The 56,268-nt window shown below is 61.3% G+C and carries 53 protein-coding genes (2 of these 53 running past the window's edge); 20 read left to right on the forward strand and 33 right to left on the reverse strand.

Translation table 11 applies throughout. The features are described 5' to 3' along the window. On the forward strand, window positions 1-2,061 hold the 3' portion of the coding sequence (gene metE, locus AC07UB_RS07045) for a 5-methyltetrahydropteroyltriglutamate--homocysteine S-methyltransferase (protein ID WP_494651569.1). The gene continues 282 nt to the left of window position 1, outside the view; only the last 2,061 of its 2,343 coding nucleotides appear in the window; the start codon falls outside the window, past its left edge; its stop codon occupies window positions 2,059-2,061. Between the two features lie 147 nt (window positions 2,062-2,208). On the opposite strand, the gene AC07UB_RS07050 is transcribed toward metE, so the two are convergent. The 8 genes from AC07UB_RS07050 to soxY form a co-directional block, all read right to left on the reverse strand. Then, complete coding sequence (locus AC07UB_RS07050; RefSeq protein WP_494651568.1) at window positions 2,209-2,607, reverse strand: c-type cytochrome; 399 nt, start codon at window positions 2,605-2,607, stop codon at window positions 2,209-2,211. 114 nt (window positions 2,608-2,721) lie between these two features. Then, entirely contained in the window at window positions 2,722-3,996 is a 1,275-nt protein-coding gene (locus AC07UB_RS07055; RefSeq protein WP_494651567.1) for an FCSD flavin-binding domain-containing protein, read from the reverse strand. A 45-nt stretch (window positions 3,997-4,041) separates the two neighbouring features. Next, window positions 4,042-4,359: a c-type cytochrome gene (locus AC07UB_RS07060; RefSeq protein WP_494651566.1), complete on the reverse strand. Its 318-nt coding sequence runs from the start codon at window positions 4,357-4,359 to the stop codon at window positions 4,042-4,044. Continuing rightward, window positions 4,359-5,063 carry a c-type cytochrome gene (locus AC07UB_RS07065; protein ID WP_494651565.1) on the reverse strand — a complete coding sequence of 235 codons (705 nt, stop codon included), beginning with the start codon at window positions 5,061-5,063 and terminating at the stop codon, window positions 4,359-4,361. The genes AC07UB_RS07060 and AC07UB_RS07065 overlap by 1 nt, the downstream gene beginning before the upstream one ends. Further along, window positions 5,047-6,324, reverse strand: coding sequence for a sulfite dehydrogenase (gene soxC, locus AC07UB_RS07070; RefSeq protein WP_494651564.1), 1,278 nt, complete (start codon window positions 6,322-6,324; stop codon window positions 5,047-5,049). Before soxC ends, AC07UB_RS07065 begins: the two co-directional genes overlap by 17 nt. 75 nt (window positions 6,325-6,399) lie before the next feature. Next, window positions 6,400-8,097 (reverse strand): thiosulfohydrolase SoxB, encoded by a 1,698-nt coding sequence (gene soxB, locus AC07UB_RS07075; protein WP_494651563.1) that lies wholly within the window; start codon window positions 8,095-8,097, stop codon window positions 6,400-6,402. Window positions 8,098-8,177: 80 nt separating this feature from the next. After that, window positions 8,178-8,507 (reverse strand): thiosulfate oxidation carrier complex protein SoxZ, encoded by a 330-nt coding sequence (soxZ, locus tag AC07UB_RS07080; protein ID WP_494651562.1) that lies wholly within the window; start codon window positions 8,505-8,507, stop codon window positions 8,178-8,180. Window positions 8,508-8,554: 47 nt separating this feature from the next. Then, complete coding sequence (gene soxY, locus AC07UB_RS07085) at window positions 8,555-9,019, reverse strand: thiosulfate oxidation carrier protein SoxY (RefSeq protein ID WP_492793191.1); 465 nt, start codon at window positions 9,017-9,019, stop codon at window positions 8,555-8,557. Between the two features lie 176 nt (window positions 9,020-9,195). Between soxY and soxA the strand changes: the two genes are divergently transcribed. Genes soxA through AC07UB_RS07100 form a run of 3 tightly spaced genes read left to right on the forward strand, consistent with a single transcriptional unit; the run spans window position 9,196 to window position 11,194 of the window. Next, window positions 9,196-10,020 carry a sulfur oxidation c-type cytochrome SoxA gene (soxA, locus tag AC07UB_RS07090; RefSeq protein WP_494651560.1) on the forward strand — a complete coding sequence of 275 codons (825 nt, stop codon included), beginning with the start codon at window positions 9,196-9,198 and terminating at the stop codon, window positions 10,018-10,020. A gap of 14 nt (window positions 10,021-10,034) precedes the next feature. Continuing rightward, window positions 10,035-10,667 (forward strand): sulfur oxidation c-type cytochrome SoxX, encoded by a 633-nt coding sequence (soxX, locus tag AC07UB_RS07095; protein WP_494651559.1) that lies wholly within the window; start codon window positions 10,035-10,037, stop codon window positions 10,665-10,667. A 29-nt stretch (window positions 10,668-10,696) separates the two neighbouring features. Further along, complete coding sequence (locus AC07UB_RS07100; protein WP_494651557.1) at window positions 10,697-11,194, forward strand: GlcG/HbpS family heme-binding protein; 498 nt, start codon at window positions 10,697-10,699, stop codon at window positions 11,192-11,194. A gap of 700 nt (window positions 11,195-11,894) precedes the next feature. Here AC07UB_RS07100 and AC07UB_RS07105 read toward each other — a convergent pair. Then, window positions 11,895-12,446 (reverse strand): SoxW family protein, encoded by a 552-nt coding sequence (locus tag AC07UB_RS07105; protein ID WP_494651556.1) that lies wholly within the window; start codon window positions 12,444-12,446, stop codon window positions 11,895-11,897. Between the two features lie 46 nt (window positions 12,447-12,492). Beyond that, complete coding sequence (locus AC07UB_RS07110; protein WP_492793195.1) at window positions 12,493-13,236, reverse strand: cytochrome c biogenesis CcdA family protein; 744 nt, start codon at window positions 13,234-13,236, stop codon at window positions 12,493-12,495. Window positions 13,237-13,276: 40 nt separating this feature from the next. On the opposite strand from AC07UB_RS07110, the gene AC07UB_RS07115 reads away from it, so the two are divergent. From AC07UB_RS07115 to AC07UB_RS07125, 3 genes are all read left to right on the forward strand, one after another. After that, the gene (locus AC07UB_RS07115; protein WP_494651555.1) at window positions 13,277-13,681 is read left to right on the forward strand and encodes a thioredoxin fold domain-containing protein; all 405 of its coding nucleotides are present in this window, start codon (window positions 13,277-13,279) and stop codon (window positions 13,679-13,681) included. 39 nt (window positions 13,682-13,720) lie between these two features. After that, on the forward strand, window positions 13,721-14,098 hold the full coding sequence (locus AC07UB_RS07120; RefSeq protein WP_492793197.1) for an ArsR/SmtB family transcription factor: 378 nt from the start codon (window positions 13,721-13,723) through the stop codon (window positions 14,096-14,098). Window positions 14,099-14,169: 71 nt separating this feature from the next. Beyond that, complete coding sequence (locus AC07UB_RS07125; RefSeq protein WP_494651554.1) at window positions 14,170-15,279, forward strand: YeeE/YedE family protein; 1,110 nt, start codon at window positions 14,170-14,172, stop codon at window positions 15,277-15,279. 1 nt (window position 15,280) lies between these two features. Here AC07UB_RS07125 and AC07UB_RS07130 read toward each other — a convergent pair whose 3' ends face one another. The 3 genes from AC07UB_RS07130 to AC07UB_RS07140 form a co-directional block, all read right to left on the reverse strand. Further along, on the reverse strand, window positions 15,281-15,733 hold the full coding sequence (locus AC07UB_RS07130) for a DsrE family protein (protein WP_492793199.1): 453 nt from the start codon (window positions 15,731-15,733) through the stop codon (window positions 15,281-15,283). Window positions 15,734-15,747: 14 nt separating this feature from the next. Further along, window positions 15,748-16,221: a DsrE family protein gene (locus AC07UB_RS07135; protein WP_494651553.1), complete on the reverse strand. Its 474-nt coding sequence runs from the start codon at window positions 16,219-16,221 to the stop codon at window positions 15,748-15,750. Between the two features lie 81 nt (window positions 16,222-16,302). Continuing rightward, window positions 16,303-17,358, reverse strand: coding sequence for a YeeE/YedE family protein (locus tag AC07UB_RS07140; protein ID WP_494651552.1), 1,056 nt, complete (start codon window positions 17,356-17,358; stop codon window positions 16,303-16,305). Between the two features lie 366 nt (window positions 17,359-17,724). Here AC07UB_RS07140 and AC07UB_RS07145 point away from each other — a divergent pair, with 366 nt between their 5' ends. Further along, the gene (locus AC07UB_RS07145) at window positions 17,725-20,559 is read left to right on the forward strand and encodes a bifunctional transaldolase/phosoglucose isomerase (RefSeq protein ID WP_494651551.1); all 2,835 of its coding nucleotides are present in this window, start codon (window positions 17,725-17,727) and stop codon (window positions 20,557-20,559) included. A gap of 91 nt (window positions 20,560-20,650) precedes the next feature. Here the strand turns inward: AC07UB_RS07145 and AC07UB_RS07150 are convergent, their stop codons facing one another. Further along, the gene (locus AC07UB_RS07150; RefSeq protein ID WP_492793203.1) at window positions 20,651-22,081 is read right to left on the reverse strand and encodes an aldehyde dehydrogenase family protein; all 1,431 of its coding nucleotides are present in this window, start codon (window positions 22,079-22,081) and stop codon (window positions 20,651-20,653) included. A gap of 323 nt (window positions 22,082-22,404) precedes the next feature. On the opposite strand from AC07UB_RS07150, the gene AC07UB_RS07155 reads away from it, so the two are divergent. The 5 genes from AC07UB_RS07155 (at window position 22,405) to AC07UB_RS07175 (ending at window position 27,193) form a co-directional block, all read left to right on the forward strand. Continuing rightward, window positions 22,405-23,304, forward strand: a complete 900-nt coding sequence (locus AC07UB_RS07155; protein ID WP_494651550.1) for a LysR family transcriptional regulator — start codon at window positions 22,405-22,407, stop codon at window positions 23,302-23,304. Between the two features lie 281 nt (window positions 23,305-23,585). Beyond that, complete coding sequence (locus AC07UB_RS07160) at window positions 23,586-24,026, forward strand: PAS domain-containing protein (RefSeq protein WP_494651549.1); 441 nt, start codon at window positions 23,586-23,588, stop codon at window positions 24,024-24,026. A gap of 105 nt (window positions 24,027-24,131) precedes the next feature. Next, window positions 24,132-25,190: an acyl-CoA dehydrogenase family protein gene (locus AC07UB_RS07165; protein ID WP_494651548.1), complete on the forward strand. Its 1,059-nt coding sequence runs from the start codon at window positions 24,132-24,134 to the stop codon at window positions 25,188-25,190. Between the two features lie 27 nt (window positions 25,191-25,217). Beyond that, window positions 25,218-26,378, forward strand: coding sequence for an acyl-CoA dehydrogenase family protein (locus AC07UB_RS07170; RefSeq protein WP_494651546.1), 1,161 nt, complete (start codon window positions 25,218-25,220; stop codon window positions 26,376-26,378). Window positions 26,379-26,407: 29 nt separating this feature from the next. After that, window positions 26,408-27,193: an enoyl-CoA hydratase/isomerase family protein gene (locus tag AC07UB_RS07175; RefSeq protein WP_494651545.1), complete on the forward strand. Its 786-nt coding sequence runs from the start codon at window positions 26,408-26,410 to the stop codon at window positions 27,191-27,193. An 18-nt stretch (window positions 27,194-27,211) separates the two neighbouring features. Here AC07UB_RS07175 and AC07UB_RS07180 read toward each other — a convergent pair whose 3' ends face one another. The 6 genes from AC07UB_RS07180 to AC07UB_RS07205 all read right to left on the reverse strand — a co-directional run bounded on the left by AC07UB_RS07180 (window position 27,212) and on the right by AC07UB_RS07205 (window position 33,749). Beyond that, window positions 27,212-28,612 (reverse strand): GumC family protein, encoded by a 1,401-nt coding sequence (locus tag AC07UB_RS07180; RefSeq protein WP_494651544.1) that lies wholly within the window; start codon window positions 28,610-28,612, stop codon window positions 27,212-27,214. Between the two features lie 179 nt (window positions 28,613-28,791). Beyond that, window positions 28,792-29,628: an endonuclease/exonuclease/phosphatase family protein gene (locus AC07UB_RS07185; RefSeq protein WP_492793210.1), complete on the reverse strand. Its 837-nt coding sequence runs from the start codon at window positions 29,626-29,628 to the stop codon at window positions 28,792-28,794. After that, window positions 29,628-30,437: a carbohydrate ABC transporter permease gene (locus tag AC07UB_RS07190; protein ID WP_492793211.1), complete on the reverse strand. Its 810-nt coding sequence runs from the start codon at window positions 30,435-30,437 to the stop codon at window positions 29,628-29,630. Before AC07UB_RS07190 ends, AC07UB_RS07185 begins: the two co-directional genes overlap by 1 nt. Next, entirely contained in the window at window positions 30,434-31,354 is a 921-nt protein-coding gene (locus tag AC07UB_RS07195; protein WP_492793212.1) for a carbohydrate ABC transporter permease, read from the reverse strand. Before AC07UB_RS07195 ends, AC07UB_RS07190 begins: the two co-directional genes overlap by 4 nt. 48 nt (window positions 31,355-31,402) lie before the next feature. Beyond that, window positions 31,403-32,680, reverse strand: a complete 1,278-nt coding sequence (locus AC07UB_RS07200; RefSeq protein ID WP_494651542.1) for an ABC transporter substrate-binding protein — start codon at window positions 32,678-32,680, stop codon at window positions 31,403-31,405. 52 nt (window positions 32,681-32,732) lie between these two features. Continuing rightward, complete coding sequence (locus tag AC07UB_RS07205) at window positions 32,733-33,749, reverse strand: ABC transporter ATP-binding protein (RefSeq protein WP_492793214.1); 1,017 nt, start codon at window positions 33,747-33,749, stop codon at window positions 32,733-32,735. Window positions 33,750-34,011: 262 nt separating this feature from the next. Here AC07UB_RS07205 and AC07UB_RS07210 point away from each other — a divergent pair, with 262 nt between their 5' ends. Then, window positions 34,012-34,800 (forward strand): DeoR/GlpR family DNA-binding transcription regulator, encoded by a 789-nt coding sequence (locus AC07UB_RS07210; RefSeq protein WP_492793215.1) that lies wholly within the window; start codon window positions 34,012-34,014, stop codon window positions 34,798-34,800. 40 nt (window positions 34,801-34,840) lie between these two features. Then, complete coding sequence (locus AC07UB_RS07215; protein ID WP_492793216.1) at window positions 34,841-36,490, forward strand: Na/Pi cotransporter family protein; 1,650 nt, start codon at window positions 34,841-34,843, stop codon at window positions 36,488-36,490. 27 nt (window positions 36,491-36,517) lie between these two features. Here AC07UB_RS07215 and AC07UB_RS07220 read toward each other — a convergent pair whose 3' ends face one another. Continuing rightward, window positions 36,518-37,291: a ferredoxin--NADP reductase gene (locus AC07UB_RS07220; protein ID WP_492793217.1), complete on the reverse strand. Its 774-nt coding sequence runs from the start codon at window positions 37,289-37,291 to the stop codon at window positions 36,518-36,520. A gap of 173 nt (window positions 37,292-37,464) precedes the next feature. On the opposite strand from AC07UB_RS07220, the gene AC07UB_RS07225 reads away from it, so the two are divergent. Continuing rightward, window positions 37,465-38,664 carry an amidohydrolase family protein gene (locus AC07UB_RS07225; protein WP_492793218.1) on the forward strand — a complete coding sequence of 400 codons (1,200 nt, stop codon included), beginning with the start codon at window positions 37,465-37,467 and terminating at the stop codon, window positions 38,662-38,664. Between the two features lie 10 nt (window positions 38,665-38,674). On the opposite strand, the gene AC07UB_RS07230 is transcribed toward AC07UB_RS07225, so the two are convergent. The 9 genes from AC07UB_RS07230 to AC07UB_RS07270 all read right to left on the reverse strand — a co-directional run bounded on the left by AC07UB_RS07230 (window position 38,675) and on the right by AC07UB_RS07270 (window position 47,555). Further along, window positions 38,675-39,160, reverse strand: a complete 486-nt coding sequence (locus AC07UB_RS07230; RefSeq protein WP_492793219.1) for a MarR family winged helix-turn-helix transcriptional regulator — start codon at window positions 39,158-39,160, stop codon at window positions 38,675-38,677. Window positions 39,161-39,223: 63 nt separating this feature from the next. Next, complete coding sequence (locus AC07UB_RS07235) at window positions 39,224-39,928, reverse strand: ABC transporter ATP-binding protein (RefSeq protein WP_492793220.1); 705 nt, start codon at window positions 39,926-39,928, stop codon at window positions 39,224-39,226. Continuing rightward, window positions 39,925-40,716: an ABC transporter ATP-binding protein gene (locus tag AC07UB_RS07240; protein ID WP_492793221.1), complete on the reverse strand. Its 792-nt coding sequence runs from the start codon at window positions 40,714-40,716 to the stop codon at window positions 39,925-39,927. The genes AC07UB_RS07235 and AC07UB_RS07240 overlap by 4 nt, the downstream gene beginning before the upstream one ends. After that, window positions 40,713-42,599, reverse strand: a complete 1,887-nt coding sequence (locus AC07UB_RS07245) for an ABC transporter permease (RefSeq protein ID WP_492793222.1) — start codon at window positions 42,597-42,599, stop codon at window positions 40,713-40,715. Before AC07UB_RS07245 ends, AC07UB_RS07240 begins: the two co-directional genes overlap by 4 nt. A 57-nt stretch (window positions 42,600-42,656) precedes the next feature. Next, window positions 42,657-43,823: an ABC transporter substrate-binding protein gene (locus AC07UB_RS07250; protein WP_492793260.1), complete on the reverse strand. Its 1,167-nt coding sequence runs from the start codon at window positions 43,821-43,823 to the stop codon at window positions 42,657-42,659. 190 nt (window positions 43,824-44,013) lie between these two features. Beyond that, window positions 44,014-44,598, reverse strand: a complete 585-nt coding sequence (locus AC07UB_RS07255; RefSeq protein ID WP_492793223.1) for an amino acid synthesis family protein — start codon at window positions 44,596-44,598, stop codon at window positions 44,014-44,016. Then, window positions 44,595-45,179, reverse strand: a complete 585-nt coding sequence (locus AC07UB_RS07260; protein ID WP_492793224.1) for an amino acid synthesis family protein — start codon at window positions 45,177-45,179, stop codon at window positions 44,595-44,597. The genes AC07UB_RS07255 and AC07UB_RS07260 overlap by 4 nt, the downstream gene beginning before the upstream one ends. Beyond that, entirely contained in the window at window positions 45,172-46,092 is a 921-nt protein-coding gene (locus AC07UB_RS07265; RefSeq protein ID WP_492793225.1) for a UPF0280 family protein, read from the reverse strand. The genes AC07UB_RS07260 and AC07UB_RS07265 overlap by 8 nt, the downstream gene beginning before the upstream one ends. Then, window positions 46,089-47,555 carry a 6-hydroxynicotinate reductase gene (locus AC07UB_RS07270; RefSeq protein ID WP_492793226.1) on the reverse strand — a complete coding sequence of 489 codons (1,467 nt, stop codon included), beginning with the start codon at window positions 47,553-47,555 and terminating at the stop codon, window positions 46,089-46,091. Before AC07UB_RS07270 ends, AC07UB_RS07265 begins: the two co-directional genes overlap by 4 nt. A 366-nt stretch (window positions 47,556-47,921) precedes the next feature. On the opposite strand from AC07UB_RS07270, the gene AC07UB_RS07275 reads away from it, so the two are divergent. The 3 genes from AC07UB_RS07275 to pncB all read left to right on the forward strand — a co-directional run bounded on the left by AC07UB_RS07275 (window position 47,922) and on the right by pncB (window position 53,340). Beyond that, window positions 47,922-48,404 carry a (2Fe-2S)-binding protein gene (locus AC07UB_RS07275; RefSeq protein WP_492793227.1) on the forward strand — a complete coding sequence of 161 codons (483 nt, stop codon included), beginning with the start codon at window positions 47,922-47,924 and terminating at the stop codon, window positions 48,402-48,404. Between the two features lie 20 nt (window positions 48,405-48,424). After that, window positions 48,425-51,973, forward strand: coding sequence for a molybdopterin cofactor-binding domain-containing protein (locus AC07UB_RS07280; protein WP_492793228.1), 3,549 nt, complete (start codon window positions 48,425-48,427; stop codon window positions 51,971-51,973). A 62-nt stretch (window positions 51,974-52,035) separates the two neighbouring features. Next, complete coding sequence (pncB, locus tag AC07UB_RS07285) at window positions 52,036-53,340, forward strand: nicotinate phosphoribosyltransferase (protein ID WP_492793229.1); 1,305 nt, start codon at window positions 52,036-52,038, stop codon at window positions 53,338-53,340. Window positions 53,341-53,381: 41 nt separating this feature from the next. Here pncB and AC07UB_RS07290 read toward each other — a convergent pair whose 3' ends face one another. Together AC07UB_RS07290 and AC07UB_RS07295 are read right to left on the reverse strand one after the other, a co-directional pair. Further along, the gene (locus AC07UB_RS07290; protein WP_492793230.1) at window positions 53,382-54,941 is read right to left on the reverse strand and encodes a fused MFS/spermidine synthase; all 1,560 of its coding nucleotides are present in this window, start codon (window positions 54,939-54,941) and stop codon (window positions 53,382-53,384) included. Further along, window positions 54,938-55,558 (reverse strand): fused MFS/spermidine synthase, encoded by a 621-nt coding sequence (locus AC07UB_RS07295; RefSeq protein WP_492793231.1) that lies wholly within the window; start codon window positions 55,556-55,558, stop codon window positions 54,938-54,940. The genes AC07UB_RS07290 and AC07UB_RS07295 overlap by 4 nt, the downstream gene beginning before the upstream one ends. 208 nt (window positions 55,559-55,766) lie before the next feature. On the opposite strand from AC07UB_RS07295, the gene AC07UB_RS07300 reads away from it, so the two are divergent. Beyond that, complete coding sequence (locus AC07UB_RS07300; protein ID WP_492793232.1) at window positions 55,767-56,009, forward strand: DUF6489 family protein; 243 nt, start codon at window positions 55,767-55,769, stop codon at window positions 56,007-56,009. An 8-nt stretch (window positions 56,010-56,017) separates the two neighbouring features. Here the strand turns inward: AC07UB_RS07300 and AC07UB_RS07305 are convergent, their stop codons facing one another. Then, on the reverse strand, window positions 56,018-56,268 hold the end of the coding sequence (locus AC07UB_RS07305; RefSeq protein ID WP_492793261.1) for a GntR family transcriptional regulator. It continues 409 nt past the right edge of the window; the window shows 251 of its 660 coding nt (coding positions 410-660); its start codon lies beyond the right edge, outside the window; it ends in the stop codon at window positions 56,018-56,020.

Here is a 56,268-nt window from a genome sequence, read left to right on the forward strand (position 1 = left end):
GGCGGCCCGGTATCGCTGGCGACGTATTTCGCGATGGCGCGCGGCAGCCAGAACGATGTGAGAGACTACGACGGCTGCGCGCACGGTCACGATCATGGCCATGGTCACGGCGTTCCGGCGCAGGAAATGACCAAATGGTTCGACACCAACTATCATTACATGGTGCCGGAGTTCGCGAAGGATCAGACCTTCGCCCTCGCCTCGACCAAGGCGATCGACGAATACCGCGAAGCGAAAGCGCTCGGCATCCAGACCCGGCCGGTGCTGGTCGGCCCGGTTACGTTCCTCAAGCTCGGCAAGGGTGAGAACCGGCTGTCGCTGCTGCCAAAGCTGCTGCCGGTCTACATCGATGTGCTCAACAGGCTCGCGAATGAAGGCGCGGACTGGGTGCAGATCGACGAGCCGTGTCTCGTACTCGATCTCGATGCCGCAGAGAAAGCGGCGCTCAAGACCGCGTACAGCGAAATCGCGCTGAAGGTGCCGGGCCTCAAGATCATGCTGGCCGCCTACTTCGGTGAACTCGGCGACAACGAAGCGCTGGCATTAAGCTTGCCGGTGTCGGGATTGCATCTCGATCTCGTGCGTGGCGCAAAGCAGATCGATCAGGCCCTGAAGCAGGCTCCCGCCGACCTCGTGCTGTCGCTCGGCGTGATCGATGGCCGCAATATCTGGCGCAGCGATCTGTCGAAAATTCTCGGCCAACTGGAGAGCATCGTTGCAAAGCGCGGCGCGGATCGCATCCAGATCGCGCCATCGTGTTCGATGCTGCACGTGCCGATCGACCTCGATCAGGAAACGGACTTGGATTCCGACCTGAAGACATGGCTCGCCTTCTCGGTGCAAAAGATGGGCGAATTGGCGGCGCTCAGCCGCACGCTGTCATCGGGACACGATGCCGCCAAGGATGTGTTCGCGGCCTCGGACGACGCTTCGGAAAAGCGCGCCTCATCCCCGAAGATCCACGACCCGGCGGTGATTTTGCGGGCCGCGAATACCGCGCGCGATCTGTCCGAACGCAAGAGCCCGTTCGGCACACGGCAGAACCTCCAGAGCAAGGTGCTCGGCCTACCCTCGTTCCCGACCACGACCATCGGCTCGTTTCCGCAGACCGAAGAGGTGCGCAAGGCCCGTGCCGCTCATGCCAAGGGCCAACTCAGCGACGCCGAGTACGATGCGTTCCTGCGCAAGGAAACCGAGAAGGCGGTGCGCTGGCAGGAGGACATCGGCATCGACGTTCTCGTGCATGGCGAGTTCGAGCGCAACGACATGGTGCAGTATTTCGGCGAACAACTGTCCGGATACGCCTTCACCAGACACGGCTGGGTGCAGAGCTACGGCTCGCGCTATGTCCGTCCGCCAATCATCTTCGGCGATGTGTCGCGCCCGAAGCCGATGACGGTCGGCTGGTCGTCATACGCGCAATCGCTCACACCGCTGCCGATGAAGGGGATGCTGACCGGCCCCGTCACCATGCTGCAATGGTCGTTCGTGCGCGACGACCTCGGCCGCGATCAGGTTTGCCGCCAGATCGCATTCGCGCTGCGCGACGAGGTGACCGATCTCGAGCGCGCCGGCATCGGCGTGATCCAGATCGACGAGCCTGCGCTGCGCGAGGGTCTCCCGTTGCGCAAGGGCGACTGGAAGGCCTATCTCGACTGGGCGGTGGAGTGCTTCCGGATTTCGCAAGCGGGCGTGAAGGATGAAACGCAGATCCACACCCACATGTGCTACGCCGAGTTCAACGACATTATCGACGCCATCGGCGCGATGGACGCGGATGTCATTTCCATCGAGACGTCACGCTCGAAGATGGAACTACTCGATGCATTCGTGACCTACAAATATCCGAACGAGATCGGACCCGGCGTCTACGACATCCACTCGCCGCGCGTGCCCGAGGTGCCGGAGATGATGGAGCTGATCGGCAAAGCCCGCCGCAATCTGTCGCCCGAGCAGATCTGGATCAATCCGGATTGCGGCCTCAAGACGCGCGGCTGGCCCGAGGTGAGGTCGGCGCTGACCAACATGGTCGAAGCGGCGCGACAGGCGCGGAACGGTTAGCGGACGACGTTATCGCAAATCGTCATGGCCGGGCTTGACCCGGCCATCCACGACTTCGCTTCGATGGCAAACAAGGCCTGGATCACCGGGTCAAGCCCGGTGATGACGGATTGAATGTGTTGAGAGGCAAGTCGGCTGAAAATCAGCTTACTTTTTCTTGCCGTCCGCACCGAACTGCTTGAGGAACGCGGTCAGATCCTTGATCTCATCGTCCTTCTTGATGCCGGCGAACGCCATCTTGGTGCCGGGAATCTTGGCCTTCGGGTCCTTGATGTACTCGGCGAACACCGCATCGTCCCACGTGATGCCTGAATTCTTGTTGGCGTCGGAGTAATTGTAGCCTTCGACCGTTCCGGACTTGCGCCCGAACAATCCGTTCAGCACCGGGCCGACGGTGTTCTTGGCGGTTTCGCCGACCTGATGACAGGCGCGGCATTTGTTGAAGGACTTTTCGCCGGCGGCGACGTCCTGCGCGTTGGCGGAAGGGATCGTGGCGCAGATCATGGCAGCGAGAGAAACGGCGGCGAACAATGGACGAGTTATCATCTGTCTGGACCTTTGAACGGATAGGAGGCTGGCAAGCAGGCGGGCATAACGCGGGACGATCTTACCCGCTGCCGAAGCAGCGGGTATCTCTATTTAAGTACTATTTCAGGTGTCTCAGGCAAATATGTCGGCGGTGATCCCGGCGTACCAGCCCATATTTTCCCGCTGCGTCTCCTTGCGGAGTTCCGCGGTCTCGCCTGTCTTGGAAACGAAAGTCGAGGATGCGCCGATCTTGCCGTCCTTGGGCTCATAAGCGCCGCCGACCTTCACGCAATCGTCGGTGTCGATCATGCTCCAGCAGGTGTTGGTGTAACGCGCCGGGAACGTCTTGGCGGATGCAAGCTCCCCACGGATCATCATGGCGGCGACCTTGGCCTGGCTGTTGGCCGAGAAGGCCGATTTCGGCATTTCGCCCGCGATAGAGGCATCGCCGAGAATGTAGATGTTGGAATCGATCGCGGACTTCATGTTTGCCGGATCGATGGCGCAATAGCCGGTGGCATTGGCGAGGCCCGCATCCCGCGCGATGGCACCCGCCATCTGCGCCGGAATGACGTTGACCAGCGCCGCATTCTTGTAGGTCTCGAAGCCGGTCACCACGGTGTTGGTTTTCGGATCGACCGACTTCAGGCCGTCATGCACCTTGGGGCCGAGCCATTCCACCATGCCCTTGTAGTGCTTCTCCCAGCCTTCCTGAAACAATGCCTGCTTGGAGAAATTCTCCTTCGGATCAATCACGAAAATCTTGCAGCGATCCTTCTTCGCTTTCTTCAAGGCGTGCGCCATCATCGACACGCGCTCATAAGGACCGGGCGGGCAGCGATAGGGATTCGGTGGCGCGATCATCACGATGACGCCGCCGTTCGGCACGGCATCGAGCCGCTTCTTCAGCAGCAGCGTCTGCGCGCCCGGCTTCCAGGCGTGCGGCATCTTTTCTTCCGCCGCCTGCGACCAGCCCGGAACCGAATCGTATTTCAGGTCGATGCCCGGCGAAACGACCAGACGATCGTAAGGAATTTTCTTGCCGCCGGCGAGAATGACTTCCTTCTTGTCGCGGTCGATCTTCGCGGCGCGGTCCGCCACCAGACTGACACCGTGCTTTTTAAGTCCGGCATAACCGTGCGTGATCGAGGCGTAGTCCCTGACGCCGCCGAGATAGAGATTGCTGTGGAAGCAGGTCTGATATTTGGCGTTCGGCTCGATCAGGGTCACGGCAATCGCGCCCGCGCTGTCCTTGGCGATGTACTTCGCGGCCGTCGCGCCGCCCGCTCCGCCGCCGATTACCACGACGCGCGGCTTGGCCTGTCCGAAGACCGCAGGCGCGCCGAACACCGTCGCGCCGGTCAGCACCGCAGTACCGGTGAGAAATTGTCGTCGATTGAAATTCATAGTCCCCTCCCGCTGTTGATGGTCGGCAACATACACGTCGTTGAATTATTTTGGCGGTGACAGATTCCCAAAGAATGTCGCCAACGCAGCAATTTCATCTCCCGAAAGCCGTCCGGCGATGGTTTGCATCACCGGGTTGTCCCGCTGCTTCTCCTTGTAGGCGTTCATCACGGCGATGAACTGGTCCTCGGGCCATCCGGTAATTTTCGGGATGCCCTGCGCAATGGGACCCGATGCGCGATGACAGGTCACGCATTCGGCTGACAGATACTGCCCGAGTTCACGGTCGCCCGCGACGGCATCGGAAACCAGACCCGCTGTCAGGATCAGAAACGCCGCCGTCGCTCTCGGCGGCGATCTCATCAATCGACCTTCGGCCCGGACTTGCCGTCGGGCGTCACGTCCACCGAAATCGCCCGGCCGATGACTTTCGGGGCGCTGCGGCAATCCTTCATGCACGGGTCTTTTTTCCAGAACTGCTTCTCTGCGGTCTCGCGGTCGTCGTCGTAGAAAGCGCCCGCATTCGGCATCTTGATGGATGTGAAGTTCTTCTCGTTCAGTTCGAAATTCTCGTCCTTGATGACATCGTTCATCGACAGAATATAGGCGATCAGCGCGTAAGTGTCGTCGTCGGACAGCGACCGCGCATTGCCGTAGGGCATCGCGCGCTTGATATAGTCGAACGCCGTCGACAGATCCGGCCAGAATGAGCCGACGGTCTTGTCGGGCCGGTCGGCCTTCAGCGTTCCCGCGCCGCCGGACAGCACCGGCCAGCGGCCGGCGCCCTCGCCGAATTCGCCGTGACAGGACGCGCATTGCGCCTGGAAGATCACATCTCCCTGCTTCACCGTCCCTTTTCCGGCCGGAAGACCTTTGCCGTCCGGCCGCACATCGGTGTCCCATGCGGTGATTTCCTCGGGCAGCGCGACGCGCCCAAGGCCGAGCTTAGGCGAGGTCTTCGCCATTCCCTGTGCGGCAATTTGTTGCGCCGGGGCTTGCAGGTTTGCAACTGCGAGCGCCGCGCCGCAAACCAGAACAGCGCCAAGAATTTTAGCCGATCTCGACATTTTCAGTCTCCCCGCCTGAACGCACCAGCCAGGTCTGAATGCCGTTGTTGTGGTAGATCGAGTTGACGCCGCGCACCTTGCGCAGTTCGTCCTTGGTCGGCTGAACGTAGCCGGTCGAATCCATCGCACGGGACTGGATCATCAACTCCTGACCGTTCCAGTCGAAATCGACATAAAAACGCACCAGCGATTTATCCAGCACCGGCCCGTCGATACGCGCCGTCTGCCAGTTGCGTCCGCCGTCCATCGTCACATCGACACGCTTGATGGTGCCGCGGCCGGACCATGCGACGCCGCTGAGCACGTTACGGCCCTTGTGCTTGAGCGGGGCCTGCGGCGACGGATTGGTCACCACGGATTTCGCATCCATGACGAAGGTGTGCTTGCGCGAACGGCCGTCGGCCAGAAGGTCGGTGTATTTCGAGGTCTCCTCGCGGGTCTGCCATGGCTGATCGCCGGCCTCGATGCGCCGGATCCATTTCACCCAGAGATTGCCTTCCCATCCCGGGATCACCGCGCGCAGCGGATAACCCTGCTCGGGCCGCAACGCTTCGCCGTTCATCGCGAACGCGAGCAGGCAATCGTCTAGCGCTTTCTGCACCGGCAGCGAACGGTTCATGCCGGCGGCATCCGCGCCCTCCAGCATCAGCCATTTCGCGTTCGGCTTGAGGCCCGCTTCATCCAGCAGCGTCTTCAACGACACGCCGGTGTACATCACGTTGTGCACCATGCCATGGGTGAACTGGCAGCCGTTGAGCTGCGCACCGCGCCACTCCATGCCGGAATTCGCCGCGCATTCGAGGAAGTAGACCTTGTTCACGCGCGGCATCCGCTTGATGTCGTCCATCGTGAACACCAGCGGCTTGTCGACCAGGCCGTTGATCATCAGCCGATGGTCGGCGGGATTGATCTCGGCCACGCCGCTGTGGTGACGCTCGAAGCAAAGCCCGGACGGCGTGATGATGCCTTCCAGCTCGTGCAGCGGCGTGAAATTCACCGACGATTCCGGCGACGCCGTCAGCCACGACACGTCGCGGCGGATCACGTTCTTCTCGAACTTCGACGGCACGCCGTAAGGCTTTTTGTCGACGCCGTCGCCGAGATAGCGTTGCCAGTCCTGAACTTCGGTAATCAGCGGATCGGGCTTGGCGCTTTCCGCAACGGCGGGCAGCGCTGACAGCGCGGCGCCCGCGCCTGCCAGACCTGCTGCGCCGAGAAACTTTCGGCGGTTGAGAAATTCCGCAGATGGCTTGTCACTCATGCGGCACCTTTTTTCTCTCTACTTATCCTGATACGTGAATATGTTGATCATGACGGCGCGCATGAATATGCCTCGTCAGACGCCGGAGACTTTAACAGCGGTGTTCGGTTCGACCTTCACGGTGCCGCGCTTGCCTACATGTGCTGCGACCACATCCCAGATCGGCGGACCTTGCGTGTTCTCGTTGATGCTGGCCCAGCCGGCGACGGTGTAGCTCTTCGCCGCCTCGATCGGCTTGCCGGACTTGAGATGCGTCAATTCGGAAATGCGCGATCCCATCGGTTTTGAAACGTCGATGCTGTAGCCCATGCCGCCGATGCGGACCATGTCGCCGCCGCCCTGGAAATAAGGATCGGGATGGAAAATGTTGTCGGCAACATCTTCCAGAACTTCCTTCATCTGAGCGCCGGTCATCTGGCTGCGATAGCAGTTCGGATAGGTGATCGCGGTGGCGTTGGTCACGTCTTCCCATGTGATCGAATCGCCGGGGATCAGCGTGCCGCCCCAGCGGAAGCCCGGCGACAGCGCGATCTCGACGTCGCGCTCCGCGAGCATGGCGTCGCAGATCAGATCGTCGAAGGTGCCGTTGAAGTTGCCGCGGCGGTACAGCAGCGAGTCGGTCTTGCCGATGACGCGCGCCAGATCCTTGGCGAACGGCGCCCTCACCTTCTCGACCAGCGCCGTCATCGATGCGTCTGGCTTGATGGCATCGGAGAACACCGGCATCAGCTTGAAGCGAACGCCGGCGACCTTCTTGTCCTTCACCTCGATATCGAGGCGCGACACGAACTTGCCGTGCGATCCGGTCGCGACCAGCACCGTATCGCCGACCCGCACCAGACCCGGCATCGCATCGTGGGTGTGCGCGGTCAGGATCACATCGAGGCCCTTGACGCGGCCCGCGAGCTTGCGGTCGACGTCGAAGCCGTCATGCGAAAGAAGGACGACGATCTGCGCGCCCTCGGCGCGCGCCTCGTCGACCTGCTTCTGCATGTCCTCTTCGCGAATGCCGAATTCCCATTTCGGGAACATCCAGCGCGGATTGGCCACCGCGGTGCGTGGCAGCGCTTGCCCGATCACGGCGATCTTCGCGCCGCCCCGCTCGAACATCTTGCGCGCCTCGAACACCGGCTCCTGCCATTCGTTGTCGCGAATGTTCTGCGCGAGAAATGCGAACGGCGCCTTGTCCGCGATTTCCTTGACGCGCTCGGCGCCGTAGGTGAACTCCCAGTGCCCGACCATGGCGTCGACCTTCAGCGCCGACATGACATCGACCATGTCCTGCGCCTTGGTCTGCAACGAGGTCCAGCTTCCCTGCCAGGTATCGCCGCCGTCGAGCAGCAGCACCTTGTCCTCGCCGCGCTCCGCGCGCACCGCGCCGATCAGCGCAGCGATGCGGTCCATGCCGCCCATGCGGCCGTAGTTGCGCGCGAGCGAGACGAAATCATCCGCCGTCAGCGCATAGGCATCGGCCGATCCGGTCGCGACGTTGAAATACTTGCGAAACTCCGCATCGGTGAGATGCGGCGGAAGTCCGCGATCCGCGCCGACGCCGAGGTTGACCGACGGCTCGCGGAAATACAGCGGCATCAACTGCGCATGAATATCCGCGACGTAGAGAATCGTCACCGTGCCGAGCGGATCGAAGCGCGTGATGTCGGCTTGCGTGAGCCGCTGCTGGGCCGCGACCCGGCCGAGGGGACCAAGCCCGCTCCCGATCGTCAGCGCCGACGCAGCCGCAGTCGCCTGCAGGAAATCCCGCCTCGATATCATCGAACCATCCTCGATCCCCTCACGCGAAGGGAAATGTTCAGAAGTTTTGCGCGCGCGGGCATCGCGGCCCGCGCGAAGAATCAGCCGACGGTGATCTTGTTCTTCGCGGTGTATTCCGAACCGTCGTCATCCTTCCACGTGAAGGTGAACTCGCCGGTCTCGGCGGCCTTGTAGAAGAACGACTGATAGGGATTGGCGGAGATCGCCGGATTCCAGTCGGCCTCGAACACCTGCTTGCCGTTGAACGTCGCCGAGAACTTGTTGATGATCTTGCGCGGCACGACCTTGCCGGACGAATCCTTGCGCTGACCGGATTCCATCTCGTGCGAGATCAGCGTCTTGATCTCGATCATTTCGCCGGGCTTGGCGGTCGCCGGAACGCGAACGCGTGGTGTGGGTGCTGTGGCCATGGGAGAAGTCCTCGCCTGAATTGTTTTTTTTACCGAAACCGTTCCGATCAGCCGCCGCAGCCGCCGATCGTGACCTTGATGTTCGCTTTCGCCATGTGCAGGTTGCCGTTCGACATCTCCGCGACGCAGACGATGTTCTGCGTCTGCGCGAGGCGCATGCGGGTCGATGCGGAAGCCTTGCCGCAAGCCGGCGTGAACTTGTAGGTGACGACCCCCGGAAGCGGATTGCCGTCGGCGAACACATGCACGGCCTTGACGTAATCGGCGTCGGTCATCGGGCTTTCGACTTCCACATTGATCGGAACGACAAGGCCGTTCTCCGCGATCTCGGGCACGTCGAGCTTGATCTTGCCGCTCTCGAGTTTCTTGTCGCCGTACAGCTTCTTGATCTCTGCTGCGACCGCGTTCTCGTCAGCGAACGACATTTTCGGTGCGAGCAACGCCGCAAGCCCCGCGATGGCTGCAAGCGTCAGCGTTTCGCGACGGGTTGTTTCAACCGGCTTCAAATTCATCGACAATTCCTCCTGCGGGAGTCTTTTGCATCCCTTGACGATAGTATCGCTTGACGACGCCAAGTTTGATCTATCATGATCCGCTCACATCATTATATTCTTTTTTGTGAATGTAAAGATAATCTAGGCTGGGAACCGAAAAGGCCGCAAAGACGGCCTGACGGAGGGAGGACAAGATGAGACAGACCGCAATCCGGTCGGCAATCGCTGCTGCCATTCTTCTGTGCGCCTCGAGCGCCGCCGTTCGCGCGCAAGACGCGAGCGAGAAGGAAATCGAGCGTTACCGCGCGATGATTTCCGATCCCATGTCCAATCCGGGTTTTCTCGCCGTTGATCGCGGCGAAGTTCTCTGGGCCCAAAAGCGCGGCGACAAGAACGCCTCCCTTGAGACCTGCGATCTCGGCCAGGGTCCGGGCAAGCTGGAAGGCGCGTTCGCCAAGCTGCCGCGCTATTTCAAGGATTCAGACAAGGTCATGGACCTGGAGCAGCGCCTGCTGTGGTGCATGACGAACATTCAGGGTCTCGACACCAAGGACGTGGTCGCGCGCCGGTTCTCCGGCCCCGGCCGCGCGTCCGACATGGAAGACCTTGTCGCCTACATCGCCAACAAATCCAGCGGCATGAAGATCGATATTCCACTCGCCCATCCGAAAGAGCAGGAAATGGCCGCGGTCGGCGAAGCGCTGTTCTATCGGCGCGGCGGCGTGAACGATTTCTCCTGCGCGACGTGTCATGCCGAGGAAGGCAAGCGCATCAGGTTGCAGGGATTGCCGGATCTGTCGAAGCCCGGCAAGCAGGCTCAGGAAACCATGGGCGGCTGGCCGACCTACCGCGTGTCGCAGGGCGCGCTGCGAACCATGCAGCATCGTTTGTGGGATTGTTACCGCCAGCAGCGCTGGCCTGTTCCGGAATACGGCACCGATGCGCTGACCGCGCTGACCGTCTTCCTTCAGAAGCAGGCAGCGGGCGGCGAAATCAACGTCCCGTCGATCAAGCGTTGAGAGAGGAGCGCATCATGACATCATCATTGAAAATCGCCGCGCTGGCTCTCGCCGCTGGCCTCGTTGCCCTTCCCTTTTCGGCGTCGGCGCAGACCGCACCGAAGGCCGCCGACCCTGCCATCGTAGACGCCTATGTGAAGTCGACCTTCGGCAAGGCGCCGCCGGAATGGCAGGAACGTATCGTCCCGGACGAGACGCTGAAGACCTGCAACAAGTATCACAACAACGTGCCGCCGGCCGAAGCCGATGCGATCACGAAGCGTGAACTCGCCCGCGTCGTCTATCCCGCTGACGGAAAACTCCTCGGCGACTGGAAGTCCGGCGCGAAGATCGCCAACAACGGACGCGGCGGACAATTCTCCGATCCACCGGGCACCGTCGCGGGCGGCAACTGCTACGCCTGCCACCAGATGGAGCAGAAGGAAGTCTCTTTCGGCACGCTCGGCCCGAGCCTCACCAACTACGGCAAGGACCGCAAGTTCGCGCCCGACGAAGCCAAGGCCGCCTTCACCAAGATCTTCGATTCGCAGGCGGTGTTTGCGTGCTCCAACATGCCGCGCTTCGGCGCAAACAAGGTGCTCGACGAACAGCAGATCAAGGATCTCGTTGCGTTCCTGTTCGATCCGGAATCGCCGATCAACAAGTAAGCTCGGCCTTCGATCAAGCGGAGCTAGACATGACTTTGAAAAGTTTGCTGACTGCATCGGCGATGTGCGCCCTCGCGTCATCGCCGGTGTTCGCGCAGGAAACCACCGTGACCTACAAGTCGCTGACACCGGACCTCGCGCTGGAAGCCGCGCGGGGTGCGCTCGCCGATTGCCAGAAGCGCGGGTTTCAGGTGGCTGTCGCGGTCGTCGATCGCTTCGGCGCACCGCAGGTGATGCTGCGGGATCGCTTTGCGGGCGCGCATACGCCGCCCACCGCAACGGGCAAGGCATGGACTGCCGTGAGTTTTCGCAGCAGCACCACCGAACTGAACGCCGCAACCCAGTCTCCTGCGATGCAGGGTCTGCGCAATCTGCCCAACGTCGTGGTCATCGGCGGCGGCTTGATGATTGAAGCGGGCGGCGCGCTGCTCGGCGGCATCGGCGTCTCCGGCGCGCCCGGCGGCGACGCGGACGAAGCCTGCGCCAAGGCAGGCATCGCCGCGATCAAGGACAAGCTGGATTTCTGAGAGTGTGTGGCGCAGCGCTCGCCAAACATTCGATGTCGTCCCGGCAGTCGGTTGGAGCGCAGCGATTTCCCACCCTGTCATTCCGGGATGTGCCTCTTGGCGCAGGCCCGGAATCCATCCTTCAAGAAACTTAGAAATAGTTCTGGATTCCGGGTTCGCGCGAAGATGCGCGCCACGGAATGACGACGAAAATATTGAGCGATCGCACCCTCGAAACATTTCGTGATGGGGACACAAATCCCCGCGCTCTGAACCCCGCTTATGTTCAGCACGTCCTGTTCGTGAGGGGCGCTTTCTAGAGGCGTCTTGAGAGCGGAGCAGGATGCGGCGCCTGCACGTGTGTTTCGCAAACACACGCTCGGGAGGCTGGGGTCACCGTCCGGGCCAACTACGTGGCTCTGCCGTTCGCGGCTGGACGCGGACAGGATGAAGGCGGGGAAATCCCGCCGGATAAGACGCACCGCGTCCGTCCTGTCCCGGAAGTACGGTCCTCTCGCCCAAAATCGCCGCAATGGAGCGCCGTGAGGCGATGCGCTTCCGGACCACATCGTGTCGCAAGCGATGCCGGAAGCGAAACAAGACAACGTGCGCCTCGCGGCGCTCCATGCCCCTCGTTGGTTTTGAGAGGCAGAACCAAAAGCCTAACTCGCGCATGGCGCGAGAACAAACTGACGTGGCTGTTTGAAAATTGAATCGAGAATTAAGCCTGCCGCTTCAGCCATTCCGGAAACGGCACAGACTCGTAGCCCTTCTCGCGGACATAGCGGAACATCGCGAGAAATTCGGTCGGCTCAAGCAGTCCCGGCATGCGTACGACTTCCCGCGCCTGACCTTGCTTCGCCGCAAGACCGGCCGTGGACTCCGGAAAAAACTGGATCGTCGGCGTGAAGCGAACGCCGTAAGCCTCGCCCAGCGCCTTCTCGCCGCGCTTGCGTCCGTCGAAGTCGGTGACCTCGCGCGCGCCGATATGATTGAGATGGAGAATCTCGAAGTTGTCGCGGATGTATCCCTCGATCTTCGGGTCGATCATATGCACTTCGTGCATCCGCTTGCAGGCCGGGCAGCCCTTCAGGCCCCACATGATCGCAAAGCGCTTGCCCTTCGCGGTCGCCCCCGCGAGATCTTCGGAGAGATCGAGGAAGCTCTCCAGATACCAGTCCATATGGTAGATGCCGTCGTCACCGAGGATCGGCTTGCTTGCCGACGCCGGCGCAACACGCAGAGCGAGAACGCCGGCACCAAGCGCGGTCATCGCTTGCCGTCTTGTCAGCAATTGCTTTTGCAAAAGAACCTCCCGTTCAACCGATCGATCCGAACACCGGAAACGTTTCCAGCAGCCAACCGGCGATGCGCGGCATTCCGCCAGTCAAAAACAGCACACCCGTCAGCACAAGAGCGCCGCCGATCACCTTTTCGATAGTCCCCATATGGCCGCGCAGCCGCGCCATCAGCCTCACGAACGGGCCGGAAAAAAGCGAGGCCAGCATGAAGGGAATGCCGATCCCGAGCGCATAGGCTCCGAGCAGCAACGCGCCCCGCGCCGCCGATCCCTCGACACCCGCGACCACGAGAATGGCGGCCAGCACCGGCCCGACGCAGGGTGTCCAGCCAAACGCGAAAGCGAGGCCGACGACATAGGCGCCGAGAAATCCCGCCGGTTTCGACGCGGTCTGAAATCGCGCTTCGCGAAACAACAGCCCGATCCTGAACAACCCGAGGAAATGCAGGCCGAGGATGATGATGACAACGCCGGCGACGATGGCGAGCGTTTCGAACCAGGCGGTGATGGTCTTGCCGATCGCCGACGCCGACGCGCCGAGCGCGATGAACACCGTGGCGAAGCCGAGCACGAAGGCGAAAGACAGCGCGACCACGCGCCAGTTCGGCCGCCAGCCGCGCGCGGCGTCATCCTTTGTCAGGTCGTCGAGACTGATGCCGGCCAGAAAACAGAGATACGGCGGCACCAGCGGCAAGACGCAGGGCGACAGGAACGACAGCAGCCCCGCCCCCAATGCCCCGATGAAAGAAATGGAAGAAACCACGAGATTTCCGGCTCTAGCAGATATATGCGAATTCGTGTATATGTATCACATGTTCCTTGGATCGCGTACAAAAACCTTCGTTCTGGCAGCCATCGCGGTCGCGGCGAGCAACCTTTGGCCCGCGCTGGCCTCCGCGTCCGAACTGCTAATGTTCGAGCAGGCCGGTTGCGTCTTTTGCCAGCGATGGGACCGCGATGTCGGCGCGCTCTATGGCAAGACCGAGGAAGCCAAGGCGCTTCCGCTGCGGCGCGTCGACATCCAGAACCAGAAAATGAGCGGCGTCACCCTCGCCTCGCCTGTGCGTTACACGCCGACGTTCGTGGTGGTGGACAACGGCCGCGAAATCGGACGCATCACCGGCTACAGCAGCGACGACGCATTCTGGGGTTTGCTGGATTCTCTTGCCGCCAAACTTGCACGGCCATCGGAGCCGAATCGAATCTGACCGATTGTGAGTTCACCGTTTGAAAGACAAGCCGCAGCCATGACATCGATCCTTCCATCCGAACTGGAAACCGAGCTTCGCGACGGCGCGGAGTACTCGCCCGAACTCGATCAGCTGATGCGCAAGGCGCGCAAGGCCAGCAATTTTCTCAAAGCGCTCTCGCATGAAAACCGGCTGCTGCTGCTGTGCCTGCTGGCCGAGCGCGAGCGTTCGGTCACGGAGCTTGAGAACATCCTGTCGCTGCGGCAGTCCGCGGTGTCGCAGCAGCTCGCGCGGCTGCGTTACGACGGCATGGTGGATACGCGGCGCGACGGCAAGACGATCTACTACAGCATCGCCAATGACGACGTGCGCCGGGTGATCTCGGTGGTCTACGATATCTTCTGCTCGCCCGTGGAGACGACGGCAAAGAAATAATCCTGCCGTAGCGGCAGGCGGACGCGGAGCGGCCCGCAAGGCCAAACTCCATGCCGATTGGGAGAAACGCCATGCAGAATATGTCTGCCTGGATGCAAGCACTCGCTGGCTTCGCCATTGGAGCAGCCGCGGGCTTTGCCGTGCGCCATGCGCGGCTGTGCACATTCGGCGCGATCGAGGATGCGCTGATGGGCGGCGACAGCCGGCGGCTGCGCGTGTTCGGGCTTGCGCTCGGCATTGCCATTCTCGGAACGCAGGCGCTGATCGCCGGCGGCTTTCTCGATCCTGCGCTCGTCACCTACACGCCGTCCGCGCTGCCGCTAGTCGCGATCGCGATCGGCAGCGTCATGTTCGGCATCGGCATGGCGATGGTCGGCACCTGCGGCTTCGGTTCGCTGGTGCGGCTCGGCGCCGGCGACCTGCGCGGCCTCGTCGTCGTTCTGGTTCTGGGCGCCGCGGCCTTCGCCACGTTGCGCGGCATACTTGCCGGCTTCCGGATCGACTTCATGGAATCGCTGTCGCTTCCGATGCCGGACGGGGCGCGTTCCGACATCGCGTCGCTGTCGTCGCTGATGCTGGGCCTCGATACGCGGATTGTCATCGCAATCATCGCAGGAGCCGTGCTGTGCTGGCTGGCGCTCAGCGACATCCGGTTGAGGCGCGCGCCGCGGATGGTTTCGGCGGGGATCGTACTCGGCCTCATGATCGTCGCGGGATGGATTGCCACCGTCGCATTGACCGACGACTTCGCCGGGCCGCAGCGTCCGCAAAGCCTGACGTTCGTTTCGACAGTGGGCAAGGCGCTTTATGCGGGCCTTTTGAATGTGACCAACTTCGCTGACTTCGGCGTCGGCAGCGTGTTCGGCGTCATCGCCGGATCTGGTTTGGCCGCATGGCGCGCCGCCGAATTGCGCTGGGAAGCCTTCGACGACGATCACGAGATGCGCCGTCATCTCTCCGGCGCGGCGTTGATGGGCGTCGGCGGCATTCTCACCGGCGGCTGCACCATCGGTCAGGGACTGACGGCGGGATCGATGCTGGCGCTGTCGGCGCCGCTCGCGGTCGGCGGCATGATTCTCGGCGCACGGCTCGGCATTGCCATTCTGGTCGATGGCTCACCACGCGACATCCTTCAGCGCCGCTGGGCGAACCTGCTCGGCAGAAGCGGACCTGCGGAGTGAATCAGGGCCGCAGGTAGCTCCAGCCCTGCTCCTGCAATTCGATCAGGCGCACCGCGCCCGACGGCGTAAGCTCCGCCTGAGAAATAAGGCTGACGGGCTTGCCTTCGCGCTTTTCCATGCCGTCCTTGGTATTGCCGCAGGCGATGAACTTGACGCTTGAAGGAAAGCTCGCGTCCACGGCTTGCTTGATACGGTCCTGCACCGGCGAGGTGTCCGAGCGCAGCATGTGCAAACCCGGGCCGTAAGTGACCAGTTCGATCTGGACCGTCTCGCCCTTGGACTTGTACTGCTCGATGATGTTGTTGACGTTGTTGAGAGCGAGGTTCATCACCGCCGGATCGTTCTGATCGACCTGAATGGAGACGCGGTGTTCCTTCTTGTCGGCGGCAAAGCCGGCAGAGGCGGTCAAAGCCAGCATCAGCGCGGCGGCAATCGCACCACAAAATAATCTCATCTCAAATCTCCATATCAAGGACGAACGACGGTATACCCGCTTTCACTCAAAGTCAGCAATTGGCCGACGCCAACCTGAACCTCGATGGCATGCGGATTGATTTTCGGCCGCTGTCCGGTTTCGCGCTCGATTGTATCCAGCGTGTTGCCGCAGACGTCGAAGCGCACGCCCTGCGTGACAAGGCTGTCGACCAGTTGCCGGTTTTCATTGGTGTCGCGCAGCAGATCGATACCCGGCCCGAACGTCACCACTTCGATGGCGACCTTGTCCTGACCGTAGGCTTTCTGAAGGTTGCTGGCGACGCTGAGCACCAGCCGCTGCTTTTTCGGATCGGCGTCAGAGAGTTGCAGTGCAATGAAATGCTCGGCGAAGGGCTTGTCGCTGGTTGGCTTGCGTTCCGCGGCCTTGGTTTGCGCGCGCGCCGGACGGGCGGCAGCAGATGCGACCGCGACAAGCGCAATGGAGCGAAACAATTCGCGGCGATTCATATGGCGTGTTCTCCCGGCCGACAACGCGGCGGGAGGATGCCGCAGCGTCCTCAGAACGACAAGATGTTTACTGCAAACGTTCTAGTGAGCGCGCGTCGCGAGCGCCGGGATAACGACGGCGCCGCGAATGCCGAGCGCCGCGCCCGACAGAATTCCGGCGGCTGCGATAAACGAGGGCATTCCCAGCGTGGAAAGACCGGTCAAACCCTGGCCAATGGAGCAGCCATAGGCCATTGCGCCGCCGGCGCCCATCAGCAACGCGCCGGAAATCGAACGCACCATGTGGTTCGGCGACGTGTAGCCTTCGAGCTTGAAACGCCCCGTGAGAACGGCCGTCAGCAGACTGCCGGTGAGCACGCCGGCAACCAGCGCGATACCGAAATTCAGAGTCAGCCCGGTCGAGAGCATCGTGTATTGCAGCGCATCGGCGATCGGCGAGACGAAGCTGAGCGACGTCACAGGAATCGGATTGAATTCGTCGGCGCCGATCCAGCCCGTCGTGAGCCAGCCGGCCACGATCAGACCACCGACTGCGAACCCGGCTGCGATCTGACCATACGAACGGCGGAACTGCCGATCGGAGAACGCAAAGATCAACAGCGCGCCGCTGGCAAGCAGCGTGACGGCTATACGGGCTGCGAATTCATCGATGCCCATGGTGGCCAGCAGCGCGGGCGCAGAGACAGCGGCCGGCGTCGTTTGCGTCGCCTGAAGGAATGCCAAACGAGCCGGCGCGATCAGACCCTTCAGGGTCATCTGCGCGGCGATGCCGATGATCGCGATCACGACCAGCGAACGGAGATTGCCTTTTCCGAGAAGAACCAGCGCGCGCGAGGCGCAGCCGTTGGACAGCACCATGCCGAAGCCGAACAGCAAGCCGCCAGCAAAAATCAGCGGCGCGGAGAACGAAGGCTGCAAATAGAGCGACTTGGCGATGTCCACGATGCCAGCGCCCGCAATGAATTGCGTGCCGAGAATCGCGACAGCCAGTGCGACTGCGTAGCTGCGGACCTTGCGGCCGTCATTGGCCGTCCACCAGTCCCGCAGGCTGCTCATCAGGCAAAAGCCACTGAGCAGACCGACCACGCCAAAGGCGAGGCCGATCAGGAAGCCAGCGGAAACGGGGATGCCGGGCATGGCGAAGGTTCCTTGAGCTTTGTCGATAACGTCTTGAAATCCACCAACATCTATTCGCCCGTATGCCGGGGGTCTATATCGTTGAAAAACTAAGGATAATGTTGCCCGGCCGACCCGAAATGGAGAGAGTCCTCCTATTCTGGGAGGCCGCAGGCGGAAATCCTTCTCCACGGTTCCCACGAAAAATCGGGCTGCTGGAGGCACTCTCTATAATTACCTCCGGAGGCCGTTCCACAGCGCAGGTCGAGATGCTCCATTCAGTTCGTTTTGAGCTGCCACCGGCCTCAAAAGAACCTTTTGACAAGGTTTGGCTTTACGTCTGACAACGTCTCACTTTCCCGCCTCGCCAAATCCACCAGAGAACTCATGAACCCAGTCAAAACTCTTACGAATCACGGTCAGGCGATCTGGCTCGATTTCCTCGCACGCGGGTTCATCGCCAATGGCGATTTGAGGGCGCTGGTCGATCAGGACGGCGTGCGCGGCGTCACCTCCAATCCCTCGATTTTCGAGAAGGCCATCGGCGGCAGCGACGAATACGACGGCGCTGTGTCGGCGCTGCTGAAAGAACGCGACCGGCCAGTGGGCGACCTTTATGAAGCCCTTGCCGTGGAAGACATCCAGCGCGCGGCGGATGCGCTGCGCTCCGTCTACGATGAACTTCAGGGCACGGACGGCTATGTCAGCCTCGAGGTCTCCCCCTATCTGGCGCGCGACACGGCGGGCACCGTCGCCGAAGCGCAGCGGCTGTGGAAAGACGTCGCCCGCGATAACCTGATGGTGAAGGTTCCAGGTACCCGCGAGGGTGTGCCGGCGATCCGCGAACTCATTGCGCAGGGCATCAGCATCAACGTCACGCTGCTGTTCTCGCAGAAGATGTACGCGGAAGTGCTCGAAGCCTACATCGCCGGCCTCGAGGCTTTCGTCGCGGGCGGCGGCGACCCGAAGCGCGTCGCCAGCGTCGCAAGCTTCTTCGTCAGCCGGATCGATGTTGCGGTCGACAATCAACTGGACGGCAAGATTGCGGCCGCCAGTGGCGACGAGAAAGTGCAGCTCGAAGCGTTGAAGGGCAAGGTGGCGATCGCCAATGCGAAGCTCGCCTACCAGCACTACAAGAAAGTCATCGTCAGCGAGCGCTGGAAAAAGCTGGCGGCCAAGGGCGCGCAGGTGCAGCGGCTGCTGTGGGCCAGCACGGGCACCAAAAACAAGGCCTACAGCGATGTTCTTTACGTCGAGGAACTGATCGGCCGCGACACGGTCAACACCGTGCCGCCCGCGACGCTCGATGCGTTTCGCGATCACGGCAAGCCGCGCGACAGCCTCGAGCAAAATGTTGCGGACGCCGAGCGTGTCCTCGCCGAACTTGCGAAAACCGGTATCTCGCTGGATGCAATCACCGAAGCGCTGGTCGATGACGGCGTGCAATTGTTCGCCGAGGCTGCCGACAAGCTGCTCGGCGCTGTTGCGCACAAGCGCGCAACCATTCTCGGCACACGTATCGATGCGCAGGCCATCAAGCTCGGCGCGGAGATCGAAAAAGACGCCAAGGCGCTCGCGGAGAGCTGGCGGGCGAAGGGCACCATCCGCGCCTTATGGAATCGCGATGCGTCGATCTGGACCGGCAAAGACGAAAGCAAGTGGCTCGGGTGGCTGGATGTGGTCGCCCGCGAGCAGAACGAGATTGCGCGTTATGTCGCGTTTTCCGGATGGGTGAAGAGCAAGAACTTCACCGATGTCGTCGTGCTCGGCATGGGCGGCTCAAGCCTCGGCCCGGAAGTGCTCGCGGAAACCTACGGTCAGACCGCAGGCTTTCCGAAGCTGCGCATCGTGGACTCAACCGATCCCGCACAGGTGCGCCGAACCGAAGCTGACATCAAGCTCGACAAGACGCTGTTCATCGTGTCGAGCAAATCCGGCGGCACCACCGAGCCCAACGCGCTGATGGAGTATTTCTTCGTTCGCGCCGGCGCAAAGGCAAACGAACGCTTCGTCGCTGTGACAGATCCCGGTTCATCGCTGGAAAAAATCGCAACCACGCGCGGCTTTGCGCAGATTTTCCATGGCGAGCCAACCATCGGCGGCCGGTATTCGGTCCTCTCTCCGTTCGGCCTCGTGCCTGCGGCAGCAGCCGGAATCGACGTCGCTGAGTTTCTCGGCCACACGGCGGCGATGGTTCGCTCCTGCGGTCCCGATGTTCCGCCGGCGGAAAATCCCGGCGTGCAGCTCGGGCTGGCGCTTGCCGCCGCCGCGAAGCATGGCCGCGACAAACTCACACTGACCGGATCGAAACGCATCGCGGACTTCGGCGCGTGGGCCGAGCAGCTCATCGCGGAATCCACCGGCAAGAACGGCAAGGCGCTCATTCCGCTCGAAGGCGAAGCCCTCGGCAAACCCGACGTCTATGGCAAGGATCGCGTGTTCATCGACCTGCGTCTGACAGACGATACCGACAACGTACGCGAGACAGTACTCGCAGCATTGGAGGCTGCCGGCCATCCCGTCATCCGCATCGCGGTGACAAGCCCGGCGCATATCGGGCAGGAATTTTTCCGCTTCGAAATTGCAACGGCGGTGACGGGCGCCGTCATGGGGATCAATCCGTTCGACCAGCCCGACGTCGAGGCCGCGAAGATCAAGACCCGCGAGTTGACGTCCGCGTTCGAGAAATCCGGCACGTTGCCCGACGAGACCGCCGTTGCGACGGACGGGGCAATTGCGATCTTTACGGACAAGGCGAACGCCGATGCACTGCGCAAGGCAGGCGCTGGAAGCGACCTTGCGTCATGGCTGAAGGCGCATCTCGCCCGCATCGCACCCGGCGATTATGTCGCCGCACTCGCCTACCTCGACCGGGACGAGACCAACATCGCGGCCATGCAGACCATCCGCATGGCGATCCGGGACGGCAGACGGGTCGCGACCTGTGTCGGGTTTGGCCCGCGTTTTCTGCATTCCACCGGCCAAGCCTACAAGGGCGGGCCGAACACCGGTGTATTTCTCCAGATCACGTCGGACAACGCCGCCGATCTTGATATCCCCGGCCAGCCCATCAGCTTCGGTGTGATCGAGGCGGCGCAGGCCCGTGGCGATTTCGACGTTCTCGCGGAACGCGGACGGCGTATCCTGCGGCTCCACATCAAGGGGGATATCGCCAAGGGCCTCGCGGTGATCGCTGGTGCTGTCCAGGGCGCATTGGCTTAAACGCGTCAGCGCGTCCACCTTGCCGATGCCCATAAAAATGCCGGCGTGAGCAAAGCCCACGCCGGCAAAATTAATGCTGAATCGGCTCGTCTCAGGCGGCGTTGAAGCCCGCGATGGCCTTCACCTCGAGATATTCCTCAAGGCCGAACTTGCCCCATTCGCGGCCGTTGCCCGACTGCTTGTAGCCGCCGAAAGGTGCCGTGCGGTCATTGGGAACGCCGTTGAGATTGACGTTGCCGGCGCGAATCTGGCGACCAACCTTGCGCGCACGCTCAACTGTGCCGGCCGAAACATAGCCCGCGAGACCGTAAGGCGTGTCGTTGGCGATCTTCACCGCATCCGCTTCGTCCTTCGCTCCCATGATGACCAGCACCGGTCCGAAGATTTCCTCGTTGGCGATGGTCATTTTGTCAGTCACGTCCGAGAACACCGTCGGGCGAACATAGAAGCCCTTGTTGACGCCCTCCGGAAGGCCAACGCCGCCGGCGACCAATGTCGCGCCTTCGTCGATGCCCTTCTGGATCAATCCTTGAATCTTGTCCCACTGCGTGCGGTTCACAACCGGACCGATGGTGGTGCCTTCAGCCCGCGGATCGCCCGCCTTGGTCTTGTCGGCGACGGCCTTGGCGATCGCCGCGATTTCCTTGATCTTCGCCTGCGGCACGATCATGCGCGAGGGCGCGTTGCAGGACTGACCGGAGTTGTTGAACATGTGCATCACGCCGCCGGTCACCGCCTTGGTAAAGTCGGCGTCGTCGAGAATGACGTTGGGCGACTTGCCGCCAAGTTCCTGACTGACGCGCTTCACTGTGTTCGCGGCGCGCTTGGCGACGTCGATGCCGGCGCGGGTCGAACCGGTGAACGAGATCATGTCGATCCCGGGATGCTCGCTCATCGCGACACCGACATCCGGGCCGAGGCCGTTGATCAGATTGAACACGCCCTTCGGCACGCCCGCTTCATGGAGAATTTCCGCGAAGATCAGGGCGGACGACGGTGTGTATTCCGACGGCTTCAGGATCATCGTGCAGCCTGCCGCAATCGCAGGCGCGACCTTGCAGGCGATCTGGTTGAGCGGCCAGTTCCACGGCGTGATCATGCCGACAACGCCTACGGGTTCGCGCACGACGACCGCCGACCCGACGGTTTCCTCGAATTCGTAGTTCTTGAGAACGTCGAGCGTCGATGCGAGATGGCCGAGACCGGCGCCGGCCTGCATCTTCTCTGCCATAGGCAGCGGCGCGCCCATCTCGTCGGAAACGGCAGCGCCGATGTCCTTCATGCGGGTCTTGTAGACGGCGATGATCTTTTCGAGCAGCGCAACGCGCTCTTCGCGGGTGGTCACCGAGAACGTCTCGAAGGCGCGGCGGGCGGCTGCAACAGCCTTGTCCACGTCGGCTTTCGATCCAACCGCGATTTCGTAAATCGCTTCTTCCGTCGCCGGATTGACAACCGGAATGGACTTCTTGACCGCGGGGTCAACCCAGGCGCCGTCGATGTAGAACTGCATACGATTGGTCATGGCGTTTCCCTTAACTGCCGCTTTCTTGCGTACATATGGATGAATCGATCATACGATCGGTAATTCGATGTATCGGCCATCGCCGATATGCCGTGATCGTATCGCTCTTGCAGCGAGAGCGAAAGACCCATCCTCGATGGTTTATCCGCACATCCGGGCGCAATGCATGAGAGATATGCGGGCACCTTTTCCGGCATTGTGCGAAGCACGACCGGCAGATCGTGACATGCCACGCCGGAGGCATTTTGGCGCGCTCCAATCCTTTTGACAATCACGGAGTATAGGCGCTTAATATCGACTTTCCGAATATGAACGGACAGCCGATGGACACCGAACTGGCGAGAACTTTCCTCACCGTCGTCGAGGCGGGAAACTTCATCAGCGCCGCGGAGAGGCTTCACGTCAGCCAGTCCACCGTCAGCACGCGAATCCATACGCTCGAAGATCTGCTCGGGTGCATTTTGTTCGTCCGCAACAAGGCCGGCACAACGCTCACCGCCCCCGGTTACCAATTTCAGAAACACGCGACAGCGCTGGTTCGGACCGTGGCGCAGGCGCGTCACGATGTCGGCATTCCGGAAGGCTTCAGCGGCACGCTCGTGGTCGGCGGCCGTGTCGGATTGTGGGAAGAGTTTCTGCTGGATTGGTTGCCGCTGATGCAGAAGGCCACGCCCACGATTTCCATTCTGGCCGAGACCGGTCTTGAACCAGACATCATGCAAGGTCTCATTGAAGGCCGGATGGACATCGGCGTCATGTATACGCCGCAAAGCCGCCCGGGCCTGAAGGTCGAGCAATTGTTCGAGGAACGTCTCGTGATGGTGTCGACGAACGCGAAAAGCGCGCCAGCACCTCAGGCCGGATATATTTATGTCGACTGGGGCCCCGAGTTCTATACGCGCCACAGCGCTTACTTCCCGAGTTTCGGCGGACCGGCGCTAACAGCAAACGTCGGATGGCTGGGGCTTCAGTACCTGCTAAAAGCCGGTGGATCGGGCTATTTCCCGATGCGGATCGTGCTTCCTCATCTCGCCACGAAACGATTGCATATCGTTGCCGGCGCGCCCGAATTCTCAATGCCGGCCTATGTCGTCTATCCTGTCGATAGCGGGCGCGATGTGATCCGGGACGCCGTGGTACTGATGCATCGTCTGGCGGCATCCGCCACGAAAAAAAGCGCCGCAGCAAAGCCGGTCAAGCGGACGGCCCGGGCAAGGCGTTAAGCGACGCAATCCGACCCATTCGGTTTTTCGATATGACCGGCCGGTATTTATCGCTTGTCAGTCGAGCTGTCCGCGGGAGGATAGCTTTCACGCCGCCGCGAAAAACAGGGAATCGCCATGTATCGAACAGCGTCCGGACAAGAGACCGATCTCGCGGGGAAAATCCGGAAATACACCGCCTCTGCATGTTGGCCGCGCGACCCCGAGCCGTCGTGCACCGGACTGGCTGACAACAATACGGCGCGCCGTTCTGTTCCCGATAACGAACGGGACCAGAAGATATGACAAGTCCCGCCAGTCTTGCAGATGCGTTGCTGACATCGGCGTCGGACGCCATCATCGCAACCGACCGTGACAGCGTGGTCACCTTCTGGAATCCCGGAGCCGTCCGGATATTCGGTTTCTCCGCCGGCGAAGCCGTCGGCCAGTCTCTGGACTTCATCATTCCGGAAAATCTAAGGGCCCGCCACGGGGCGGGTTACAGGCACGCGATGGCGACCGGCCAAAGCCGCTACGGCGAAGGTGATCTGCTTTCGGTACCGGCCCTGACAAAAACCGGTCAGCGCATCTCCGTCGAATTCACGATCGTCATGCTGCGGGACGAGCGCGGCCTGCCCGCCGGCACCGCCGCCATCCTTCGCGACGTCACCAGGAGTTTTCAGGAGAAACTCGCGTTGAGGCGTCAGGTCGCGGAACTTCAGCGTACGCTCCCGGGCATTTGAATTGAACGCGCCTCGCTGCGCCATTTCCGGAAGCCTGATCTGATTTGACATGCTTCGGAACGAAGGGATAGCGTTCCGAACAACGTCATTCAAAGGTATTGCAGCTTGACCGATAACATCGTCGCGGAGACGGCCGAGCGTATCTTTACCGATCTGGCAGACGCGCAGCGCATCAACAGCGCCACCGACGACAGTTGGAAAACACCGCTCTGGACCGCAGTTGCCGATGCGGGCTTGCCGTTGTCGTGGGTGCCGGAAGACTGCGACGGCTCCGGCGCGGGCCTTGCCGATGGGTTCAGTGTCGCGAGTTCAGCAGGACGGTTTGCGGTTTCAATTCCGCTGGTCGAAACAATGCTTGCGGGTTGGCTGCTGGCGCAAGCGGGACTTCCCTCACCTTCCGGCAAGATGACCGTTGCACCGGCACGTCCGCACGACCGCATCACGGTCAATGCAGACGGTACGCTCAGCGGACGAGCGCGCGGCGTTCCGTTTGCATCCGAGGCCGAACATATCGCGGTGATCGCATCCGGCGCACAGGGTTTCACGATTGCTCTGGTCGAAGCCTCCGCGTCCCGTATTGAGACTGGAGAAAACCTCGGCAGCGATGCGTCCGACACTGTCACCTTCAACAACACCAGAGCTGTTTCCGCAAAGCCCGCGCCGTCCGGAACAACGCCGGTTTCGCTGATGCTGATGGGCGCGACCCTGCGCAGCCTGCAGATTGCAGGTGCGCTGGAAACCATGCTGGACGTCACCGTGCGTTACTCGAACGAGCGCGTTGCTTTCGAGAAGCAAATTTCAAAATTTCAGGCGGTTCAGCACAATCTCGCAAGATTGGCCGGCGAAGTCGCCGCCGCAGTCGCCGCCGCAGGATCGGCAGCCGACGCCGTTGCGACCAGCGCATCGTTCGACGATGCGGTGTTTCTGGAAGTCGCCTCCGGAAAGGTCCGTTGCGCGGAAGCAGCCGAGAAAGGCGCCGCTATCGCGCATCAGGTGCATGGCGCCATCGGCTTTTCCATGGAGCATATCCTGCATCGCTACACGCTGCGCGCGCTGGGATGGCGTGACGACTTCGGCCACGAAACCTATTGGGCAACGGAGCTTGGCAAGTTCGTCGCCGCCCGCGGCGCAGACGAGTTGTGGCCGCTGGTTGCCTCAAGATAGAACACGAGACGAGTTCAGGACAGCACGATGACCGCAGCGCTTCGTTTCGATCAGATCCGCTTGCCCGAAGAATGCGAGACCTTGCGGCGCGAGGTGCGCGCATTTCTCGCTGAGGAAATCGCGGCTGGAACTTTCAACCCGCACGAACCTCAGCGCGAGGACGTCGACATTCCCGAATTCAGCCACCGCGTGGGTCAGCGAGGCTGGATCGGAATGACGTGGCCCAAGAAATACGGCGGGCACGAGCGCACCTTTCTGGAGCGCTATGTGGTCACCGAGGAGATGCGCGTCGCCAATGCACCGACGCGCCGGTTCTTCGTGGCCGACCGCCAGAGCGGACCCGTGCTGCTGAAATACGCCAATGAGCGGATCAAGATGGACATCGTGCCGCGCATCTGCCGCGGCGAAGTCTGCTTCGCGATCGGCATGAGCGAACCGAACTCCGGCTCGGATCTGTTCGCGGCCAAGACGAAAGCCACCAAGACCGACGGCGGCTGGCTCATCAACGGCACCAAGATTTGGACGACGTCGGCGCATATGGCCGACTACATGCTCGCGATTTTCCGCACCTCGCCGCCGACCAAGGAAAACCGCCGTCACGGTCTGACGCAGTTCCTTGTCGACATGAAGACGCCGGGCATCACCGTCAATCCGATCGCGCAGATCAGCGGGCTGAAAGAATTCAACGAAGTCGTGTTTCAGGACGCCCTCATGCCGGACGACCATGTGCTGGGTGAAATCGACGGCGCATGGAAGCAGGCGACCAGCGAACTGGCCTATGAGCGCAGCGGGCCAGAACGCTTTCTCGAAACCTATTATGTGCTGACCGAACTGGTACGCGCGCTGGGACCGAACCCGGACACCCGCGGCGCGGAAGGCATCGGCCGGCTGGTCGCACAGCTCCATACCATGCGCCGCATGTCAGTGTCGGTTGCGGGCATGCTGCAGGCCGGCAAGGAACCGGTCGTGGAAGCGTCCATCGTCAAGGACATCGGCACTCTCTGGGAGCAGCAGCTGCCGCATCGCGTGCGCGATCTCGCCGCTTTCATCGACATGGACGCCTCCAATCACCACACACTGGAAGAGCAGTTGGCATTCGCCATCAAGATCGCACCCAAGTTGACGATCCAGGGCGGCACGACGGAAGTGCTGCGCGGCATCATCGCGCGTGGACTTGGACTGCGCTGACATCACATCTGACTTTAAAGGGATCACTCATGAGCGGCTTCACCGACATCGGCGTCGAAAAACACGGGCACGTCACGCTGATCGAGATTCGCCGGCCGCCGCTGAATTTTTTCGATCTCGCCCTGATCCGGCAGATCGCCGATGCGCTGAACCTGATCGACAAGGACATCGACGCTCGCGCGGTCGTCCTTGCATCCCAGGGGAAGGCGTTCTGCGCTGGCGCGAACTTCAACCGACCCGCCGGATTTGATGGCGACGCGGCATCCGGCGACGGAACCACAGGTGATCTTTATCTCGAGGCCGTACGCATCTTCAGCAACAAGAAGCCGATTGTCGCCGCCGTTCAGGGCGCCGCTATCGGCGGCGGGCTTGGGCTCGCGGTATCGGCGGATTTTCGCGTCGCCTGCCCCGAGACGCGCTTTGCCGCGAACTTCACCAAACTTGGTTTTCATCCCGGCTTCGGCCTCACCGTCACGCTCCCGGAACTGATCGGAAAAAACAACGCTGCGCTGATGTTCTACACCAGCCGCCGCGTGACCGGTGAAGAGGCTTTCAAAATGGGGCTGGCCAACGTGCTGGTGCCGCAGGATCAGGTGCGCGCCGAGGCGTTCAAGCTCGCGGGCGAAATCGCGGAGAATTCACCCTTGGGATTGATGTCGACGCGCGCGACCATCCGCGCGGGGCTGGCGGAACGCGTAAAGGCGCAGACCGACCATGAACTCGCGGAGCAGACCTGGCTGCGCGAAACTGAAGATTTCGCAGAGGGAGTCAAGGCTACCGCAGAGCGCCGCGCCGGAAATTTCAAAGGACGGTGATGGCCGCCGCGTCACCTATCAAGGCGCAGCCTTCCCTTTTCGCTCATTCATCAATTCGAGCAGCCAGGCAAGGCTGATAGCGAAGCCCAACCCGAGCAATAAATTGATGAACAGAATACGAGTCGGAGATGCGCCGCTCCGCTGCAATGGCGGGGTTGCGCGGGTTACTATTTTGGGGTTCTCGCTGTCCAATTGCCGCTGTTCGCCCGAATCACGAGACTGCGTCAGGACGGCCTGATAGTTCGCGCGGCTCGCTTCAACATCGCGCTCAAGCTCTTTCAGGCGCGCGGATGTTTCGTTGAAACCGGTCGGAGCTTTCTTCGCCGTTTCAAGCTGGTTCTTGAGCTGGGTCACTTCGGAACGCGCGCGCTCCAGTTCGGCGGCGGTGGACTGGACGCCATCCTCGATCGCCTGATCCAGCAGGCGCGTGACTTCGGCCATCTGCTGCCTGGCATATCTCAGTTCTGCATTTCGCCCAGCCGCCTCCGACAAATCGGATTCAAGACGCTGCGCGGCCAAATAGCGGCTCTTGAGAGCATTCAAGGTTTCGGTTCGCAGCGATTCAGGGATTGCCCGGAAATCCCTTTGATCTCTGGCGCGCTGCATCTGGGCAAGCGCCGAGCGCAAACCAGTCACCTTGGTTTCGGCATCGGCAATCTGGCCGGGTAATTCATTCGCCTGCTTTTCTATCGCCGCCTGACCAACCGCAACACCCGTTTCGCTTTCCCTGCGAAAGGCCTCGTAACGCTGTTCAGCCTCGCGCAGGCGTGCCTGAAGCATGCCCACCCTCGCGTCGGAAGGCGGCACAGCGCGCCCTGCCGTTGCAGCGCGTTCGCGCGTCTCTTGCTCGATGTAGAAATCCATCACGGCGTTCGCCACGCGCGCCGACGTTTCCGGATCTGACGTCGTAACGTCGACGTTGGCAACAGACGCGCCGGGGGTGTGCGTGACATTGATCGCACGATTCAACTGGCGCAGCGCGCTCTCATTCGGATCGGCGTCGGGTGCAAGACCGACACCGGTCAAAAGTGCTGCGAGAATTCCTCTCGATTTCGCGCCAAAGAGAGGATCGGTTTCAAGCTTTTCCCGCGCGATGACCTTCTCGAGAAGACTGCGCGACGTCATGACCTTGATCGGGCTTTCGGCTTCAACCGTACTGTCAACTGCCGTCCCGTGCGCGGCGGAGTCGGACCCGACGGGTTGGGGCAAAGACGGATCGAGCAGGACTTGGCCGGACGCAACAAACCTGGGAGGCGTGACCAGAATGTAGGCAAGGCTCATCGCAGCGCAGGCAAGCGTCACAATCACGATGAACGCGGCCCGGCGGCGCAACATCTCTACAAAGCCCTCCAGGTCCGGAACAGGCAGTTGAAGACGGCGCAGATATGCGTCGTGCCTGTCGTTATCGGAGATCGCCATCCCAACTGTTCCACGCCATACAATTCAGGTCAGTGTAGCCTCCTGTAACGGTCATTGGGGAGACATCTTTTGCCGGCCGTCGCACAAAATCGGCCGGCTGAATGGCTCAGCCGCAGGCTGGATGGCGACCGTCGGTGCCATTTTTGGCATAAAACAGCATCACAGACGTGGAAGCGGATTCAGTCCGCAAGCTCAACCACGATCGGCTGATGATCCGACGCATCCGTCGCGCCGTTCACCTCGATCCGCCGAAGCCGAGCGGTTAAATCCTCCGTCACGAAAATAAAGTCGCGGCAATCGGGACCGTCCGACCATTGCTCGTGATCGTAAAGACCGCAGGTCAGCGCGTGAGGTTGATCTGGATGATGGGCCGACCAGGCGTCGCGATAGTTCAGCCCCGGACGTAACGAAAGCTGAATCAAGGCATGCTGCGGGTCGGAGACGTCGAAGTTGAAATCACCACACAGCAGGCTCGACGCTGCCAGCGTCTGACTTGCGTAGGGTTCGCCATGGAGCCCGGCTGCCTTCGCACCCGTCGAAGCTTCTTCCTGCAGATCGAGCAACCTCACGATCTGTGCTTCGCGCTGAGCGGCGGAATGATACTCAAGATGCGTGTTGACGATGCGCAAGGGACCCGATGCCGCCTTGATCGTCACATCCAGCGCATGCCGCCGCATGCTGCGAACTGCACTGGCGTCCGGCCATGGCAGGAGGTGGTTGGCGATTTGCAGCACCGGAAGCCGTGACAGCGTCATGTTCCCGAACCGATGCGTCTGTCCATCGTCGCCGATGGTTTCTATCGCCGGACGAAACACTGGCCGGTATCCGGGCAGCAGCGACGCCAACAGCGCGCTCTGGTCCGTGCCACCATCGAGCTTCTTGAAATTATCAGACACTTCCTGAAAGCAGTAGACATCCGCGTCAGACATTTCCCGTGCGACGGACACGATACGCCCGAGGTCGGTCACACCGTCGCAGCCTTTGCCGCACTGAATGTTCCATGTCAGAAGCCGCATCAGCGAATGCCCGCGCGCATGAAGGATTGCACGAACTGTCTCTGGAACAGCAGGAACGCAATCAACAGTGGCGCCATCGTCATCACCGTCGCAGCCGTGATGATCGACCAGTCCACGCCGGTTTCGGGCGCGCCGAATACCGCGAGCCCCACGGTAAGCGGCCGGCTCTCCACCGAATTGGTCACGATCAGCGGCCAGAGGAAGTTGTTCCAGTGATAGCTCACCGAAACGAGACCGAAGGCCACGTAGGTCGGCCGTGCCAGCGGGACGTAAACTTTCCAGAGAATTTGCAGCGGCCCCGCCCCTTCGACGCGCGCGGCCTCGACCAGTTCCTGCGGAACGCTCTTGAAGGTCTGCCGCAACAGGAAAATGCCGAACGCGCTGGCCAGATACGGCAGAGCGATTGCCGGAATGGTATCGAGCAAGCCGAGCTTTCCGATCATGCGGTAATTTTCAACGATCAGAACGTCGGGCATGATCATCAATTGCAGCAGCACCAGCGCGAACGCGATTCCGCTGCCCTTGAATGTAAATCGCGCGAATGCGTAGGCTGCGAGCGTCGAAAGAATAAGCTGGCCGATCAGGATGATCACGACCAGCACCATTGTGTTGAAATAGTAACGGCCGAACGGTGCCTGATTCCACGCGCGCGCGAAGTTCTCCAGCGTCCACGGCGCGGACAGGCTGAACGAAGTCGCATAGGCAGCCGGATGCAGCGCACTCCAGAACGCATAGGCCAGCGGCGCGAGCCACAGTAGCGCCAGCAGCCACGCGGCAACCGCTTCAAGAGGGTGCGTGCGGCCGTTCATTGATAATGAATCCTGCGATCGAGATAGCCGAACTTGATCAGCGCCAGTGTGCTCAGCAGGACCAGGAGCACAACCGTCAGGGTGGCGGCATAGGCCGAGTCCTGAAATGTGAACGCCACTTCGTAAATGTAATAGAGCAAAAGCGTGCTGGCATTGTTGGGGCCGCCCTTGGTCATGATGACAAGGTGGTCCACCAGCTTGAACGAGTTGATGACAGCATTGATTGCCACGAACAATGTCGTCGGCATCAGCAGCGGAAACGTGATCCGCCGGAAAGTGTACCAGCGGCTCGCGCCCTCAACCGAGGCCGCTTCTTCGAGGTCGGGCGACAATTGCTGAAGCGCTGCGAGATAGAAGATCATGAAGAAGCCGGCTTCCTTCCAGATCACCATGACGATCAGACAGCTCATCACCGTGCTGGGATCGCCAAGCCAGTTCCAGCCCGCAAGGCCGAAGACCCCGCGCAACTGGTCGAGCAGTCCATAATCCGGCGTGTAGAAAAACAGCCAGATGTTCGCGACAGCGATCATCGGCAGCACGGTCGGCGTGAAAAAGGCCAGACGCAGGAAACCGCGGCCGCGCATGTTGCGGTTGACCCACATCGCCATCAACAACGCGAGCGCGATCGACGTCGGAATGGTGCCGAGCGCAAACCAGAAATTGTTGACCAGCGCCTTCCAGAAAATTGGATCGGCGTACATCGACCGGTAGCTGTCCAGACCGACAAACGCTTCCGTGCCGTTACGGCGGGTGATGAAAAACGAATGCCGGATGGTCGCCAGGATCGGATAGTGCGTGAATGCCAGCAACAGCACCGCGGCGGGCAGCAACAGCAGCCACGCATTCACAGCGTTCCACCACGCATGCGATTTCGGCTTGCGCGCGGTGGCTGATGCTGGAACGGCTTGATCGGTCATCGGATCATCCCTCCGGATGGCGGCGAACCGCCACCCGGATGTTTCACTTTATTTGTACGCACGCAGCACGCGGTCGGCCTGCTGCTGCGCGCCCGCGAGGGCTTCCGAGGGCTTCTGCGTGCCGGTCACTGCGGCCTGCACGGCATCATTGACGAACTTGTAGATGCGGCCGTTCTCGTGAACGGACAGTTCGGGCACCGCATGTTCAAGCTGGTCACGGGCGACAAGTGCCGCGGGGAAGCCCTTCGCGTAGGCTTCCATCGCGGGAGTCTTGTACGCAGCCGGCGACACAGCGGCATAGCCGGTCTTAATGCTCCACTCGGCAGCGCGTTCGGGCGTCGTCATCCACTGGATGAACTTCACGGCCGCCTTCTGCTGCTCGGGCGAGGCGCTCTTGAAGATATAGAAGCTGCCGCCGCCGGTGGGCGAACCGCGACGCTCCTTGGCGGGCAACATCGCGACACCGAAGTTGAACTTCGCGCCGTCCTTCACCGCGGTCAGGTTGCCCGTGGTGTGCCACATCATCGCGGTCTTGCCTTCGAGGAAGTCGGTACGCAGGGTCGCCCAATCGATGCTGCCGGGAGGCATCACCGCGTGCTTGCGCGACAGATCGACCCAATAATCCAGAGCGCCGACGGTCTTCGGCGCGGTGAGATAAACCTCGTTGCCCGGCTCGTTCATCAGCTTCTGACCGTTCTCGATCGCCAGCGCCTGAAGCATCCAGTAGCCATAGCCCGTCGTTGGAATCTCGACACCCCAGCGCGTGGTATTGCCGGATGCATCCTTCTTGACGAGCTTCTTGCCCATCTCGGTCATTTCGTCCCAGCTTGCGGGCGCTTTTTCGGGATCGAGGCCGGCTTCCTTGAAAGCATCCTTGTTCCAGTAGAGCACGATGGTCGAACGCTGGAACGGAATGCTCCACGTCTTGCCGTCGATCTGGCCGTTCGCCATGAAGGCCGGATAGAACTCCTTGAACCACGCCTTGTCCGCAACGAGACCATCCATCGGCACGATGGCGTTCTCGTCCATCAGCGTGAAGACGTCGGTCGACAACAGCACCGAAAGCGGCGGTGGCTGGCCGCCCTTCATCGCCGTCATCGCCTTGGTCATCGTGTCGGTGTAATTGCCGGCATAAACCGCCGTCACCTTGATGTCCGCGTTCTCTTTTTCAAAGCGCGCCACCATGTCGTCGATGATCTTGGTCACCGGACCACCCACCGCGACCGGGTAATACATGGTCAGATCGACTGCAACCGCGGGCTGCGAGCCGAAAGCCAAGGCCGCAAGCGCTGCCGCCGCAACCGTCGTTCGTCTAAAGAGCTTCATGTCATCCTCCCCTTGCTATCGTTTCTCTGCGCCGGCCCCGCCGATGCGGGCCTCATACAACCACAGCCCGCTTCATCTCGCCGGCGGCTGATTGCAGCCGCCGTTCCGTTTCCTTCTCGAACCGATGTTCGAAACCTGCATCCCATGCGAGCCGGACATCGTCGCCCGGATGAGATTTGCTGAAACCGTCCTGTCGTACTGAGACAGGCTGCCCATCGATTTCGCACAGAACGATGCTGTCGGCGCCGAGATGCTCAATCGCCTTTACGCGCGCCGGATGACCGTCTTGCGACACGATACGAATATGCTCCGGACGGATACCGATCAGTTGGCTGCCCTCTGCAATCAAATTCATCGGCGGCGTTCCGATGAAACGCGCCGTGAAAGCCGTTGCAGGCCGATTGTAAAGTTCTTCCGGCGTGCCGTTCTGCTCGATGCGTCCGTCGCGCATCAGCACGACTCGATCCGCCATCGTCATGGCCTCGGTCTGATCGTGGGTCACGTAGACCATCGTCATCCCGAGACGCTGCTGTAACGAACGGATCTCCGTGCGCATTTCGTGGCGGAGCTTGGCATCGAGATTGGAGAGCGGTTCGTCCATCAGGCAAACTTTCGCCTCCGCGATGATGGCACGCCCAAGCGCCACGCGTTGACGCTGGCCGCCTGACAATTGAGATGGCTTGCGCTCAAGCAAGTGACCGAGACCAACGATGTCGGCCACGCGCTTCAGCCGGTCGTCTCGCTCGGCACGGGATACGCGGCGCACGCGCAGGCCGAAAACGATGTTCTCTGCCACGCTCAGATGCGGAAACAGCGCGTAGGACTGGAACACCATGGATATCTTGCGCTCTGCCGGCGAGAGATGCGTGACGTCCGTGCCTCCAATCGTGATTGTGCCGCCGTCGAGTTGCTCGAGGCCTGCGATCAACCGCAAAGTCGTGGACTTGCCGCAACCCGATGGGCCAAGCAGTACCAGCAGCGAGCCTGCGTCCGCCGTGAGACTGACGTCATCAACGGCGCGCATCGGGCCCCAGTTCTTTGAGACGTGATCGAGGGTAATGGCTGACATGAACTACCCGGTCCGGCTGAATTGGTACGTGGGGGACGCACCAGAACGCGGCGCGCAAAACGTTCCGAAATGCACAACGATGCGCGCCGGGCCGCTCCCTCGACCGGGATATGCCCCCCGCCGTGCCCGTTAAAAGAACGCCTCGTCTGCCTTTCCGGCAACATTAAAGTCCTCCCGAATGTTCATCCGAACATACTTTTTGATCAAACGAAATAAGAATTTGCGCGTTTTGTGTTCGAATGATAATATTTCACTCAGATACATGCTGAAGATGACAAACAAGCGACAGACACTGGTCCTCGAAATCGTGCGCGAAAAGGGTTTCGCCTCGATCGAGCATCTCGCTGCGCATTTCGATGTGACCCAGCAGACGGCACGCCGCATCGTGAACCAGCTTTGCGATCAGGGTCTGCTGCGCCGTATCCACGGCGGCGTCGGCCTTCCGGTGTCGAACCAGAATCTTGCTTATGAAAGCCGGCAAGGCCTGAACTTCGAGGCCAAGCGGCAGATCGCGCAAGCGGTCTTCAATTTCATTCCCGACGGCGCCTCCATCATGATCGGGCTCGGAACGACGCCTGAATATGTCGCGCTGGCGCTCGCCGGCCGCCAGAACCTGCGAGTCATCACCAACAATCTCAACGTAGCGTCGGCGTTCGCGCGTAACCCCGATGTGGAAATCACGATTGCGGGCGGAACGCTGCGTCCGCTCGATCGCGACATTATCGGTGACGCCGCAGTGCGCTTCTTCTCGCGTTTCAAAGTCGATATCGGGATTTTCGGCGTCGGCGGCATCGATGAGGAAGGAACGCTGCTCGATTTTTACTCCGGCGAAGTTCAGGCGCGCCAAGCCATCGTCGCAAATTGCCGGACCGCCCTCCTCGTCGCCGACGCCAGCAAATTCGGCCGCAGCGCCACGGTGCGCGGTGGACACATCAGCGATTGCCATCATCTTTTCACCGACAAGCCGCTTCCCGCGGATTTTCATCGGATCGCCGAGCAGTACACCGACAAAATTCGCGTCGTGGGTGACGGCCGCGTACAGGCCGCCTGAAACCACTCCGGCGCGCAAGAGCTTATAAGGGGATCAGATCATGACCCTGGCTATCAACCTGATCGATCTTGCCGGCTTCATCGCGTTGTTGCTGTGGGGCACTCATATGGTGCAAACCGGCATCCAGCGCGCCTTCGGTTCGAAGTTGCGCACGATCCTTGGCCGCGCCTTGCGCAACCGTTTCCGCGCATTCCTCGCAGGCATGGGCGTCACCGCGGTTCTCCAGAGCAGCACGGCGACCGGACTGATGACGGCTGGCTTCGCCGGAGGCGGGTTCATGGGCCTGGTGCCCGCGCTCGCTGTGATGCTCGGCGCCAACGTCGGTACAACACTAATTGTGCAAATTCTGTCATTCGACGTCACGCTGGTTGCGCCAGCACTCGTGCTGATCGGCATGCTGATGTTCCGGAGGGACTCGCGGACGCAGGCACACGATCTCGGCCGCGTCTTCATCGGTCTCGGGCTGATGCTGCTTGCGCTCCGCCACCTGCTCGACCTCATGACCGGTTACGAGAGTTCTCCGACCCTGACCGCCGTGCTCGGGCTCATCTCCTCGTCATGGCTGCTCGATGTCTGTATCGCAGCCGCATTGACGTGGGCCGCCCATTCAAGCGTCGCCATCGTTCTGCTCATCATGTCACTGGCGACAAAGGGAGTGGTCCCTCCTGATGCTGCGTTCGCGCTCGTCCTCGGCGCGAATATTGGCACGGCCATCAATCCGCTCATTGAGGGTCCGGCAGGAGACGATCCCGCAGCCAAACGGCCGGCGCTCGGAAACCTGATCGGTCGTCTTGTGGGCGTCGCCATAACGATCGGACTTCTGGGGCCGATCAGTCAGTTCATCATGGCGATAGAACCTACCACAGCACGCGCGGTTGCCGATTTCCACACGCTGTTCAATCTCGCCATCGCGTTGATTTCACTGCCGCTGCTGACACCCTTCGCATCGCTGCTGCGCCGCCTGCTTCCGGATCGCGCCGATCCGGCCGATCCCGCGCGGCCTCTCTATCTTGACCTCGCGGCAAAGGAGACGCCCATCGTCGCTCTCGGCGCCGCGTCGCGCGAGGCGTTGCGACTGGCAGATGTGCTGGAAGAAATGCTGCTGGGCGTCAACGCCGGACTCGCGTCCGGGGACCGGCGGCTGCTCGTGGAAACCCGCCGGCGCGAAGATGTCCTCGACAAGCTGAACATCGCGATCAAGTCATATCTGACGTCGCTCGACCCCGATGAACTCAACGAGATGGATCAGCGTCGTCTGAATGAAATCTTGACGTTCACAATGAACATCGAACAGGCCGGCGACGTCGTCGACCGGAATTTCCTGCCCCACGCCTCCAAGCGATTGAAGCGCGGACTGGTTTTTTCCGACGACGAGCAAAACGACATCAGCGCGATGATCGAACGGCTTGCCGCCAATCTCAAGACGGCGGCATCGCTTTTCGTCACCGAAGATCCGCGAACTGCGCGCCTGCTGGTTGACGAGAAAGCCGTGTTCAGGGACGCGGAATCAAAAGCGACCGCTTCGCACTTCGACAGGCTTAGAAACAGCGACCTTCAGACAGCGCAGGCCAGTTCGATTCATCTCGACCTGCTGCGCGATATGAAGCTCATCAATTCGCATATCGTTGCTGCAGCTGCATATCCGGTGCTGGAGCGCACCGGAGCCCTTCTGCCTAGCCGCATGGCATAAATACACTCTCGACATGTTGCTTCAGGGCTAGCGTTCGGCGAACGCCTTTTCGATCACGAACTGTCCCGGCTCACCGTGGTTGCCTTCGGTGAAACCCTTGCCCAGAAGCATCGCCTTCATCTCGTCCATCAGGGCCGGGCTGCCGCAGATCATGGCGCGGTCAAATTCAGCATCGAGCGGCGGAAGCCCGATATCGTCGTAGAGCTTACCCTGCGCAATGAGATCGGTGATCCGGCCGCGGTTATGAAACGGATCGCGGGTCACGGTCGGATAATAAATCAGTTTCGTTCGCACCAGTTCGCCGATCAGGTCGTCCTTTGGCAGCGTCTGGGTGATCATCTCGCCATAGGCGAGTTCGGCGACATGGCGGCAGCCGTGCAACAGCACGATCTTGTCGAAGCGGTCGTAGGTTTCAGGATCCTTGATGACGCTCAGGAACGGCGCAAGACCGGTGCCTGTGCCGATCAGATACAGATTACGGCCGCCCACCAGATTGTCGATTACCAGCGTGCCAGTGGCCTTGCGGCTGACGATGATTTCATCGCCTTCCTTTAAATGCTGGAGGCGCGATGTCAGCGGACCATCCGGCACCTTGATCGAGAAGAATTCCAGCCGATCCTCATAATTGGCGCTCGCCACGCTGTAGGCGCGCAGGAGCGGCTTTTCGCCGACCTTCAGGCCGATCATAGTGAACTCACCGTTCCGGAAGCGAAACGACGGATCCCGGGTCGTGGTGAAGCTGAATAGTGTGTCGGTCCAGTGATGGACGCTAAGGACGCTTTCCTGATTGAAATTGCTCATTCGCTCGATCCGGTGGTGGCCAACGACGGGTCAAAATCAGAATAGGCAGTGGCGGGGACTGCACCGCCAAATTCATTTGTGTACTAATGAATAATCCAACTTGATCCAACCGTCAAGCCGCGCTCAAGTTGGCGCCGAACCGCCGAGAAGACCTTGAACAAAAGGAATAAATCATGTCCCACGATGCGCCCCAGGGCACCACCGGCCCGACCAAGCTGGTGATCCGGAATATCGGCCTGATCCTGAGCGGGATGATGGAAAAGCCGATCCTGGATGCCGACACCATCGTTGCGGAGAATGGCAGGATCACCGCCATTGGGCGGGCCAAGGACATCGACGCCGCAGGCGCGACCACCGTCATCGACGCCAACGGCACGACCGTAACCCCCGGCCTGATCGACAGCCATGTTCACCCGGTCGCAGGCGACTGGACGCCGCGGCAGAACCAGATCGGCTGGATCGACAGCTTCCTGAACGGCGGCGTCACCACCATGATTTCAGCAGGCGAGGTTCATATGCCGGGCCGCCCGCGTGACGTGGTCGGCGTCAAGGCGATGGCAATCTTCGCCCAGCGCGCGTTCGACAATCTACGACCCGGCGGCGTCAAGGTTCATGCCGGTGCGCCGGTCATCGAGCCCGGCATGACCGAGGAAGATTTCAAGGAACTTGCAGCGGCTGGAGTCAAGCTCCTCGGCGAAGTCGGTCTCGGTGGCGTCAAGGACGGCCCCACCGCACGCAAGATGGTGGCGTGGGCGCGCAAGTACGGCATCCAAAGCACGATTCACACCGGCGGCCCCTCGATTCCGGGCTCCGGCCTGATCGACGCGGACGTGGTGCTGGAAGCCGACACCGACGTCATCGGCCATATCAACGGCGGCCACACCGCCCTGCCCGACGGGCAAATCCGCTGTATCTGCGAGGGCTGCAAACGCGGGCTCGAACTGGTTCACAACGGCAACGAACGCGCCGCGCTCTATACGCTGCGGATTGCACGCGAGATGAAGGAGTTGAACCGCGTCATTCTCGGCACCGACGCGCCCGCAGGGTCAGGCGTGCAGCCGCTCGGTATTTTGCGCATGGTGTCCTTGTTGTCGGCGCTTGGCGACGTGCCGGCGGAAATCGCATTTTGCTTCGCAACCGGCAACACCGCGCGAATGCGTGCACTCGATTGCGGCATTATCGAAATCGGCCGCGCGGCGGACTTTGTCATCATGGACAAGGCACAGCACTCGGCCGGCAAGAACATTCTCGACAGCGTTCAGCTCGGCGACCTGCCCGGCATCGGCATGACCATTATCGACGGCATCGTTCGCACACAGCGCAGCCGCAACACGCCGCCGGCGACGAAGGTGCCGGAGATCGTGGCGCACTAGCGCGCTGATTTTATCGCAGCTTGCTCAGGAGCGCGATAAAAACCTCGCGCTCCTTCGCATCGAGCGGCGCGAGTGTTTCCCTCGTGATGGTCAACGCGTTGGGCGCAGCCTTCTCTGCCAGAGCCTGCCCCGCCCGCGTGAGACTGACCAGAAGCCGACGCCCGTCCTGCGGATCGGAACTTGTTTCGGTCAGGCCACGCGCAGTGAGCCGGTCGATGACGCCCTTGATGGTCGCAACGTCCATCGCCGTCAATCGCCCGAGCTGATTTTGCGAGCACGGCCCTGTCTCGGTGAGCTTCGCCAACGCCGCCCATTGGGTCGGCGTGAGATTGATTCCGATTTCCTTCGCAAAAATCGTCGCGTGGCGCTGCCAGACCTGCCGAAGGATGAACCCGATCTGATCCTCAAGCACATAGGATTGCCTAGTCGGTTTCGCGCCCCGTTTAAGGGCCGAAGCCTTGATCTGAGAGGCCTTGATCTGAGCAGCTTTGGCCATTCCCGTTCCCCCAGAACCTGTTCTTTGTCTTACGGGCATTGCGCGAACAGCCGCCGTCTTTTCTTACACAGCCAGATGAGCGTCGCGAATGTCCGGGCGGGTGGCGAGTTCAGCCATAGTCCCGCTGTAGCAAATACGGCCGCGCTCGATGATGTAAGCGCGATCCGAAATCAAATTGGCGAAGTGAAGATTTTGCTCCGAAACGACGATACTGACGCCTTCCTTCTTCATGGCCAGGATCGCGCCAACCATCTGTTCGACGATCTTCGGCGACAAACCTTCGGAGGGCTCGTCAAGCAACACCAGTGACGGATTGCCCATAAGCGTCCGCGCGATGGTCAGCATCTGCTGTTCGCCGCCGCTCATACGCCCGCCCATGCGGCCACGCATTTCACCGAGGTTCGGAAACAGCGTGAATAGTTTTTCGCGAGTCCATTGCGGCGCATTCGGCCGCGGCGGCTGGCGGCCCACCTCGAGGTTCTCCTCGACCGTGAGATCCGTGAAGATGCGTCGCTCTTCCGGCACATAACCAAGCCCGTTGCGAACGATGGCATGGGTCGGCTGATCCGACACATCGTTGCCCTCGAACACAATCCGGCCCTCGCGCTGCTCCACCAGTCCGACAATCGAGCGAAATGTCGTGGACTTGCCCGCGCCATTGCGGCCGAGAAGCGCCACCACCTCGCCGTCGCCAACTTCCATTGCAACATCGAACAGGATGTGCGCCGGTCCGTAGTAGCTGTTGAGACCCTGAACCGAGAGCTTCATGCCGATGCACCCTCGCGATGACGCGCGTCATAAACCAGGCCCTCGCCGAGATAGATCGCGCGAACCTGCGGGTTGCGCCGGACCTCTTCGGGAGACCCCTCGGCGATCAACGTTCCGCGATTGAGCACGAGAATCCTGTCGGCGTGCTCGAACACCACATCCATGTCGTGCTCGGTGAACAGAACGCCGATGGACTTTTCACGTGCGATGCTCGCGGTCAGGCGCATCAGTTCGACACGTTCGCGCGGCGCCATGCCTGCCGTCGGCTCATCCATCAGGAGGAGTTTCGGCTGATTGGCGAGCGCGATGGCAAGCTCAAGCCGCTTGAGATCGCCATAGGCGAGTTCACCGCAAGGCCGTTCGGCATAGCCACTCATGCCGACGAGATCGAGGAGCCGGTCGGCCTCATCGCGGGCGAAGCCCGGCGTCGAGCGCCACATGTTAAAGAGCTGCGAGTTGTACGACACCAGAGGCACCTGCACGTTCTCGCGCACCGTCATAGTGGGGAACGTTGCGGTAATCTGGAACGTGCGACCGACGCCAAGCCGCCAGATCGCGCGCGGCTTTTTGCCGACAGTGTCCACGCCGAGCAGATTGACCCGGCCACTGTCGGGAATGTTCTGGCCGTTCAGCATGTCGAAACAGGTGCTCTTGCCTGCGCCATTGGGGCCGATCAGCGCGAGAATTTCGCCGGCGACCAGCGAGAACGACACACCGCGCACGGCGTGGACGCCGCCATAGGATTTGGTCAAGCCTTCGACTGCAAGAAGCGTGGGTGCGACACTCATTCGGCGGACTCGATCCGTGATGCCAGAACGGCCGGTTTGGACGACGGCGTCTGACGCCGTGTACGAAGAGTTTCCAGCATTCCGACAATGCCCTTCGGGAATGCGACCACGATCAGCACGATCACGGCGCCCAGTACAAGCTTGGAAAGATCGGTCTGGCTCACCAGCCAGATATTGAGTGCCTTGAAAATGATCGCGCCGACTACCGCGCCCGAGATCGTCTCGACGCCGCCCAGCAGCACCATCACCAGGGCGTCCACCGACAGCGAGATGCCGAGACTATCGGGGAATACGCTGCCCTTGAGATAAGCAAATAGCGCGCCGCCGATACCCGCCACCGTGCCCGCAATGACGAAGGCAGTCCATTGAATCCGCTTACCGTCGATGCCGATGGCTTCACTGCGCAAGACGGAGTCCCGTGTCGCACGCAAGGCATAGCCGAACGGGGAGAACACGATGATGCGAAGCGCCGCCACTGCGAGCGTCGCAACGCTGAGCGACAGCCAGTAGAAGCTCGCCGGCCCCGCCGCCCATGCCGCGGGCCAGACGCCGAGAATTCCGTTATCGCCACCTGTCACCGCAACCCACTGGAACGCGATCGACCATACGATCTGCGCGAAAGCCAGCGTCAGCATCGCAAAGTAAACACCGGACAGCTGAACCGCGAAGAATCCAAACACCGCCGCGCCCGACAACCCGAGCAGCGGACCGAGCAACAGGCACACGATCATCGGCAGGCCAGCTGCCTTAGCGAGAAACGCCACGCCATATGCGCCAAGGCCGAAATAAGCCGCGTGACCGAACGAGGCCAGCCCGCCGACCGACATCAGGAAATGCAGGCTCGCAGCGAAGATCACGAAGATCGCAATTTCCGCGCCGACGTTCAGCGCGTAGTCGCCGCTGAACAGCGGCAGCAATGCCGCGACGATCAGCACCGCCAGCATTGCAAAACGCTCACTCGTCGTCAGTGGCCGCCACGGACGCACCGTCAGCCCCGGCGTCTTGCGCGCAGGCGCTTCCGGCTTCCCGAACAGTCCCCACGGCCGCACGATCAGCACAGCGGCCATCACCAAAAACACAAGGATGATGGAAATCTTCGGAAAAATCAGAATGCCGAACGCGTTGAGTTCGGAAACAAGTACCGCCGCGACGAACGCGCCGGCGATGCTGCCAAGGCCACCGATCACCACCACCACGAAAACGTCAACAATGATGCGCAGGTCCATCGCATGATGCACGGCGTCGCGCGGAATCTGCAAAGCGCCGCCTAGCGCCGCCAGAAAGACGCCAAGGGCGAACACGCTGGTGAACAGCCACTTCTGATTGACGCCCAGCGCCGCCACCATGTCGCGGTCCTGCGTCGCCGCGCGAACCAGAATGCCCCAGCGCGTGCGGCGGAACAGCAACCACAATGCACCAAGCACCACCGGACTGAGTACGATCAGAAACAAGTCATAGGTCGGGACGTTCTGACCGAAGAAATCCACCGCGCCACGAAAGCCGGGCGCGCGACGGCCAACCAGATCATCCGGGCCCCAGATCAGAACCACAAGATCTTCCACCATCAGCGTCAGGCCGAAGGTGGCAAGCAGTTGAAACAATTCCGGCGACTTATAAATCCGCCGCAGCAATACCATCTCGACCAGCACGCCGAGAACCGCGACAGCGAGCGCTGCGACGACGATGCCGCCCCAGAAGCCGAGCGTGCCGGACAGCCGCTCCGTCAAGGTGAACGCGACATAGGCGCCCAGCATATAGAATGCGCCATGCGCGAAATTCACGATGCGCGTGACGCCGAAAATGATCGACAAACCAGAAGCCACGAGGAACAGCGATGCCGCGCTCGCAAGACCTGTCAGGAACTGAACAAAGTAGAAGCTCATAGGTCATCCACGGCTGGAAATGGCCGCGGGCGCATCGCGCGCCCGCGGTCGTTCGTCTCAATCCTTGGCGCGCAGCTTCTCGACTTCCGCGTCGCTCGGCAAGAAATCCTCCCCCTTGCGATAAACGGAGTCGACCATCACACCCTTGCCGTCCTTAAGCGCCGTCTTGCCCACATAGGCCCCAAGCGTCGACTGATGATCGATCTTGCGGAACGTGATCTGACCGAACGGCGATGGCATCGAGAGACCTTCCGCCGCCGCGATCATTTTTTCCGGATCGTCAGACTTCGCCTTGTTGAGGATCGCAGCCGCTGCCTTGATCGTCTGATAGCCGACAATCGAGCCCAGCCGCGGATAGTCGTTGTACTTACCCTGATAGGCCTTCAGGAAAGCGTCATGCTCCGGCGTCTTGATGCTGTACCAGGGATAACCGGTGACGATCCAGCCTTCGGGTGTCTCTTCCTTCAGCGGATCGAGATATTCCGGCTCTCCGGTGAGAAATGACACCACCGAGCGTCCCTTGAACAGACCGCGCGTGTTGCCTTCACGAACGAGTTTCACCAGGTCGGCGCCGAAGGTCACATTGAGAATGGCTTCAGGATTGGCGGCCGCGACGGCCTGTACCACCGGACCTGCATCGATCTTGCCCTGTGGTGGCCACTGTTCATCGACCCACTGGATGTCCGGCCGCTTCGCAGACAGAAGTTTCTTGAAGACGGCAACCGCAGACTGGCCGTACTCATAGTTCGGCGCGATGGTCGCCCAGCGCTTGGCGGGCAGTTTGGCCGCTTCTTCCACCAGCATCGCCGCTTGCATGTAGTTGGAAGGCCGCAGACGGAACGTGTAGCGGTTTCCGCTCGTCCAGGTGATCGCGTCAGTCAAAGGCTCTGCCGCCAGGAAGAATACTTTCTTCTGCTTGGCGAAATCGCTGACCGCGAGGCCGATGTTGGACAGGAACGTGCCTGTCAGCATCACCACGCCCTCTTTCGAGATCAGTTCGTTGGCCGCCGTCTGCGCGTCGGCAGGTTTGCCGCTGTCATCCTTGGAAATGACAACCAGCTTTTTGCCGTTGACTCCACCCGCGGCATTAACTTCCTCGACTGCGAGTTGCCAGCCCTTGCGATACGGCTCGGTAAACGCGGGCAATAACGAATAGCTGTTGATTTCACCGATCTTGATCTCGCCGCTCTGCGCCAGGGCGGGCGTCGCCATGCTGCCGAACATCACACCAAGACTTGCGCTCACAAGACCCGCGCGCAAAAGACCGTTCAAGAGACGTTTGCTTCGTTGCATCCCAGACCTCCAATGTTGGCGAGAGCGCCTGCTCCGCCGTGACGTCCGTCCATCCCTTCCCTCATTGGGGGACAGTCCGGTTATTCCTCACGCATCCTTGCCCCGTTCGTGGAACTGCCCGTTACCGGAGGCCGTCCTCACCCTTGATCTCTCCAATCGTCAGCCCGCCGACCCGAGGCAGCGGCCGCCCGCTGTCGGTCACCGCGACAGCGACCATAATTTCGTTTGCACGCGGCGCATCGTTGATCTGCACTTCCATTCCGTCGAAATGACTTCGCACGAACGCCGCATCCTTGTGACCGAGCGGAATATCGAGCACTGCGCCTAGCCCGCCGCGCTTCTTGGACGACGGGATCAGCGCCGCACCCTTGCCAAGCACCTTACGTACCGGCGCTCCCATTTTTGGATGCAAGATCGCTGCCGCGTGCTCGAGCTCGCCATTTTCACCCACGGCGGCTGCCTTGCCGTAGCTTTGCGCGCTGGCGCCTTCGATGCCGAGCGCAGCGACCGCTTTCGTGGCGAGCAGTTCGCCCAGTTCCTCGCCAATGGCTATCAGCGGGGCAAGATCATCGACGTATTTTCCGGCGAACGGATTTTCGATCACTGCGATCGCCGCCGCGCGGCGGGTTGGCGGCGTCACGTCACGTCCAGCCTCCATCAGCGTTTCTTCGACGACGGTGACGATCTTACGAATAACTGCACTCATCGCAATCCATCCTCTCCCTTGATCTCGCTCGCTTTCAGGCCACCGACGCGCGCGTGAATGCGCGAGCCGGTTGTCATGACCAGCGCGAGCAGCAATTCGTCGGCGCGCGGCGCGTCGGTAATCCCGACTTCCATCGCGTCGAAGTGTGAACGGACATAAGACGCATTGATATGGGTGATCGGGACATCGAGCCGCGTACCCGGTCCTCCGACTTTCTTGGCCGACGGCACGATCGCTTTGGCTTCTCCGAGAATTTCACGCATCGCGTAACCACCCGGCACATGCCACAACGCGCCGTGTTCCAATTCGCCCGCGGAACCGATGATCGCGCCTTTGCCATAACCTTGGATCGCTTTCGCATCGCCGCCGAGCGCCTTCAGGAGAGACCCGGCCATCGCAACTCCCAACGGCGTCAGATCGTCCATGAATCCTGCAATATCTTCCACATAACGCCCGGCGAAGGGATTGCGAATGACACAAAGCACCGCACCCCGGCGCAGCGGCAGCGCCACGGGTTTCCCGCCTTCGTGGAAAATTTCCTCGATCAGCGTGTGGCGTTTGCGGATCACAATCTCAGGCATGCATCAAGCTTTCAATTCCGGCTCGAAACGCTCCGCGCGGCAACATCTGCGGCGCACCATCGTCGACAGCATTCAGCGCCACGACAATGGTTTCACCCTGCAAATGAAGGACCGCACCATCGATCAAGCCGGCGGTGAGAAGTTCGCGCGCCCGATGCGCGCCGGATTCGAGAGCAGCCGCAATCTCATAAGGCAAAAGCCGCCCAACGTCGCGCGTAACTTCGCGCGCGCCAAGATCACTATCAGGATGACTGTCGTTCGCAGGACTGCGTATAATCAAGGGATGTCCCGGCAGATCGACCGCATTTGCAATGATGGTGGCAGCCGCGTCCGCCTGTGCGGCAGTCCGCGCCAGAACGGTCACGGCATCGGCAATTCCCAACGAGAAGCTGCGGCCGCGCCATCCGCTGGTCGCGATACCGCGCGTCGGATCGCTTGCCGCGATCGCCGTCTTTCCGATCAGGTTCGGCATATCGGGATGACCGACCAGACCGACCGCAAAACGTTCATGGCCTGCCAGATGCAGCGCGATGTCACCGCCGTTATTGACGTAGGCGCGGGACAGGTCCGCCGATGAGGTCATCACGCCAAGAACTTCTTCTGCGACAGCCCCTGCTACGGCGGCCATCGGCGTAATGAAATGCTCAGCTGCAAACGGCGCGACCGCCGCGTGCATCCGGCGCGCAACACGGCCTTGCAGCACAGACGTGTGGGGAAGCGCGGCGCGGCGGAGTTCCGGAAGCTCGTCGCACAGCGTGTCGAGCAGGCCTGTAAACCGCCGCACAGCAGCCTCGTAGGCGGTGTGGACATTGGCGTTGGTTCCACTTGCTTCGACGATCAGATCGATCGGACCGTCCTGCAAATGCAGCCGCTTTCCGTCCGCGAGCCATCTCGTCTGCGGAAGGCGCGTCATGCGCGCCTCGAATCGGTGGCCTGCTGCGGCAATTGACGAACTTCGGTATTGTCCTTGAGCGACGATAGCGGCCGCACATGGTCCATATGACCGCCAAGCGCTGCGTAATCCGACAGCCTCAGCGTGAACTCAATCGGCGCGACCAGCGCAGGCGTCGGTACATAACCGAACGCGCCTTCCGGAACACGCGTCACATCGACCATGAAGGTAATGCCGCCGCCCGGCCATACATAGACCGGCGCGCCGCCGCAGGTCACAGACGTCAGCGCATCCTTGACCGAGCGCGTCAGCCGCACCGGGTTCTCGGTGACGCCCGAACGGAGCGAGCCGCCTGCCCCACCCATGAACAGCACGGTGCACAAGGCCGGCTCGCAATTTTCCTGAATGCGCTCAACTGACAGCTTGAGATCGAGGGGCATGTCCTTTTCGACCGGCTTCAACGCCTCATCCAGTTCGAAATAGGCCGCGTGCTCGCCGGTCGTGCTGACCATCATCATCCGCGTACCGGGCTTCGCGGTCTTGGGATCGAACGGTCCCAGCACCGACAACGGATCCGAGATGTTGGTGCCGCCCCATCCGGTGCCGGGCTCGGCTACCTGAAAATAGCGCCCGGGCGTCGAGCGGCGCCCCTTCATCTTGATGCCGGTGTCGGGAATATCGAGCAATTTTCCTGCCTGATGTTCGGACAGCACACCGGTAATGTGATCGTCCACGACGACGACCTCATCGACCTTGCCGTGCCATTGCTTGGCGAACATGCCGATGGTCGCCGAGCCGCAACCGACCCGCATCCTCTCCTCGAGCACGCCGTTGACGACCGGCGGATGTCCGGCCTGCACCACAACAGTCGCACCGCCATCGATTGTCATCTCGACGGGCTTGCCGTTGGACAAATCCATCAACGCATCGCAGGTGATCCGGCCCTCCTTTTTCGAGCCGCCGGTCAAATGATGGACGCCGCCAAGTGATAGCATCTGCGAGCCATACTCGCCGGTGGTGACATGACCCACCGCCTCGCCTTGTACGCGCACGGTTGCGGTTTCAGGGCCGAGATAGCGATCGGTATCGATCTTCACCTTGACGCCGCAGTAACTGAAAATACCTTCGGTCACCACTGTGACCATATCGACGCCATCGACTTCCGAGGAAACGATGAACGGCGCAGGCTTGTAGTCGGGATAGGTGGTGCCGGCGCCGATGGCCGTAACGAAAACGCCCGGCTCGTGAACGATTTTGCCGTCCCACTCGCCTCCTGCCTGGAACGGCACCAGCCGGCCGCCGTGGGATACGGTGCGTTCCAGTACGACGTGCGGGTCGACCCGCACCAGTTCGCCATTGTTATTCGCATAACGGTCGCACGCGCCCGCCGTGCCCGGCTTGATATAGCACATCACCGGACACGCATCGCAGCGGATCTTGTCTGCGTTGCCCGCAGCGGCAATGGATGTGGTTTCAGTCGACATAGACGAACTCACCTGCGAGCCAACGCGAACTGTCGAAAGGGTAATGGACGGCGGCGCACGATGCGCAAGTTGGGCTGCGAGGGTAAGGTTCGGTCTGTCCCGCAACCGGCATTTTGTTCGTATACGAACGATGTTGCGCGCAGACCGGAAAGCTGTCAAGCGCCGACGCGCGCGAAATCCGACGCTGCCGAATAAAAACTCAATTGCCTACCTTACGTGTTCACAAATCTTGCAATGCATCATCCCGTGTGAACATGCGACGCCACCGCACCATCATGCGCTTGCACGTTTGTATACAAACGGTATCGTTGAGGTCTGGCGTCGCAGGTGTTTTGCAGCGCAGCAGATCGGACTGTGACGATGAGCATGACGCAGACGACAATCCGCCTGACCGTCAACGGCAGGGTTCATGATGTCGACGCGGCTCCCGAAACCGCGTTACTGTATGTGCTGCGCAACGATCTTGAATTGAACGGTCCAAAATTCGGCTGCGGTCTCGGCGAATGCGGCGCGTGTACCGTAATCATCGACGGCGTGGCGGCGCGCTCATGCGTCATCCCCATCAGCGGTTGCGTGGAGCGAAACATCCTCACGCTCGAAGGTCTCGGCTCACGCGACCACACCGATCCCGTGCAGGCCGCCTTCATCGAGGAACAGGGAGCGCAATGCGGTTATTGCCTCAACGGCATGATCATGACGGCCAAAGCCCTGCTCATGCGCAACCCACAGCCGTCCGAGGCCGAAGTACTGGAAGAGTTGCGCTACAATCTGTGCCGGTGCGGTGCCCATATCGAAATCCTGCGCGCGGTAATGCGGGCCGCCGGTCATCCTCTTGAGGCCAGAGGTTGATGACGACGCCGGACTCCCCGATGGACGATGACGCAACGGCAGCAGGATCGCTGTCCGTCGTCCGCCCGGCTGCCTCCGACGCAGGCAGAGGGGTTTTTGAAACCTTCATCAAGATCACCGCGAACGGCACAGTCACGGCGTTCAACGGCCACGTCGATCTCGGAACGGGCATCCGCACTGCTCTCGGACAAATCGTCGCGGAAGAACTCGACGTCTCGTTTGCACGCGTGGTCGTGGTGTTGGGCGACACCTCCCGCGTACCCAACCAGGGCGCAACCATCGCCAGCGAGACGATCCAGATTACCGCCGTGCCGCTTCGCAAGGCCGCCGCCCAGGCACGTCACTTTCTGATGGCGCGCGCTTCGCAGAGACTCGAACTTCCGGTCAGCGAACTGTCGGTGGAAGACGGTTTGATCCGGGGGCATGACAATCGCAGCGTCAGTTACGGCGAGCTGATCGCAGGCGACAGCATCCGGCTCGACCTCGCCGACGATGTCGCGGTCAAGGCGGTGGAAAGTTACAAGATCGTTGGACAGTCGGTTCCGCGCATCGACCTGCCGGCCAAGGCGACCGGCGAGCTCGTCTATGTGCATGACGTGCGTGTACCCGGCATGTTGCATGGCCGCGTGGTTCGCCCGCCCTATGCAGGCGTCGATGCCGGAAGTTTCGTCGGCACCAGCCTGATCTCGGTCGATGAATCGTCGGTCCGCGACATTCCCGGCCTGGTATCCGTCGTTCAGATCGGCGATTTCGTCGGCGTCGTCGCCGAGCGCGAGGAAAATGCCGTCAAGGCGGCGGTGCAGCTCAAGGTGACATGGAAGCCGACACCAACGCTGCCGGATCTGAAAGACATCGAAACCGCATTGCGCGCCAATCCCGGCACGCCCCGCACCCTGATCGACAAGGGCGGGGTGGATAGCGCTATTGCGAATGCCGACAAGCAACTGAAGCGAACCTACATCTGGCCCTATCAGATGCATGGATCGATCGGACCGTCCTGCTCGGTTGCAGATGTTCAGGAGGGTTTCGCGCGGGTGTGGTCCGGCACGCAAAACCCTCACGTCCTGCGCACGGACCTCGCACTTCTTCTCGCCCTGCCGGAATCGCAGATCGACGTGGTCCGGATGGAAGCCGCAGGCTGTTATGGCCGCAACTGCGCCGATGACGTGTCCGCCGACGCCGTGCTGTTGTCGCGTGCCGTTGGCCGGCCCGTGCGCGTGCAACTGACGCGGGAACAGGAACATGCATGGGAGCCCAAGGGCACCGCGCAATTGATGGACGTGAACGGCGGCCTGCGTGCCGACGGCAGCGTCGCAGGTTACGACTTCGCGACGCGTTATCCATCGAACGGCGCGCCGACGCTGGCGTTGCTGCTTACCGGCACCATTCCTCCGGTACCATCGATTTTTGAGATGGGCGACCGCACCGCGATTCCGCCCTACGACTACGACGCGATGCGCGTCGTCGCGCATGACATGCCGCCGATCGTGCGGGCGTCATGGCTTCGCGGCGTATCGGCATTGCCGAATACCTTCGCGCACGAATCCTACATCGACGAACTCGCAACCGAAGCCGGCGTCGATCCGATCGAATATCGCCTGCGCTATCTGAAAGACCCTCGTGCGGTCGATCTGGTCAAAGCTGTGGCCCGGCGCGCCGACTGGACACCACGCGCGAACTGGAAAGAACCGGAGGCTGAGGGAGACGTCGTTCGCGGACGCGGCTTCGCTTACGCTCTGTATGTGCACGGCCCGTTTCCAGGCAAGCCGGCGGCATGGTCAGCCTGGATCGCGGATGTCGCGGTCAACAAGGCCACCGGCGATGTCAGTGTCACGCGGGTGGTCGCCGGACAGGATTCCGGCATGATGATCAATCCGGATGGCGTAAGGCATCAATTGACAGGCAACGTCATCCAATCCACCAGCCGCGCGCTGATGGAGGAAGTGACGTTCGATCGCACGGGCGTGACCAATCGCGAATGGGGGTCCTACCCCATCATCAAGTTTCCCGATCTGCCGAAGATCGACGTACTGCTGCTGCCGCGCCAGAACGAGGAACCGCGCGGCGCGGGCGAATCCGCGTCCGTCCCGAGCGCCGCCGCCATTGCCAACGCGATTTTCGACGCGACCGGCGTGCGTTTTCGGGAGTTGCCCTTCACGCCTGAGCGCATCCTTGCGGGATTGCGCGGCGGTGAGTCCGCGCCACCGTTGGCGCCGCCAGAAAAAACATTCAAGCCATTGGAACGGCTCCCGGAAACAAGAAGTCCTTTCTTCAAGCGCCGCAGCACGTTTGCAAGTATTGCCGCGGTGTGCACCGCAGCCGTCGGTATCGCCGCGGCAGTGCTGCCATGGCGGTCCATCGCACCCATCGCACGCCCCGATGCATCGGCTTATTCCGCCGCGACCATTGCCCGCGGCCAGCAACTCGCAGCCCTCGGCAACTGCGCCGAATGCCACACCGAGATCAACGGGATCGTCAATGCCGGTGGCCGCGCGCTCGAAACACCGTTCGGCGTTGTCTATAGCACCAACATCACGCCAGACCTGGAAACCGGAATCGGCGCGTGGTCGTATCCCGCGTTCGAGCGATCGATGCGTGAAGGCATTCACCGCGATGGGCGACAACTCTATCCGGCGTTCCCGTACAATCATTTCGCCAAGACAACCGATGCGGACTTGCAGGCGCTCTACGCCTATCTGATGGCGCAGACGGCGGTGAAAGCCGTCAACCGCGAAACCGCGCTCGCATTCCCCTTCAACCTCCGCCCATTGATGGCCGGCTGGAACGCGCTGTTTCACAAGCCCGCGGTTTTCGAGGCCGATCCGGCGCAGTCAGAGATCTGGAATCGCGGTGCATATCTGGTTGAAAGCCTCGGCCATTGCGGCGCGTGTCATACGCCGCGCAATGCGTTGGGCGCCGAGAAAGCCAAGGCCTATCTGGCGGGGGGAACGGCGGACGGCTGGGAAGCCCCGCCGCTCAGCTCGTTGTCACATGCACCGATCCCCTGGAGTGAGGATGAATTGTTCACTTATCTGCGGACCGGCATCTCGCGCTTCCACGGCGTCGCCGCCGGGCCGATGGCTCCGATCGTCAAGAACCTCGCGGCCGTTCCCGACAATGACATCCGCGCCATGGCAGTCTATCTCGCGTCATTCAACGACACGACCATCGACCCGGCAGCCCAGGAAGCCATGGCGGCAAAGCTCGAAACGTTAACAAGCATCAAAGCGGTTTCGGCCTCATCCATCGGCGCGCGAATCTACGATGGCGCCTGCGCCGTGTGCCACCAGGTTGGTGGCCCGGTGCTGTTCGGCAGCAGACCGTCGCTGGCCCTCAACAGCAACCTCCACAGCGCCATGCCAGACAACCTCATTCAGGTCATCCTGCACGGCATCGAGGCTCCGGTCTCGAGCGATCTCGGCTACATGCCTGCCTTCAGGCACAGCTTGAACGATGGGCAGATCGCGGAATTGGTGTCATATCTCAGGCAACAATTTGCACCGGATAAGGCCCCTTGGACCGATGTGGCCAGCGCGATCGGCCGGATTCGCCGCGCAGGCCGGCCATGAGCGGCGAACAAAATCGCGCATGGTGACTGGTTGCCCGCGAAGGAGCCGGATATGCTCCCACCATGGCCATTACAGACATCGCTTCGCGAACATACAACCACGGCTGGCGGCTCGACCCGATCGTGCGCAGCCTGCTCGACACCGATTTTTACAAGCTACTGATGCTTCAGATGATCCGGGAGTTTTATCCGGACGAGCATGTGACGTTTTCGGTGATCAACCGGACGCATCATGTCCGCCTTGGCGAAGTGATCGATGAGGCAGAGCTTCGTGCCCAGCTCGACCACGCCCGCACGGTTCGCTTTTCAAAGAAGGAACTGATCTGGCTTGCGGGTAACACGTTCTACGGCAAGACCCAGATGTTTTCGCCGGACTTCATCAGCTGGCTCGCGACATTCCAGCTTCCGGAATATGAGTTGCGTACGGTCGACGGCCAGTACGAGTTGCATTTCCACGGGCCCTGGACGCACACCACCATGTGGGAAATCCCGGCGCTCGCCATCATCAACGAATTGCGCTCGCGGCAAGCCATGAAGGGACAGGGGCGATTCGTGCTCGACGTTCTCTATGCCCGCGCCAAGGCGAAGCTGTGGACCAAGGTCGAGCGTCTGCGCAAACTCGATGGTCTGCGGCTGTCGGATTTCGGGACGCGGCGCCGGCACGGCTTCCTCTGGCAGCGCTGGTGCGTCGAAGCCGTCAAGGAAGGATTGGGCCCGGCGTTCACTGGAACGTCCAACGTTCTGCTGGCGATGGACAACGACCTGGAAGCTATCGGCACCAACGCGCACGAGTTGCCGATGGTGGCGGCCGCGCTGGCGAACAGCGATCAGGAATTGCAGCGCGCGCCCTACCTGATCCTCGATCAGTGGCGTCACACCTACGACGGAAATCTTTTGATTGCGCTGCCCGACGCATTCGGCACCAAGGCATTTCTGCGCGATGCACCCGAATGGGTCGCCGACTGGACCGGTTTTCGTCCCGACAGCGCGCCGCCTATCGCCGCCGGCGAGGAAATTATCAAGTGGTGGAAGGAAAAGGGGCGCGACCCAAAAGAAAAACTTCTGGTTTTCTCGGACGGCATGGACGTGGGATCGATCGAGGAAGCACATCGGCATTTTTCCGGGCGCGTGAGGACTAGTTTCGGCTGGGGAACGAATCTCACGAACGACTTTGTGGGATGCGCGCCGGACGGCACCGCCGACCTCGATCCGATCTCGCTGGTCTGCAAGGTGACGGCGGTCAACGGGCGGCCCGCCGTGAAGCTTTCAGATAATCCCGAGAAGGCGACGGGCCAGCCCGACGAGATTGCGCGTTATCTGCGCGTCTTCGGAAACGCAGGCCGTGTGCGCGCGGCGGTTCATGTCTGACGCAGCCGAAGGCATGAACGACGGCGAACGTTTCGCTGGAGCTATCGCGAAGAAACCGAGCAGACCGGCCTGCCTGCAAGCAGCCGGTCGACCGGCGTCCAGTCGTCTGTCAGCAACGCCGCACAGGCCAGCGGCCAGCTTTCGCGATAATTCCGGACGTCGGTGCGTCGCCAGACCATCTGGCGCGAAACCGGCGGCTGGTTTGCTCCCAATGCCGTTGCGGCAACGGAAAGCTCGTCGGGACGGAATGCGAGAGCCGGATTCTTCCACGCCGCGACCACAACGTTGGTCGTCTCCTCGCGATCATCGACCATAGTCCAGATGTCCACCGCCGGAAAGCTCTGCGCCAACGTCCTTGCTACGCTAAGCGCGAGCAGAGGCGTCGCTGTCCGGTCGATGATGTTCGACAAGAATACGCCTTGCGCCGTCAGCCGGCCTGCAACCTCCGCATTGAATTCGGCAGTCACGAGATGCGGCGGCACGCTTTTGGTCCGGTAGGCATCCATCAGAATCACGTCGTAAAAATCCGCCTGCGGCAAGCTTCGCAGAATCGCTCGGCCGTCGCCGAGAACGGTTTGCAGGTTTGGCAGACCGCCAGCCCACATCGCATCGACGGCCAGGGCGGCGACTGTCGCATCGAGTTCGGCGACGGTGACCTGCGATGCCGGCGACGCCGCCGCCCACGCACGGGGCAAGGTCGCCCCGCCTCCGCCGATCACCAACGCGCGCGGTTGGCCAGATGCTGCGAAAGCTGCCCTGGCAAGGCGATCCGAAAGCGCGGCATAACCGAAGTGCAGCCGGGCGGGATTGTCCCGGTCCGATGCGCTGTGAATGCCCTCGTCCAATTCCATCAGTCGCACCAATCCGCCGTCGGGAAGTGCCTTGTCGATCAGCTGGATGCAGGTGTACCGCGACTCCACGAGACATGGACTGTAGGGACGCACGGCGGCCAGCGCGGCGATCGCTGCGACCACTGCAACAGCCGCAAGTCTTCGGTGGGTTACGGTCAGGCCGCACGACGGCATCACCATCAGCGCAATCAGCAGCCAGAGACAGCCGACCAGCCTCATGCCCCCGACCCCACCCACCGTCTCCAGAAGAAAGAAACCTGCGGCCGCGCTGCCAACGACGCTGCCGATCGCCGAAGCGGCGTAAATCGCACCGACCATCCGCGGAACGATAATATCGGGCATGACAAGCGCAATGCGCACCGCAAGCGGTGCGCAGAACCCCGCAGCGAAGCTCGCCGGCAAGACCAGCGCGGAAATCGCCAGAACGGTCATGGTGTCCGATCCGCCGTCCTTGAAAAGCGCCGATGCGATCGGGCCGGCGAACGCCGGCGCAATCAGTGCGCAAAGGCCAGCCGCCAGCCACGCGACGGCAAGCATGATACGCAGGCGGTGCATACTGGCCGCAGCACCCCCGACCAGGCCGCCACAAAAATGTCCTGCCGTCATTCCGAGCAACACGCTTGCAATCGCCGCCGACCACGGCAGCAACGATTGCCCGACATAAGGCGCGCCGATCCTGACAATGATAATCTCGACGGCGAGCGCCGCGGCAGCCGACAACAGAACGCCGACCGGCAAGGCATACTTCATCGAACTGTCGCCTCACGCTTGCGCATGACCACGCTCAGAATAGCGAGAAGCACGCCGGTCGCGACCGAGAGAACACCAACGGCCAACATCGTGCCGCGCACGCCGAACGTGTCGAGCAGCAGCCACAACACTGTAAGAACGCCCAGCACGCTTCCTGCCGCGCCCGCAGCATAGATCAATCCGACAACCAGACCGCGCCTGCTCGCAATGGCAATGGCACCCGTCATCAGCAGCGGCGTCACGATTCCGTACAGCAGACCGGCAGGAATACAGGGCAGTCCCGCTAACAGCACGATCCGCCATAACGCGGTGGGCGCAGGGGCCAACACGACCCCGTTGAAGTACGCGATAATCATCGGCGCAAACGCCACATAGACGCCGGCGCCGATCGCGGCTGACGACGCCAGTCCAAACATGCGCGACAGCGATGCACCGGTCGCGGTCCAACCGCCGATCTGGTGGCCGAGCGCCAAGGCGAGCAGAAAGGCTGAAATAATGGCGGTCCATGTGTCGATCGACATTCCAGCATACGGCGCGACCAGCCGCGTCACCGCGACCTCAAACGCCAGCGCGCAGAAGGCAGTCAGGCTTTCCGCGAGAAACAGCACGATCATCATGAAATGCGGTTAGGACCTCGATGGAGATCGACATTAAAGAGGGTTGAGCCCGATTATAACCCTTTCCGGAGAATACGGCGGTTCATGCGATGACCGGTCGCACCCAGCGCTATAGTCGCGCCGGGCGATTTCCATTTTGAGAGCGTCGCATGTAGATTGGTTCAACGCCGCAACGAGGCAACACGCCGTGCCACCAGGGGGACAAACCGTGAAGATCACTGTCAATATCGACTGCACGCCGCTTGAGGCACGCGAATTTCTCGGACTTCCGAACATTCAGCCGATGCAGGAGCGCGCCATGAAGCAGATGGAGGACACACTGCTTTCCGCCGTGTCCGGCATGGCGCCCGACGCGATCCTGCGGAACTGGATGTCGTTCAATCCCGAAAAATTCGCTGATATGTTCAAAATGTTCGGAATGCCCGGCGGAAGCGACACTTCCAAGAAATAAGACGAAATCTACAACGACACCGCGTAGACTTCGTATTCCTCACGAACTGTTTCAATGTGATCCCGCATCGCGCTTGCAGCGCCCATCTTGTCTCCGCGCATGATGGCGATCACAACCCTGTCGTGCTCCACGTAGGATTTCGCAAGACGGCCGAGATTCCGGAATTGCGCGCGCCGGAACGGCTGCACGCGCACCCGCGTCGCCAGGGTCATGTCGGCGACATAGCCGTTTTGCGATCCGGCATATATCGCGTTGTGAA

The sequence above is a fragment of the Afipia sp. GW821-FHT04G03 genome (assembly GCF_059419985.1).

What these genes read in the sequence shown, in the direction of transcription:
- AC07UB_RS07050 (WP_494651568.1), bottom strand. Translation starts at nt 2,607, where the DNA reads ATGATAACTCGTCCATTGTTCGCCGCCGTTTCTCTCGCTGCCATGATC.
- AC07UB_RS07055 (WP_494651567.1), bottom strand. Translation starts at nt 3,996, where the DNA reads ATGAATTTCAATCGACGACAATTTCTCACCGGTACTGCGGTGCTGACC.
- AC07UB_RS07060 (WP_494651566.1), bottom strand. Translation starts at nt 4,359, where the DNA reads ATGAGATCGCCGCCGAGAGCGACGGCGGCGTTTCTGATCCTGACAGCG.
- AC07UB_RS07065 (WP_494651565.1), bottom strand. Translation starts at nt 5,063, where the DNA reads ATGTCGAGATCGGCTAAAATTCTTGGCGCTGTTCTGGTTTGCGGCGCG.
- soxC (WP_494651564.1), bottom strand. Translation starts at nt 6,324, where the DNA reads ATGAGTGACAAGCCATCTGCGGAATTTCTCAACCGCCGAAAGTTTCTC.
- soxB (WP_494651563.1), bottom strand. Translation starts at nt 8,097, where the DNA reads ATGATATCGAGGCGGGATTTCCTGCAGGCGACTGCGGCTGCGTCGGCG.
- soxZ (WP_494651562.1), bottom strand. Translation starts at nt 8,507, where the DNA reads ATGGCCACAGCACCCACACCACGCGTTCGCGTTCCGGCGACCGCCAAG.
- soxY (WP_492793191.1), bottom strand. Translation starts at nt 9,019, where the DNA reads ATGAATTTGAAGCCGGTTGAAACAACCCGTCGCGAAACGCTGACGCTT.
- soxA (WP_494651560.1), top strand. Translation starts at nt 9,196, where the DNA reads ATGAGACAGACCGCAATCCGGTCGGCAATCGCTGCTGCCATTCTTCTG.
- soxX (WP_494651559.1), top strand. Translation starts at nt 10,035, where the DNA reads ATGACATCATCATTGAAAATCGCCGCGCTGGCTCTCGCCGCTGGCCTC.
- AC07UB_RS07100 (WP_494651557.1), top strand. Translation starts at nt 10,697, where the DNA reads ATGACTTTGAAAAGTTTGCTGACTGCATCGGCGATGTGCGCCCTCGCG.
- AC07UB_RS07105 (WP_494651556.1), bottom strand. Translation starts at nt 12,446, where the DNA reads ATGACCGCGCTTGGTGCCGGCGTTCTCGCTCTGCGTGTTGCGCCGGCG.
- AC07UB_RS07115 (WP_494651555.1), top strand. Translation starts at nt 13,277, where the DNA reads ATGTATCACATGTTCCTTGGATCGCGTACAAAAACCTTCGTTCTGGCA.
- AC07UB_RS07120 (WP_492793197.1), top strand. Translation starts at nt 13,721, where the DNA reads ATGACATCGATCCTTCCATCCGAACTGGAAACCGAGCTTCGCGACGGC.
- AC07UB_RS07125 (WP_494651554.1), top strand. Translation starts at nt 14,170, where the DNA reads ATGCAGAATATGTCTGCCTGGATGCAAGCACTCGCTGGCTTCGCCATT.
- AC07UB_RS07130 (WP_492793199.1), bottom strand. Translation starts at nt 15,733, where the DNA reads ATGAGATTATTTTGTGGTGCGATTGCCGCCGCGCTGATGCTGGCTTTG.
- AC07UB_RS07135 (WP_494651553.1), bottom strand. Translation starts at nt 16,221, where the DNA reads ATGAATCGCCGCGAATTGTTTCGCTCCATTGCGCTTGTCGCGGTCGCA.
- AC07UB_RS07140 (WP_494651552.1), bottom strand. Translation starts at nt 17,358, where the DNA reads ATGCCCGGCATCCCCGTTTCCGCTGGCTTCCTGATCGGCCTCGCCTTT.
- AC07UB_RS07145 (WP_494651551.1), top strand. Translation starts at nt 17,725, where the DNA reads ATGAACCCAGTCAAAACTCTTACGAATCACGGTCAGGCGATCTGGCTC.
- AC07UB_RS07150 (WP_492793203.1), bottom strand. Translation starts at nt 22,081, where the DNA reads ATGACCAATCGTATGCAGTTCTACATCGACGGCGCCTGGGTTGACCCC.
- AC07UB_RS07155 (WP_494651550.1), top strand. Translation starts at nt 22,405, where the DNA reads ATGGACACCGAACTGGCGAGAACTTTCCTCACCGTCGTCGAGGCGGGA.
- AC07UB_RS07160 (WP_494651549.1), top strand. Translation starts at nt 23,586, where the DNA reads ATGACAAGTCCCGCCAGTCTTGCAGATGCGTTGCTGACATCGGCGTCG.
- AC07UB_RS07170 (WP_494651546.1), top strand. Translation starts at nt 25,218, where the DNA reads ATGACCGCAGCGCTTCGTTTCGATCAGATCCGCTTGCCCGAAGAATGC.
- AC07UB_RS07175 (WP_494651545.1), top strand. Translation starts at nt 26,408, where the DNA reads ATGAGCGGCTTCACCGACATCGGCGTCGAAAAACACGGGCACGTCACG.
- AC07UB_RS07180 (WP_494651544.1), bottom strand. Translation starts at nt 28,612, where the DNA reads ATGGCGATCTCCGATAACGACAGGCACGACGCATATCTGCGCCGTCTT.
- AC07UB_RS07185 (WP_492793210.1), bottom strand. Translation starts at nt 29,628, where the DNA reads ATGCGGCTTCTGACATGGAACATTCAGTGCGGCAAAGGCTGCGACGGT.
- AC07UB_RS07190 (WP_492793211.1), bottom strand. Translation starts at nt 30,437, where the DNA reads ATGAACGGCCGCACGCACCCTCTTGAAGCGGTTGCCGCGTGGCTGCTG.
- AC07UB_RS07195 (WP_492793212.1), bottom strand. Translation starts at nt 31,354, where the DNA reads ATGACCGATCAAGCCGTTCCAGCATCAGCCACCGCGCGCAAGCCGAAA.
- AC07UB_RS07200 (WP_494651542.1), bottom strand. Translation starts at nt 32,680, where the DNA reads ATGAAGCTCTTTAGACGAACGACGGTTGCGGCGGCAGCGCTTGCGGCC.
- AC07UB_RS07205 (WP_492793214.1), bottom strand. Translation starts at nt 33,749, where the DNA reads ATGTCAGCCATTACCCTCGATCACGTCTCAAAGAACTGGGGCCCGATG.
- AC07UB_RS07210 (WP_492793215.1), top strand. Translation starts at nt 34,012, where the DNA reads ATGCTGAAGATGACAAACAAGCGACAGACACTGGTCCTCGAAATCGTG.
- AC07UB_RS07215 (WP_492793216.1), top strand. Translation starts at nt 34,841, where the DNA reads ATGACCCTGGCTATCAACCTGATCGATCTTGCCGGCTTCATCGCGTTG.
- AC07UB_RS07220 (WP_492793217.1), bottom strand. Translation starts at nt 37,291, where the DNA reads ATGAGCAATTTCAATCAGGAAAGCGTCCTTAGCGTCCATCACTGGACC.
- AC07UB_RS07225 (WP_492793218.1), top strand. Translation starts at nt 37,465, where the DNA reads ATGTCCCACGATGCGCCCCAGGGCACCACCGGCCCGACCAAGCTGGTG.
- AC07UB_RS07230 (WP_492793219.1), bottom strand. Translation starts at nt 39,160, where the DNA reads ATGGCCAAAGCTGCTCAGATCAAGGCCTCTCAGATCAAGGCTTCGGCC.
- AC07UB_RS07235 (WP_492793220.1), bottom strand. Translation starts at nt 39,928, where the DNA reads ATGAAGCTCTCGGTTCAGGGTCTCAACAGCTACTACGGACCGGCGCAC.
- AC07UB_RS07240 (WP_492793221.1), bottom strand. Translation starts at nt 40,716, where the DNA reads ATGAGTGTCGCACCCACGCTTCTTGCAGTCGAAGGCTTGACCAAATCC.
- AC07UB_RS07245 (WP_492793222.1), bottom strand. Translation starts at nt 42,599, where the DNA reads ATGAGCTTCTACTTTGTTCAGTTCCTGACAGGTCTTGCGAGCGCGGCA.
- AC07UB_RS07250 (WP_492793260.1), bottom strand. Translation starts at nt 43,823, where the DNA reads ATGTTCGGCAGCATGGCGACGCCCGCCCTGGCGCAGAGCGGCGAGATC.
- AC07UB_RS07255 (WP_492793223.1), bottom strand. Translation starts at nt 44,598, where the DNA reads ATGAGTGCAGTTATTCGTAAGATCGTCACCGTCGTCGAAGAAACGCTG.
- AC07UB_RS07260 (WP_492793224.1), bottom strand. Translation starts at nt 45,179, where the DNA reads ATGCCTGAGATTGTGATCCGCAAACGCCACACGCTGATCGAGGAAATT.
- AC07UB_RS07265 (WP_492793225.1), bottom strand. Translation starts at nt 46,092, where the DNA reads ATGACGCGCCTTCCGCAGACGAGATGGCTCGCGGACGGAAAGCGGCTG.
- AC07UB_RS07270 (WP_492793226.1), bottom strand. Translation starts at nt 47,555, where the DNA reads ATGTCGACTGAAACCACATCCATTGCCGCTGCGGGCAACGCAGACAAG.
- AC07UB_RS07275 (WP_492793227.1), top strand. Translation starts at nt 47,922, where the DNA reads ATGACGCAGACGACAATCCGCCTGACCGTCAACGGCAGGGTTCATGAT.
- AC07UB_RS07280 (WP_492793228.1), top strand. Translation starts at nt 48,425, where the DNA reads ATGGACGATGACGCAACGGCAGCAGGATCGCTGTCCGTCGTCCGCCCG.
- pncB (WP_492793229.1), top strand. Translation starts at nt 52,036, where the DNA reads ATGGCCATTACAGACATCGCTTCGCGAACATACAACCACGGCTGGCGG.
- AC07UB_RS07290 (WP_492793230.1), bottom strand. Translation starts at nt 54,941, where the DNA reads ATGAAGTATGCCTTGCCGGTCGGCGTTCTGTTGTCGGCTGCCGCGGCG.
- AC07UB_RS07295 (WP_492793231.1), bottom strand. Translation starts at nt 55,558, where the DNA reads ATGATGATCGTGCTGTTTCTCGCGGAAAGCCTGACTGCCTTCTGCGCG.